Raw genomic sequence first — 57,671 nt, 5'->3', positions numbered from 1 at the left:
AAATAAGAGGGCTGGGACCCGCCCCTCCTCACTTGCAAACATCTTATTTCAGTAGAACTTGGCAGCTTCCCGCAAACCGCCGCCCGGTCAGCGGGAGATCCGTTTCTTGCCCGCTCCTATGGCGCGGTCAGTGGCACTTCTGCCCGGCTCTTGCCGGGCAGAGGCAGAAAAAGATCAGCCAGCTTTGCTGAGACTGCCTGCGGAGGACTTGCCGGTACGGCGGTCCTGTTCGACCTCGTAGTTGATCTTCTGGCCCTCATTAAGGGTCGAAAGGCCCGCTCGTTCGACAGCGGAAATGTGAACGAAAACGTCCTGACCTCCGTTGTCAGGCTGGATAAAACCGAATCCCTTGGTGCTGTTGAACCACTTCACCGTTCCAGTCGCCATAGTCGTATTCCTTTGTAACCATTCAATGTAGGCAGGCCATAGGCCAGGTCCGCTTCATATCTGAGATTTTAGGGGCAGCAAAAGCGAAAATAGCAAAAGCCCCGGTCAAATCGCAAATCGGCTCGCAAGCTCCATCATGACCGCCTCTCGCGGAAGCGTCTCCCCGCGCTGGCGTTCCGAATGGCAAAACAAGTCCTGCAACGCTCCGGTAAATTCCAGACCGCGTCTATCGCTGTTTGGAGTCGTGTTAGGGGACCAGCGATCGGCCGATGTGGGCAGGAGTACGCGGACGACCAGCAACTACAGGCGCGCGCTAACGCCACGATATTGGACATCTCCGAAGGGTAGCTCACCTAGCCACCTTTTTAAGCGGCGAGGGCTTCCCATTTCGGGCGGTGTAAGATGTCCGACAATGTCGGATACGTCACATAGCTGAGTCCGACAATCACATCGCCGAAACGGGGTTTTCTCATTTGGCACGGTTCGTGCGCAGTCATCGCAAACACGTCACGAGCCGAGGAGAGTCATCCAATGATCCCCAAAAAAATACCGTCTCACGTTTCCCAGATTAGCTCAAAGATGACGCTCGTGTCAGGCCTCGAAACATGTTGATGCCTCATCTGGCTCGGGGCTACCCACCGCTCCACTATCTCCCACTAAAGGGACGAGCACGCAGCACCCTCAACATAAGGGACAACTCACTTTGCCTCAAAACTTGCCCATCGGCCGGTCACCAAGAGACGCCGTCAGCAAACCTTCAGTCTGGCTCTTTTTGCGACCGCGCTGGCCTTCGTGAGCACCGCTCCGGTTCTGGCGGCTACCGATGACATCAAGGCGACGGCCAATCACGTCGCCGGCGAGTTTGACCGCGCGGTGGCCGAGATCGGTGGCTCGCACGACGCCTTCACCTCCTATGACTATACTGCCTACCACCCTGGCGCGCGCCGGTCAGATCAGCCAGCCAAGAGGTAACTAAGATGGACGTGCAAGAAACCAAGACAGCATGCCGGGACGCCTTCGCCGAACTGGCGTCGCCAGCGTGCATCCACGACCCGTATCCGTTTATGCGGTGGTAGCGCGAGCACGATCCGGTGCATCGCGCGGCCTCGGGCCTCTTTCTGTTGAGCCGCCACGCCGACATTTACTGGGCGCTCACGGCCACGGGCGATGCATTTCGGGGACCGGCGCCTGGCGAACTGGCGCGCTATTTCCCGCGTGCGGCGACCAGCCTGTCCCTCAATCTAATGGCGTCCACGATAGCGATGAAGGACCCACCGACGCATACGCGTCTGCGCCGGCTGATCTCTCGCGATTTCACCATGCGCCAGATCGACAACCTGCGGCCGAGCATCGCGCGCATCGTCGCAGCGCGCCTGGACGGCATGGCGCCCGCGCTGGAGCGCGGGGAGGCGGTGGATCTGCATCGGGAATTCGCGCTGGCCTTGCCCATGCTGGTCTTCGCCGAACTGTTCGGCCTGCCCCAGGACGACATGTTCGGGCTCGCCGCCGGCATCGGCGCCATTGTGGAAGGCCTGAGCCCGCACGCCAGCGATCCCCAGCTCGCCGCGGCGGACGCAGGCAGCGCCAGGGTGCAGGCCTACTTCGGCGACCTCATACAGCGCAAGCGCACCGATCCCCGCCATGACATCGTGTCGATGCTGGTCGGCGCACACGACGACGATGCCGACACGCTATCGGATGCAGAGTTGATCAGCATGCTGTGGGGCATGCTGCTGGGCGGCTTCACCACCACTGCTGCGGCCATCGACCACGCGGTCCTGGCGATGCTGGCTTATCCCGAACAGCGGCATTGGCTGCAGGGAGACGCCGTGGAGGTGAAGGCATTCGTCGAAGAAGTCCTGCGCCGCGACGCGCCCGTCCTGTTCAGCGCCACTCCGCGTATCGCCCAGCGCGACATCGAACTGGGCGGCGTGGTGATCCCGAAGAACGCGGACGTTCGCGTGCTGATCGCGGCCGGCAATCGCGACCCGGACGCCTTCGCCGATCCCGACCGCTTCGATGCCGTGCGGTTCTACGGCACCAATCCGGGCATGTCGACCGACGGGAAGATCATGCTCAGCTTCGGCCACGGCATCCACTTCTGCCCCGGTGCGCAACTGGCCCGGATGCAGTTGGCCGAGAGCCTGCCGCGGATCCAGGCGCGCTTCCCCACGCTGGCATTGGCCGAGCAGCCGACCCGGGAGCCCTCCGCGTTCCTTAGGACGTTCCTCGCGCTGCCGGTGCGGCTGAATGCGCAGGCAGGGGGCTGAGATGCGCGTCGTGGTCGACCAGGATCTGTGCGGAACCACCGGGCAGTGCGTGCTTACGCTGCCGGGCACCTTTCGCCAGCGCGAACCGGACGGCGTGGCTGAAGTGTGCGTGGCGACGGTCCCGCAGGCGTTGCACGTCGCCGTGCGGCTCGCGGCCAGCCAGTGCCCGGTCGCCGCCATTCGGGTCATCGAAAGCGACGCTGGCGATGACGAGCGCGCCAGCGCCGACGCTGCGCCTTCTCGGCGGAACCCGAGCGGCATGCCGCGAAAGACCAACAATCCAGAAGGACACGATGGGACGGTTTGAAGGCAAGGTGGCCGTGGTGACCGGCGCCAGCGCCGGCATCGGCAAGGCATGCGCCCTCGCCATCGCGCCGAGGGCGGCAGAGTGGTGGTGGCCGACATTGATGGCTCGGCGACCATCGCCTGCACCGCGCAGATCACGGCCGAAGCGGGCCACGCGCTGGCCCTGGCCATGGACATCGCCGATGCGCAGGCGGTGGCAGCGCTGTTCCAGACGGCGGAGCGGCATTTCGGTGAGGTCGGCTGCGTGAACAACGCGAGCTATGCATCTGACCCCGCGCGAGCGCGCGATGCTCGACCTGGATCTGGCGGTCTGGATCAGACCATGGCGACCAATCTGCGCGGCACGCTGCTCTGCTGCCGGCAGGCCATCCGACGGCTGATCGCCCGCGGCGGTGGCGCGATCGTCAACATGTCGTCGTGCCAGGGCTCAGCGGTGACACCGCCCAGACGTCCTACCCCGCGTCGAAGGCGGCGATGAACATGCTGTCGGCCTCGCACGCCATGCTGGCGCATGTGCGGACGTACGCCGACGGTGGCAACAGCCGCGCCGCGCGGCCTGCCGGCGACACCGTCGAAGCGGCCGCGGCGCCGCGCTGCTGATGGAGCTGATGAACATGCTGCTCAACCCGCTGAACCGTCGCCACCGGCTGCGGCACGACATCCCGGTCGTGCCCGGCGCTTTCCCCCTGGTCGGGCATCTTCCCGCCATCATCTGCGACCTGCCGCGCCTGCTGCGGCGCGCGGAACGGACGCTGGGCAGCTACTTCTGGCTGGATTTCGGCCCTGCCGGACACCTGATGACCTGCATGGATCCGGACGCGTTCGCACTGCTTCGGCACAAGGACGTGTCCTCGGCGCTGATCGAAGGGATCGCGCCCGAATTGCTTGGTGGAACGATGGTCGCCCAGGACGGCGGCGCGCACCGGCAGGCGCGCGATGCGATCAAGCCGGCGTTCCTGCCCAAGGGGCTGACCCAGGCCGGCATCGGCGACCTGTTCGAGCCCGTCATCCGGGCGCGTGTGCAGGCGTGGCGCGACCGCGGCGACGTAGCCATCCTGCGTGAAACCGGCGACCTGATGCTAAAGCTCATCTTCCGCCTCATGGGAGTCCCCGCGCAGGACCTGCCGGGATGGCATCGCAAGTACCGGCACCTGGTGCAGTTGATCGTCGCGCCCCCGATCGACCTGCCCGGACTGCCCTTGCGGCGCGGCCGCGCCGCCCGCGACTGGATCGACGCGCAGTTGCGCCAGTTCATCCGCGACGCGCGCGCGCATGCCGCGCGCACCGGGTTGATCAAGGACATGGTGAGCGCCTTCGATCGCAGCGACGATGCGCTCTCCGATGACGTCCTGGTCGCCAATATCCGCTTGCTGCTGCTTGGCGGTCACGAGACCACCGCCTCGACGATGGCCTGGATGGTGATCGAGCTGGCGCGGCAGCCTGTGCTGTGGGACGCCCTGGTCGAAGAGGCGCAACGCGTGGGCGCGGTGCCGACCCGGCACGCGGACCTAGCGCAGTGTCCGGTCGCCGAGGCGCTGTTCCGCGAGACGCTGCGCCTGCATCCGGCGGTCACGCTCCTGCCGCGTCAAGCGCTGCAGGAATTGCAACTCGGCCAATGGCGCATTCCCGCGGGTACCCATCTGTGCATCCCGCTGCTGCATTTCTCGACCTCGGCGCTGCTGCACGAGGCGCCTGATCAGTTCCGCCTGGCGCGATGGCTGCAACGCACGGACCCGATCCGGCCGGTGGACATGCTGCAGTTCGGTACCGGCCCACACGTCTGCATCGGCTACCACCTGGTATGGCTGGAACTAGTGCAGTTCTGCATCGCCTTGGCCCTGACCATGCACAAGGCCGGGGTGCGGCCGCGGTTGCTGAGCGACGTCGAAAAAGGCCGGCGCTATTACCCGACCGCAAATCCGTCCATGAAAATCCGCATCGGATTCTCATGAGCTGGCATCGCATGCCCCGTGTGGCGAGGCAGCGGCGAGCGACGCGCAGCATTGCTGCACTCGGCGCGCGCGCTCGGTGCGACGCCGGCAACAGCGCGGCGGTCGCCGCTCTCCGAGGCCGTCTCCTGTCAGGCACAAGGACATGAACAACATGCAAGCCGGTTCCAAGCCACATGACGACCGAACTGGCGTTTCCGCGATCGGGGGATTGGGCGCGCAGGCGCGCGGCGCATCCGGCAGGCTGCTGCCGGAGATCTGGATGCAGGACGGCGCAAAGGGGGTCGAACAGGCGCTGGCGCGTCTTCTGTGCGCCGAAGACGATGGCGAGACCGAGCTGATGGCGGCGATGCGCTACGCCACCTTGCATGGCGGGAAGCGCACGCGCGCCTTGCTCTGTCTGGCTGCCGGCGCACTGGCCGATACGCCGGCGCACGTGCTCGAGGACGTCGGCGCCGCCATCGAGATGATCCACGCCTGTACCCTGGTCCACGACGACCTGCCCGCGATGGACAACGACGTGCTTCGCCGCGGCCTTCCGACTGTGCACGTCAAGTTCGGCGAAGCCACTGCGATCCTGGTCGGCGATGCGCTGCAGGCGCACGCCTTCCTCACCCTGGCGAGCCTGGATGCGCCGGGCGACAACCGTATCGCGCTCGTGCACGAACTGGCACAGGCGGTGTCCGCCGAGGGTGCCGCAGGCGGGCAGGCCAAGGATCTGTCGCTGGTCGGAAAGCATGTCGAGCTGGACAGGATCGTGGCGATGCACCGGATGAAGAGCGGAGCGCTGGTGCGCGCGTCCGTTCGCATGGGCGCGCTATGCGCCATCACGGAGGATGCCGCGCACGCCGCGCTGTACAGTGCGCTCGATCGCTACAGCGCCTGTTTCGGCCTGGCGCTGCAGGTGGTTGACGACATTCTCGACGCGACAGCGGATGCCGCGACGCTGGGCAAGACACCCGGCAAGGACGCTGCGGCGCAGAAGCCGACCTGCGCGTCGATCATGGGGCTGCAAGCAGCGCGCCAGTTTGCGCTGGATCTGTTGCGCGACGCCGGGGAGGCCATCGCCCCGCTGGGGCCGCGTGCGGAACCGTTGGCGCAGATGCTGCAGCGGGCCACCGCGTATCTGTTAAAGCACGCGCCATGCGCATGAGGCGCCCCGTCCGCATGGAGTCGCCCCTGTGCCGCGCGATCGGCCGGCGACAGCGGTGGATGCTGCACTCTGTCCGAGTCCGCGGCGCCGATCGCAGCGGTTGCCCAGCACGGCCGTGTCACGCGGCGCGCGGCGCTAGCCTATTGGGCGAACCGACGCCAGCCGCGCGTCGCCGCGCCGGAGCAGGGCGGCCGTCCGGCGCTGCCCACGCGCCTGGCCGCGACGGGCCTGCGGCGACGTGCGCGGCGTCTGCCCGATCTTGGTTCTCGTCAACCTTCTGCAGAAGGAACATCCCGCGTGAACGCGCTGTCCGAACAGATCCTTTCCGAATTGCGCCACTTGCTGAGCGAGATGAGCGACGGCGGCAGCGTCGGTCCGTCCGTCTACGACACGGCGCGAGCGCTGCAGTTCCACGGCAACGTCACCGGTCGGCAGGACGCATACGCCTGGCTGATCGCGCAGCAACAGGCCGATGGCGGATGGGGAAGCGCGGACTTCCCGCTGTTTCGCCATGCGCCCACGTGGGCGGCGTTGCTGGCATTGCAGCGCGCTGACCCTCTTCCCGGCGCTGCCGACGCAGTCCAGGCTGCAACCCGGTTCCTCGAACGCCAACCCGATCCCTACGCGCATGCGGTGCCGGAAGACGCGCCGATCGGCGCGGAGCTGATCCTGCCGCAGTTGTGCGGCGAGGCCGCATCCTTGCTGGGCAGCATGGCGTTTCCGCGCCACCCGGCGCTGTTGCCGTTGCGGCAAGCCTGCCTGGTCAAGCTGGGGGCGGTGGCGACGTTGCCGAGCGGCCATCCATTGCTGCACTCCTGGGAAGCCTGGGGGACGTCGCCGACCACCGCATGCCCGGATGAAGACGGCAGCATCGGCATCAGTCCGGCGGCCACCGCCGCGTGGCGTGCGCACGCCGTGACACAAGGGAGCAGGCCGCAGGTCGGGTGCGCCGACGCGTATCTGCAGGCGGCATCGCGGGCGACGCGCAGCTGCATCGAAGGTGTCGTTCCCAGCGTCTGGCCGATCAATGTGTTTGAGCCATGCTGGTCGCTGTACACCCTGCATCTGGCCGGGCTGTTCGCGCATCCCGCGCTCGCCGAGGCGATGCGCGTGATCGTCGCGCAGCTCGACGCCCGCCTGGGCGTGCGCGGTCTGGGCCCGGCCTTGCACTTCGCGGCCGATGCGGACGACACCGCCGTTGCGTTGTGCGTCCTGCGCCTTGCAGGCCGCGACCCGGCGGTCGATGCGTTGCGCCATTTCGAAATCGGCGAGCTGTTCGTCACCTTTCCCGGCGAGCGCAATGCCTCAGTGTCGACCAACATACATGCCCTGCATGCATTGCGACTATTGGGAAAGCCCGACGCCGGCACCGGCGCCTACGTCGAGGCCAATCGCAACCCACACGGTCTATGGGACAACGAAAAATGGCACGTTTCGTGGCTGTATCCCACCGCGCATGCGGTCGCTGCGCTGGCGCAAGGCAAGCCCCAGTGGCGCGACGAGCGCGCGCTAGCGGCGCTGCTGCAGGCGCAGCGTGACGACGGCGGCTGGGGCGCCGGTCGCGCGTCCACATTCGAGGAAACCGCCTATGCGCTGTTCGCGTTGCACGTGATGGACGGGAGCGAAGAGCCGACAGAGCGCCGGCGCATCGCGCAGGCGGTGGGGCGTGCGCTGGAGTGGATGCTCGCCCGCCATGCGGCGCATGCCTTACCGCAGACGCCGCTGTGGATCGGCAAGGAACTGTATTGCCCCATCCGGGTCGTGCGCGTGGCCGAACTCGCCGGGTTGTGGCTGGCGCTTCATTGGGGGCGGCGCGTCCTGGCCGGGGGAGCAGGAGCGTCGCCATGATCCAGACCGAACGGGCGTTGCAGCAGGTGCTGGAGTGGGGGCGTTCCCTGACCGGGTTCGCCGACGAGCATGCGATGGAAGCGGTCAGGGGCGGCCAGTACATCCTGCAGCGCATCCACCCGAGCCTGCGTGAGACCAGCGCCCGCACCGGCCGCGATCCGCAGGACGAAATGCTGATCGTGACGTTCTATCGCGAACTGGCGCTGCGCTGGAGGCCGATGGACTCATCGTCCATCTCAATCCGCTGCAGGAAGCGGTACAGCCGGAGGGCGACAGCGACTGGCGCGGCGTCCTGGCGCAGATCGCTCGCGCCGCGCGTTGCGTGGGCGTGCCGATCGTGGCCAAGGAAGTGGGGTCGGGCCTGTCCGCCTCGGTGGCCTGTGTGCTCGTCGAGGCGGGCGTGGCGGTGATCGATGTCGCCGGCGCCGGCGGCACCTGTTGGGCCGCGGTGGAGGGCGAGCGCGCCCGCGATGCCGCCGACCGTGCAGTGGCGCTGGCCTTCGCCGATTGGGGGATTCCGACCCCGGCCAGCGTGCAGGCGGTACGTCGGGCGCTGCCGGCGGTGAAGCTGATCGCGTCGGGCGGAATCCGCGACGGCGTCGACGTGGCCAAGGCCATTCGCCTGGGCGCGGACATCGCTGGGCAGGCGGCCGGCGTGCTGCGCGCGGCGACGGTGTCCACCGAGGCGGTTGTCGCGCATTTCGAGATCGTCATCCGCCAGTTGGCCGTCGCCTGTTTCTGCACCGGCTCGGCCGATCTGGCGGCATTACGTCAGGCGCGCTTGTTGCCCTCGGCGCATCTGCCCGCCGGTTGATGCGGGCGTCGTCCGCACGTGGCGGCGGGGCACCTAGAAGGCCGCTGAAATACCTACGCCAGCCCGATCCGGCTTATGGTCAATGAAGCGCGAATACGTGCACATCCAACTTAAGAGACGGCAGGAAGCCGCCGCGTCGCAGGAAGGAGCCGGGTAATCTTCGCCGCCCTGCCCTGTCGGTTCATTCAGCGGTGGCGGCGCACACTGCCACCTGCCCGAACGGAGATTGGCTCCGGCAAGAGCTTTTTCCGCTGCGAAGTGGCGAGCGACGCGGAAGCATGATTGGGAACGCGAACACTCGGCGACGAAAATCCTGAAGCAGCGGGCGAGCATTCATTGTCCCTTTCCTAGGCAGTTAGCAGCAGCAGCAGTCCTAGGGCCAACGCGATGGGACCCAAGAGAAGGCAGGCCGGAACAACGCTCCTTCCAATGCAATTGCGAATTTTGGACGTTTGCTTTGGCCGCATTCTGACGACGGTTTCCTGTCAAGCGACGCACGCGTGGGCGGCGCATTCAGACATTGAATGGTGATGGCTCGAACGAAGTTCTCGTTGTACTGACCCTTCCGAGCCCGCCGCCGATAAAAAAGCGCGATCTGAGCCGACGGATTTGCAAGCAGACACGGGCCCCCTCGCCCCCTTCGGATGCTGCCAGCCGGTGATGGCCACGAGTGCTGTCTAGGTTAGCAAGATCCTCTTCCATGCTCCCGACGGATTGTGGCCAGGTAGCGCGATTTACGCTTGGTCATGCACTCAGGACTTGAAGATCCTGCACTCAGGATATGACAGTGCATCCTTGGCATCGCGGGCGCATGAATAAGGCGGGATTTCGATGATGAGGGCCGCAGCGGGCATTGGCAGTTCGCTCGTGCTGATCATATTTCATCCACGAAGAATAACACCACTAGGCCAATCTCGAGGCTACAGTGGAACAATCCTAAGACAGGGCTTCCAGACATTGTAGGTGACGCATCGCTTTATCCTTAGCCCCCTGCGCCGGCACCACCCACACGCGCGAAGCTACGCGGTCGAAGTGCGTTTCGACGGTTGCCCATCGACTCGACGCCATCTGACCCGCCGTCTTCCCTCTAATCAAACGGAGGTGCCTTTGCTCCGCTTCAGGCTTGGTCAGTACGGCTTGGCGCGGTTGCCATTCGGCGATCCCAACCTCTAAGTTCCCGGCGGCCGGTGCAGCACCGACGATGGTCGCATAAAGAGAAAGTGCCGTGATCAAGATGACGTTCATAACTTGCCTCTAATCGGTTGTTATAATCACCGCCCTTCTGGCACGCGCACCTGACGGCAGCCTGAAAGCCGCCGGAACATTTGCGCTACGGCGTTCAGCCTATTGTCAGGTTCCGTCAATAGGGCACGAACCCTGCCCAATTATTGGAGCTCGGCATGCGAATTTTGCTCATTGAAGACAGCGAGGACTTTGGCAGCGCTGTACGAGAACATATGATAGCTGATGGCCACGCGGTTGAATGGGCCAAGGACCTGTCCGAAGCGCGGTATCACGCAAGTGGGATTCCCTACGGGCTTGTTCTGCTCGATATTAACCTGCCAGACGGTAACGGCCTGGACTACTTGCGGGAGATGAGGAAGGGGCGTGATTCGACACCCGTCATCATCGTGACAGCTCGCCATACGGTCGAGGACCGCATCGAGGGGCTCAATGCTGGTGCCGCCGACTACTTGGTCAAGCCGTTCGATCCCCGCGAACTTTCCGCGCGCATTCATGCCGTGGCGCGTAGTCACGGGAACTTCCCGAAGCCATATTCTGTCGGGGCGCTGTCCATAAACGCGGCTGAGCGGCGCGTCGCCCTCGACGGGCAGCCGGTCAACCTGACTGCACGCGAATGGGCGATTCTCGACTGCGTTCTATCCCGACCCGGAGCGGTAGTTTTGAAGAGGAAGATCGAGGAAGAACTCCTTTCCTTAGGTTCGGAAAGTGAGAGCAATACCGTGGAGGTTTATGTTAGCCGGCTCCGCAAGAAGATCGGCAGGGACCGAATAGCGACACTGCGTGGCTTGGGGTACAGTTTCGTGGAAGAATCACGGAACGGCCTCGGAGACCCTGTCGATCTTGTCCAAAAGGTTCGGTCAGTCGTTGATGACTTCTTGAAAAAGCCGTGGTTTGCCGGACGGCTAATCCTTGACGTCGACGGCTGCCCCGCCTGGGAGTGCAAAGCAGACCACGCCGTTAGAATTCCCGTCGTGCTTCGATGCCTCATCGACAACGCACTCACACATGGACTGCCCGATATCCCGACGACAGTTTCCGTCAGAGCTGATGGAACCATCGCCATTGTAAACGCAGGACCGGTGGTGCCCCTCCCAGACCTTGACGAGATAACAGAGCGTTTTGTGCGTCTGGCGACTCGGGCAACTGTCCCAGGCCAGGGTCTACCCGTCGCTAATTATGTTATCAAGAAGGTCGGTGGCAGCCTTGAACTTGCCTCGCCTGCCACGGGTCGCGGGGATGGTTTTGAGGCGATTATTCGAATCCCTCGATGACCCTGGTTTGCTGCAGCGACCAGGTTGGGCGTAGGAAGCATTGTACGCTGCTGGGCAACGGGAATGTCAAACAGGGGCGGTAACCAAACCCGCGGTGGGCCGGCTCGCCAGAGGAAGGCAGCTTTGGCGGGGCACACCACATCCCAATCCACTGGCGTGAGACAAGCATGCCACGGCCCCGCCCCAAGCCAACCCGTTCGGCAGAGCTCGGCGCTTCCTTGAGCTAATCATAGTCTTCCATATGGCTGTTGCCGGAGAACCGAAGACGGCTTGCTGAAATGATCCAGTTGTTCCAGACCTCGGCCTTTAGCCCTAGTCAGCACCGGCGCGCCGGTTTCCCAGATCAATTTGCTGACACGATTGCCCCCTTCGTCATAGACAAACTCGTTGCCCTTCGGCCAGGTGTAGCCAACGCCACCAAGAAACACGACGCTCCTGTCGGGCACTGAATAGATGGTCGAATGCGCCGCCATTTGTGCAGAACGTGCCGAAAGCAAGAATAGCAAATGATGATGTGCAGCGATTCATGGGGCCGCCTCCTCAGGATAGCCGTTGGTGATCTCTCGTTGAACGACGGCGGCTCTCAGCGACCGTTCGCAGACGTTGTTTGTCGCGGCGACCATTCCTGGGCATTGGTGCAAAGACGTTGAACTCCGATGCGATGTTCAGGACGGCTTAGTCATTGCCCTTTGCCCGGTGCGTTGCATAGCACCGCGCGGGCCGCCCACTACCGCGTTGCCGGGCCATATTGAGATTTGGCCCGGCACGAGAGGCGGCACTCGTGGCCAGAGAGGTTGCACCGGCGGCCAGCCCTGTCAAAATGCCGAAGTTGGTGATCCGGCAGGACGCCTATGCTTTTCCCGCTCGTTGGCGAGGTAGCGGTCCAAATAGTGCATGTTAGCCGCACCTGAAACCACTCGTTTGCCGACAACGACCGCCGGCCCGCCGTGGATGGACAGCTTCTTGGCGAGCGCGGAATTGTGCTTGACGGTGTTTACGATTCCGGGGTCCTTGATGTCCCGCTTGAGTCGCTCAACGTCGAGGCCCTCGTCTCGTGCGATATCCAAAATGTCGGATCCGCTGAGCCGGAGGCTAGTAGCCATTAGGCGGTGATGGAACGCCTCAAATTTTCCCTGTTTGCTGGCGGCGAGCACCGCCCGTGCAGCAAATTTGGAACCCGGTCTCGTGCTCGAATAAGGTATGTAGTAAACCTTCAGCTCGGGATCATGCTTGAGGGCTTGCTGGATCGTACGGTCTACCGCGCGGCGCTGCGGGTCGTTGGAGTCCAAAAATACGGCGATATGGTGGTCGCCATTTGGGTTGCCAGCAGTTGGCGCAGCTGGGTCGTTGAAGAGTGCGTCGTGCCGGTCTGAAATGACCTTCTCCCTATCCTTGCGGAGCTGGCTATTGTATTCGTGCTGGAGCACTAAGTGTGTGACAGTTGGACCATATTTCGCCAGCAGGGAAACCAGCAGCAGTAGGGCTGAAAGGGCGATCCGGCCGGCTTTTAGATTAATCATGGGGAGTTCCAATTAACGGTGAATGGCAGGGCAGTAACAGCCGGCTTGTGACACCCGGACCTGACAGCAGCCTGACAACCTCAGGACATTTGCGTCACGCGGCGTTGAGCGTAGAGTCACGTTCAGAAAGACTCCGCCCTCGAACTGTCGCCCGGCCCCCCTGATGCCACTACGCTCGTCGAAGACGGCAAGGATCTTGGCCGCGGCTGTACGCGAACTTACGATGGTGGCCACGCGGTCGATTGGGCCAAGGTCCTGTCCAAAGCGCGGTTTCGCGGGCCCAGCGCTAGCCACGCGGTCGGCGATCCTTCTGTCGTGAATTTTACTCATGCTGCCGGCGAGCGCCGCCATGCCCCGGTGACGCCGACGATATCACCTTAAGCGGCAAGCGCTTCCCGTAAACTGGCGTTCGATGTCGGACAATGTCGGATCGGCAACATAGCAGAATCCGATTACTCACGTTGCCGAGACGAGTTTCTTGTTTGGCACGGCATGTGCGCGATCCCGCAAACGCCTCACAGACTAAAGAGAAGTCATCCGATGATCACCCACCAAAGAATGCCCTCACATTGATTCACTCAAGATGACGCTCGCGTCTGGCCTCGCAAAATACTGATGGCTCAGTTGGCCCTGCGCTGCCCACCGATCCAGTTTGTCCCGCAAGGGCGTCGAGGACGCAGCATCGGCAAAATGAGGGGCAACTCCTTTGCCTCGAACTTTGCGCATCGCCCGGCAACTACAAGCTAGGCGGTCGATGAACCTTCGGTCTGGCGCTTCGGTTATGGCGGCCAGCGATGACATCAAGGCGACGAATTTTCTGCTCGACAAAGGCATGGAAGTGGTCCTAGTCCCCGATCACCGCGCGCCAACTATCACCCATATGGTGCGGTACAAGATCGGCAGCGCCGACGAGCCCGCCCGGGAAATTCGGCGAACGGGCATTTCCTCGAGCATCTGATTGGCGGCGGCGATCAATCATGCCGCCGGCGAGTTGGACCGCCCGGCGGTCGATATCGGCGGATCGCTGCATGCTTCCAGCTCTCACGCCTGTACCGCCGCGCGGTGTTGCAGCTCGGCGCGCCACATGGCGATGGCGACGGGCCGTGCGCAATGTAATGACATTCGACCGGTTCTGACCCGCTCGGGAAAGGATGGCATTCGAGATGAACTCGCTGGCATTGTCGCTGGCGAGGAGCCGGCCCAATTCCCGGGCAGTCAACTGCCCTCGACCGTGCCGATTAGCGCGCCTTTGCCATGCCGGCGGATTAGCGTGGCCGACCTTACTTCGGCGTGACGCAAGCAATTTCTGCACCAGACGCGCAAGGTATGCCACTCCCTCAAACCGCTCAGCGGCACCTCTAGTCTATGCCGGCATGTAGGCTGCTCCCATCGCGACGGCGTGCGGCAACTCTTCTGGGTCTTGACCCTGTCGGCGATATTATCCGACCGAGGCCAAAAACCTCGCGGCTGTACGCGAACTTACGATGGTGGCGACGCGGTCGATTGGCCAAGGTCCTGTCCGAAGCGCGGTGTTGCGGGCCCAGCGCTAGCCACGCGGTCGGCGATCCTTCTGTCGTGAATTTTACTCATGCTGCCGGCGAGCGCCGCTATGCCCCGGTACGACGATATCACCTTAAGCGGCAAGCGCTTCCCTTAAACTGGCGTTCGATGTCGGACAATGTTGGATCGGCAACATAGCAGAGTCCGATTACTCACGTTGCCGAGACGAGTTTCCTGTTTGGCACGGCATGTGCGATCCCGCAAACGCCTCACAGACTAAAGAGAAGTCATCCGATGATCACCCACCAAAGAATGCGCTCACATTGATTCACTCAAGATGACGCTCGCGTCAGGTCTCGCAAAATACTGATGGCTCAGCTGGCCCTGCGCTGCCCACGCATCCATTTTGTCCCGCAAGTGCGTCGAGGACGCAGCATCGGCGAAATGAGGGGCAACTCACACTTCGCCTCGAACTTTGCCCATCGCCGGTAACGTGGAACTTCGGTCTGGCTGGGTGCACAAGGCCACATTTTGCGACGGCGCTGACCTTCGCGACCACCGCTTCGGTTCTGGCGGTCACCAATGACAGAGCCGGTCGATCGCAGCCCGGGCCAGCTTCTCTCCGGAATGAGCGTCAACGAGCGCGACTCTGCGGCAGGCAAAATGTCAGGTTCACTACAACCTATATCTGAGCACCGTCGAGGTTTTCAAAGCAAACGGCGCTTATTGGGCGCTGAGGTGTTGGCACGGCCTTTGCAAATTGGAGGTGGCAACATCGAGCGAGGTGTTTCGCCTTGTTGCCGGACAGCGAAGTCAAAGCTTCGGAAGGTTTCAGCGGGAAGGAACTCAAAGGATAATTGCGTTCTCTCTGCCGGCAAGGATGAAGAGAACGAGCACGGTAGCATACGCGGTTGATTACGTTGGCGTAATTTACTGCACAATTTTTCTTGTCTTTTGGTTACCCATCTCTCGATGAGAGCATAAACAGAAGAGAAAACAATGAGTGCTGAAGGTAAAAAGAGACGCGGTGTATCTGGCCTCTCAAATGCGCGGAATATTGCATTCCGCTATGGTGGTAGGCCTTCAAACTACAGTTTGGCGATAGGGCACACGACTCATCCGCGTCTGGGCGGTTCGCTGTTCCTCAACGCTATGATCCTGGGGCAAATGCTGCCAGGATTTAACCCAAGTGAACGTATGTTGAAGGCTGCGGACGCTTGTATTGAGGTATGCCCCGCTCTTGGTGCGCCTTTCCACTGAAAGAAGCCGAGAAACCGCAAATGACTTGGCAGATGGTATGAACCCAATTGTAGGCGGGCTGTGCCGCCCTTCGTCTTTGGCATCGTCCGTCTTGTACTCCCAGAAATGGAACAGTGATTGGCTTCCATAACAACAACATCGGACCGTCCGGCGTCGAGATAGCCTGCCTGGCGCCTCGCAATCGCCGTATCGACGTCGGCGGTGAAATAGCTCTCCTCGCCAAAGAGATCGAGGAGGATCTGGCGGGGATAGATCGCAAACAGCGCGAACTTCGGTGGCATCAACTGTCCCGTGCAGCCATGCCTCCATTCGGCCCGCGGCGCGGCGCGTAGGTTGTTGAACAGCGACAGCCATTCCTTCTACCCGTTCCTTGGTCGCTAGCGTCAACTATGCGCTCTCTCGGCCTCGAGCTCGCGGCGGCAGGTATTGCCGATTGCGCCACGGCGCCGCCTGCCTTGGGCAACTGGGCGAACCCGTTGCGCGACTTCACCCGATGTTCTCGATTAGCGAGGGTGAGAGAGCGGCCACATCGTCGCCGGTTCATGATGGCGCGCAGGTCTTCCCGGCTTGCGCTCATCGGCGATTTGTCTTTGCGGCGTGGTGACGCCGCCGTCCGGCGACGATGTCGAAAGTGTCTGGACTGCCGTTTTTGGGACCAACAGCGACTGGAGGATGCTGCGCCGGCGGATGGACGGCACGACATCGGATATGTCCGGCGCCCGCTTGCCGTCTCGCACGTCGAAAGGTGACAAGGTGAGCTCGCCAACGCCAATATAAGCGAGTTGCATGTGATGGACTCCGCCTCCGTCCGAACCTCTGCCAGACCGCCGAGGGAGCCGGTTGCGCCAAGTAGCGCAGGTTATCCGTCAGGCCACTGAGGGATGCCGAGACTGCTGATGGCTTCGGCATCCAAGATGTGACCTTCACTGTGGGCCCCTGCGGCGTAGACGCAGAGCGGAAGAGCGCCACGTAATACCTGCGCTTGGGCAAGCCCATATCCACTGTTCGGTTTGTCTCCTAATGAGACCACCAACCAGACTAAAGCCTTGAGCAATTCGACCTTTCAAATTCGGGGATGGTCTACTAGCTGTCTGGCGGAGGCCCTATAAGGAACCCGCAGGTGCGGAATAGACCGACACCCGCCCGACAACTCATCCGCCGCGTTTAAGAGGAACCCGGTATGCCCCTATGCCTACCGATGATCCGCCACCTGAAATCCCCGGACCTGTTTGGCGCCATCGATCGCTTGCCGGCGCTTGGCGCGCCGGCTAGCGAGCGCACATTCGAAGTCATCAATCCATCGAGCGGCGAAGTGCTGGCGGTGCTTCCCGACATGGGTGTGGAAGAAACGCGCGCTGCGATCGAGAAGGCTTACCTGGCGCAGCCAGGATGGGCGGGGCTGGCCGCCCGAGAACGCAGTGACGCTTTGTGGCGTTGGCATCAGCTGATCATTGACCACACCGACGATCTTGCCGCGATACTCACTGCAGAGATGGGCAAGCCCGTTGCCGAAGCCAAGTCGGAGGTTTCGCACGCGGCCGCGTATCTGCAATGGTACGCCGAAGAGGCCAATCGCATCTATGGCGAGACGATCCCCGCGCCGTCGACAGACCGTCGCATGCTGGTGATCAAGCAGCCGATCGGTGTGGTCGGCACGATTACGCCTTGGAATTTCCCGGCGTCGATGGTGGCGCGCAAGATCTCGCCAGCCCTGGCGGCGGGCTGCGCGATCGTGCTTAAGCCTGCTGAACAGACGCCGCTTGTGGCAGGTGCAATGTTCGCCCTCGCGCACCAGGCCGGCTTTCCCGAAGGCGTCGTCAACCTAGTTTATGCATCTGAAGGTGATGACGTCGGACGCGAACTTTGCTCTAATCCCAAGGTTCGAAAGATCAGCTTCACAGGCTCGACCGAGGTTGGCCGGCTGCTCATGCGCCAGTGCTCGGACCAGATCAAGAAGGTCAGTCTCGAGCTCGGCGGCAATGCCCCTTTCATCGTCTTCGACGACGCCGACATCGACGCTGCGGTTGACGGCGCGATCCAGGCGAAGTTCCGCAACGCCGGCCAGACTTGCGTTTCAGCGAACCGGCTTTACGTCCAATCGAGCGTTCACGATGAATTCGTCGAAAAGTTCGTGGAGAAAGCCCGGTCCTTGTCGGTCGGCGACGGCTTCGCTCCGGCAGTGGACGTCGGACCGCTCATCGACTTGCATGCTTTGGCCAAGATCGAGTCCCACATCGCAGATGCCGTTGCCAAGGGTGGGACAATTCGATGCGGGGGCGAACGTATTGGCAAGGATGGGACCTTCTTCAAACCGACAGTCCTCACTGAAATTTCCAGCAGCATGGCGGTTGCGCAAGAGGAGACTTTCGGGCCACTGGCTCCGATCATTCAATTCACCGATGCGGATCAGGTAGTGCGTGAGGCCAACGACACGATCTACGGCCTCGCCGCCTATTTCTATGCCTCCAATCTGAAGCGTGTCTGGCGCGTTGCCGAGGCGTTGGAATACGGCATGGTTGGCATCAACACGGGGCGTATGTCTTCGGAAGCGGCGCCCTTTGGTGGCATCAAGCAGTCCGGCATTGGGCGAGAGGGTTCCCGCCACGGGCTCGAAGACTACCTCGAAATGAAATACCTCTGCATGGGCGGCATCTGATCTCTATGGGATGGGCCGCCTCAGGCGCAGAATGAACCAAAGGGATGATCGAACGCTTTGGCGAACCTTCTTCCGGCTGGTTTCGGGTCGTTCACCGCGCCCCTGGCCTGCGCGCCTTAAGTGAGATCTAGACGCCGTGCTACGTGAACCGCCTCTACAGCGACGAGGCAAGGTGCCACAAGCGGACGGCAGGTTGCGCATCCTGATCCAAGCGCGGCACGTCTCGCCAGGCTTGTGGTTCGCTGGGAACTAGAGACGCATTGTCCATCAGCTGCGTTGACGCAGCGAAGTCGGCAGCCGACGGCGCAGGGCGTCGGCACGGCGAGCGGTGCGCCCGACACGTTTACGCCGCAACCTCCTTATTGCCGCACGGCCAACTGGGCGCCCTTCGCGCATCGCTCTCAATCGGTACAGTCGCCGGCATTCTCGCCTGGAGAAGATCAGTGACACAAGCCGTGCTCAGGCCGTGCATGCACGAAAGACATCGAGGGTTGATATCCAATGATCACAGCGCATCTGCTCGACATGGACGGAGTCCTGGTCCGCGGCGGCCAACCGATTGCTGGCTCGGTCGGCTATGTGGCCGGGCTAATCGCCACGGGTGAGCCGTTTCAGATCTTCACCAACAACTCGCGCTTCACACCCGAAGATCATGCCGAGCGTCTAAGAGCGGTTGGCTTCGCCGTGCAGCCAGAGCACATCTACACATCGGCGCTCGCCACTGCGCGGTTCATGGAACTGCAAAAGCCCGGATCATCTGCCTATGTCATCGGCGACCACGGTCTGGTTGAGGCTCTGCGGCAGGCAGGCTGCCGGATAACGGAGTTTTCGCCCGAGTTCGTGGTCCTCGGGGATACAATTTCGTACCACTATGAGCAGATCGCAACTGGCGCCGAGCTTGTGGCGAAGGGAGCGCGTTTTCTCGCCACCAATCCAGATGCGACTGGCCCGACCGAACGAGGCTCCCATCCGGCGTGCGGGGCAGTCGCAGCACTAATAGAGAAGGCCACCGGCCGTCAGCCCTATTTCGTCGGGAAGCCGAACCCGTTCATGATGCGCAATGCGCTCGACCGGCTGGGAGTGCGAGCTGTCGATACCATCATGGTCGGGGACCGCATGGATACCGACGTGCTCGCAGGGCTGGAATCGGGCCTGAAAACAGCCCTTGTGCTTACTGGAGTGACCAAACTGGCTGACATAGAGCGGTTTCCATTCAGACCGGATTACGTGGTCGATTGCCTTGCGGATCTGGGCCAGATCATCTGAACCAACAAGCCGAAGGCACCCCGACACCAAGCCTGAACGTGCTCCCTCTACGTTCCGGGCCGTCAACCCAGCGCAATCTGGTGGAAAGCTGGCCGCAAAAGAAGTGATAAGCATGACAAGTTAGTCGAACTACACCCACGTAGCCATGCCGGCGGTCTGCCGTTGCTGGGAAGAACTGGCTCGGCCGCTGCGTATAGCGTATACCCGACGCGGCAGCTTTTTTCTCCGTTGCGTACTCGACATTGTCACCTGTGGAACATTCGAACGTGCCTCTCGGCATCGACTGACGGGTTGAACCAGAGCGCACCTGTAAGGTCTTTCCCCGCCAAGTGGGACCGGGCGAACTGACGTTCTGGATCCGAACTGTTCGCCGGCTGATGTACGGGGCGGACCGTCACTTTTCAAAAAAGGAAATCCCTGTACCCTCCATGCATGAGGGCGCGGCCACGAGAGACAGCGCGGCGAATGCGGTCGCGCAGATGATCGCGAGGATCCCTCCAGTCGGCATGGACGCGCTGTTGACCAATCAGCGCTTCGGCGAGCTCGCGATGTGACGCCCCAGCAAGTGAGCCGTCGAGCGCACGAAGAACGAAGGTCAAACGAGGACCCCGCTTTTCTGGCGGGAATAAGCGGGCAGGAAGCTGTTGACCCACATTTAGACGATTGAGGGACTCGATCGCCCTAAGACGGTGCTTCGAAAGGGTCTCGGGCCAGATGGCCTCGGTACGGAGGCAAACGGGGTGCAAGATATCCGCGCCAGAGACGGCGAGTTGGAGCGTGTGCTTGGTATCCCGAAGAAGAACATGCTGGCCCTTGTCGGGGGCTAGCAGAACCGTCGAACGGCACGGCAATGCCGAGAGCTCGAACGGCGCTGTGCCCGACCACGCGGACAGCTGTTCTGCAATGACCGGCAGCACATGAGCGCACCATAGCGGAGACCAGAATACGACCGAATTGCGCCCATGAGACTCGGCGAAACAGAACACCCCAGCGTGACAGTTCGCAGGCCACGGTGACCACATTGAGAAAAGGTCGGTACGACAAAGTATTGGCCTGCCGGCTTGCTGTGGTCACATCAGGCTGGAATGCTGGATTCCGGCGTAAGAACTCCCAGGCCCATTCGCGCGGCGTCAGAGCTGAGGTGTAATCGTATGATCTTTCATCGCGCCAATCAGCCCCATCGGCGCCATTCACGAGAACTGCAGGCATCATTTTGCTCCCCTGCCAGCCCCCAGGCAGGTCGAAACATCATGCCGGTTGGCAAAGCACCGGCGCAGGGGCCACCAGACCTCGACGAATGCGTTTCGTCGAAGCTGTTGCGGTCGGCACCGTTCAGGGCCGAACACGCCGGCAAATAGCGGCGACATGACCGAACCAGCGCAGCCAGCACGGCCCGAGCTGGCCAAGTGAGTTGGCTCGCCGCCAGTGGCCGGTTCCTGCGCCGCATTCCTGACGTTCCTTGAAGACCGCGTGCCGCAGCGGTGGGTTTCTAGTTGATTGTGCGCAGGTCGTCGTAGCGCCAGCGATATAAGCTTGGCCATGGAGGTCTCCTGGGGGAAGTTCCCCGCCATTGGAGACCAAGATTCACGCTAGGGCATCCTGTATAGTTGTACAGGTGAAGGCGACTGCTCAGAGGACCGAAAAACAGACCGGCGAGGCCCGCAATCGCTTCTTGGGTGGTGCTCACGCCGGGGTTTTCAGAGCGCTGTGGAATGCAGCGGCTGAGCTTCGCTTGCCCCTGGATGCCGCTGATTTCCGAGGCAGACTTGTCCCCACTGCCCTTGGTCCGGGTGTACTGTCAAGCGAAGTAAGGATTCGGCTCCTTGGGCGAAACGAAGACTGATCTCATCTGCTTGCGGTTTCGTGGTCTCGAGGCCGTCGCAAGGCCGGAGTGACGCTTTTCGCGACGTCGGGAGCTGTGACCGCGGATGGTGATCACCGAAGCGGGCGAGCAAGGCGTTTGCTGTCACGCAATCGCGAAACACAGCTGCGCGCCCACCGAGCGGTCGGAGGTGGGCCTATGCCAAGGGCGTCGTTCTCCATTTCTGCGCAAGTACGCAACCTCATTGTGTGACTTAAGATAAATCTTCGTGAAAATGGATGCGCCTCTCGGCGGGTTTTATCAGCCTTCTGCATTTCTGAAACAATATTTTTGCAGAGATTTACCAGAATTTTATCCAAGTAATGAGTATTCTTGGAATCAAGCTGCACGTTCCATCTAGGAACCATACTGCACCTTCTTTAGGTGCCCCTAACTTTAAGTTTTTAGAAACAAGGCATCTGCTTATGCACATCTTAGAAACGCCACACCTATTCCTGAGGCCGCCGTCGCATAGCGACGAGCTTCTTTTGCATGGCCTTCGTAGCGATCCGTTCGTGGTTAACGCCAGGGGTGGACTCGCTCCGACGATTGAGCAGTCGAAAGCTGCACTATTTGAGTTCATTAATCATTGGCAGAACAATCGTTTCGGCTTATGGATGCTGTTCGTCAAAGATCCAGACCAAGGCAACAAATTCGCTGGCTACTGTGGGTTGGCTCGCAGCGGCCTGTACCTTCCAGAAGATCCGAATAATGTTGAAATAGTAACTTGTCTCAACCTTGCGGCTTCGGGAAAGGGGATAGCAGTCGAGGCCGGCAGGGCGGTTGTCCAATTTGCTTTTGAATATTTAAAACTGGAGAAAGTGACTTCATTCGTTCGACCAACGAACATACGTTCGCTTCGTAAGAACATTAAGATAGGATTTTTCTATGTTCGCGACCGTATACATGACAACAATACAATGAGATATTTAGAGGTTTACCCAGAAACAGCCGTAAAAGCTGATCAATTACTTTTTTTCGATGACGCAAAATAGACTTTATGCCGAACAGTAGCGCTGCGACCGAGTCGGCATTTCGGTGTTCGCTTAACCTCGAAGGACTTGGGAACGTGCTTCATACCGACGTGTCCGCGGGCAAGCCGTTGCGAAGAACGGGTTGAATGGGATTGAGTGCTCCCGTGCAGCCTGGGCCGGCCTCTGGACCTTTTCAGCCAATGCCGGCGCTGAGCGCACCAGACCTCGATAGAGGCATTTCGTCGAACCGTGTGCCATCGGCACTGTCGAGAGTAGAAGGCGCGCGCACCACGCATCCAGGCCGTCGCATCCGCATAGCGGCAGCCACCCCGGCCTGTGCAGGCCAACGCAATTGATTTCAAGTCCGTGATCGGCTCGTGAGACCCGTGCCAGATTTTCCTTGAGGGGCAGTGGGCGCCGCGGTGGATTGCACGCTGGTTATGGGCAAGTTGTCATAGCGCTAGCGCTATAAGGTCAGTGATCGGGAGGTCTCCTGGGGGAATTTTCTCTCATGGACTCTACCGCCCCTCCTGAACCCGCGTATCGCATATCGGACGGCGGCCCGACATCACCCCAACCTGCCTTGGCGACCAGTCCACTGCATTCGCCCGAACAGCTTGCTGGCTTGATCGACAGACTTCAAGAATCCAATCAAGGGGACGGTGCAGGCCGAGATTGCGGTAGAGCTTGGGCAACCCTCAGATCGCCCAAGCGGCGTCCAATTCCTTGCCTGGCTCCGGTTTTTGCCGCCGGCGGGGTCTAAACCCACAGGTGGCAGCCGGTCTTCGTCGCTCACTCGTCCATCGCATCATGGTGGCCGCCATTGACTCGCATACGCGAAGCCTTCCGGAGCGAAGATGTCGGCGGCCAACCAAATTCCTTGTGAGCTGCACGGTGTCAGCTATCGGGCCTGAGTTGATCCGGTGATTACGCGGTGCACTCGTTGTCGCATTCGCGACGATGTCTGACATCTGACACGGCGCTGTCAGAGCGATCGCATTGTTCCGTAAGGGCTTCCGAGTTGGCACGAGAGCTGCGGTCCTATGTGCAGGAGCACTGCGACGCCACCGGTTGGGAAGAACTCATCCATGATCACGCTTTTCGAACATGCGGACACCGCCGCAAACATTGGGCCGTCTCGAGCGGACGAGAGCCCTTCCGCTTTCATTTCTCAGGTCTTTCGGTCATGAGCGAATTCGATTTTCGCCCAACGCTGAATGCGCCCGACGATGACCCCCATCTTTGGCTCGAAGATGTAGAAGGCGAACGGGCACTTGCGTGGACCGCCAGCCAGTCGGCAAAGACCCTGAAGCACTTCGCGGGAACGCAGTTCGAGCGCGACCGGGCGGCGCTTAGAGTGATGTTCGACCGTTTCGACAGGATTCCGCTCGTCACGCGCCGCGGTCAGTACCTCTATAATTTCTGGCAAGATGCCGGAAACCCGCGCGGGTTGTGGCGCCGGACCACCCTTGCCGCTTACATGAATGCGGATCCCCAGTGGGAGCTACTGGTCGATCTGGACGCCCTGGCCGCTAGCGACGGAGAAGACTGGGTCTGGGGCGGCGCGTCGATCGAGCCTGAGACGCGCGAAAGAGCCGTCTTGCGCCTGTCGCGCGGGGGCAGCGACGCGGTCGTGCATCGCGAATTCGACCTTAGCTCTTTGAGCATTGTCGCCGACGGGTTCAATCTCCCAGAGGCCAAGGGCGGGATAAATTGGCTCGACCCTGACACGCTTCTGCTTTTCAGTGCGCTTGGTCATGACATGGCCACCCGTTCCGGCTTCGCGCGGGCCGTGCGGTTGTGGAAGCGTGGCGCCGATCCCCTCACCGCGCCGGTAATCTTCAAGACGGGTTCCGAATCCCTAAGCGTGTCTGGTCATCTGGACCGCACGGTCGAGAACGAGCGCCTTTGGTTCATCGAGAATACTGGCTTCTTCAAGCAGATAGTCCAAATCGGCGACAGGAGCGGGCCGAAGCTTGAGATCAACCTTCCTCGGGATGCCTGGTGGGCCAGCTTCGGTGATTGGCTGGCGGTAAAGCCGCGCAAGCCCTGGACAGTGAGAGGGACCACCCATCCCGCGGACGCGCTGATCGGCATCTCGCTTTCTTCTTTCATCGGTGGCGAACGCCGTTTCAGCACCCTGTTTGAACCGGGCGAGAGGCGCTGTCTGCAGTCATTCTTCTGGAATGACGGGAAGCTCATTGTCGCCTACCTCGAGAACCTCGCTCCGCGTTTCGAGGTGTTCACCCCGGGTCGCCAGGAATGGACGCGCCGAGCCCTGGACACGGTGCCCGCGCAAGGGACCGTCCACCTCTGGTCCCTCGATGCGGCAGATCACGAGACCAATGGAGAGGTCCTCGTTTCGGCTCAGGACCCGATCACACCGTCGCAACTGCTCCTACTCGATCTCAATGATGCGCCGCCTCTTGGCGCTCCAGTGGTCCTGAAGCGCAGCCCGGAGAATTTCGACGCATCCGGACTGGTGGTCACGCGCCACGAGGCAGTCTCGATCGATGATGAATTGATTCCCTATATGCAGGTCGGTCCGGCGAACGGGAACGGAGATGCCCCGGTTCACCTTTCCGCGTATGGCGGGTTCGGCATATCGCTCCTGCCCCACTACAACTCCTCGCTCGGCAAGCTGTGGCTCGAACGCGGCGGCACGTGTGTGGTGGCAAATATCCGCGGGGGCGGCGAGTTCGGCACCCGCTGGCACGATGCCGGACGGAGGGAGGGCAAGCGTCTCGCCCATGACGATTTCGCTGCCGTAGCAGCCGACCTCGTACGAAGGGGCATCACACTACCGAGGCGGATTGCCGCTGAGGGCGGCTCGAATGGCGGCCTGCTGATCGCCAACATGCTTACTCGCTATCCCGAGCATTTCGGCGCGCTGTTCTGCACGGTTCCGCTTATCGACATGCGCCGCTACACCAAGCTCCTGGCCGGCGCGAGCTGGATCGACGAATATGGCGATCCGGACAAGGCTGAGGATTGGGCTTTCCTGAAGGAAATCTCCGCCTATCACGCCGCCACGCCGGGACAGCCCTATCCGCCGATCCTGCTCGCCACCACGAAGCGTGACGACCGCGTTCACCCGGGCCACGCGCGCAAGATGGCCGCAAAGCTGCAGGCCCTCGGCTATCCGGCTTATTTCTACGAGCCCGTCGCAGGCGGGCACGGGCACGGTAAAGACAATCGGGAGCGCGCTGGATTCATTAGTCTTGGCATCAATTTCCTTCGCAGCGCGATCGGCTGGCACGCCGATAGCTTTCACAAAGGATCGGGAGCTCGGGGAGAGCGAACTTCGGATGACTGAGTACAGGTCGAGGGGTGCGGCAAAGGTGCAAAATAATGCGAGCACGGTTTGCGCAAATGCGCCCCCGTACGCTGTCGACCTCAATCAATACTGCAGGACTATCGCAGTCTACCATTTTCTGAAGAGCAAGGAGCAATATCATGGGATCAAATAAATGAAACTGGCGCAGGGAGTAGTAACGGCCGTTGTCCTGATGCTGCTGGCACAGCAGGTTGTCGCGACGAGTCATCCACAAGTACCTGCGCCTCCCCGCCTCCCCCGTCCCGTTGCGCTTACCCGTGCCCGTCTACGACACCAATCTAGGAGTCAAGCTCTTGGCATATCCGCCTGCGCTCCTCGGGGGACCACATTCGGCTAGGTTAATACGGTGCCTATCCGGTTGCTTCTGCGGGACCAGCCCGGGCGGGCACAGCTACGGCAGGAATCCGACCCGGGCGCGTTCATTGGCTTAGGCGACATTTTGCTTGGCGGCGCGATCGGCTGGCACGCCGGTAACGTGTATGGACGACCGGGAGCACGACGAAAGCAAGCACGAACGAAGGAGCACAGGTCGAGGACTGCGACAAAAGCAATAACGCGATCACAGTTGGTCAGAATGCGCGCACAGCTCCATCTATCTTAATCAAATAGACTAGTTGCATGATAATTCGTTAGTTCTGAAGAGCAAGAGATATCAGTCAACAAAGCGAATGAACCTGCGCGGGCAGCAACAGCGGCTGTCGTCCTGATGCTGATCGGACAGCAGGCGGTCGCGTCAGACCTTCCAGAACCGTGCGGCCCCGACGAGGGTCCTTCGGTCGCGGAATGGCCAAGCCCTGGCAGATCCGCCTGCGCGCTTTGGGGGTCATCACTGGGGATTCGGGCTACGTCAATGGGGTGTCTGGCTCCGGTCTTTCCTATTCGAACACGGTGACGCCTGAACTCGATATTCTCGGACAACGTCGCCGCCGAACCCATACTCGGCGCCACCTTTGCCAACATCAATGGCCAAGGCTCGATGGGGCTAGGCAAGGTTGGTAAGGTTTGGCTGCTGCCGCCCACGCTCACATTCCAGTATCATTTTACCGATTTCGGCGCCTTCAAGCCCTATGTCGGCGCCGGCGTGAACTATACGATCCTTTATCAAGGCCGGCAGCGCCGATGATCTCAAGGTCAAGAACACCTTCGGCACCGCGCTGCAGGTCGGGTTCGACTACAAGCTCGACCAGCACTGGGGCGTCAACTTCGACGTGAAGAAGCTTTTCCTGAAGCCGGACTTCGAAGTCACCGTGGCCGGTAACAGCCAGACGGGCAAGGCGGAGCTCGATCCCTGGCTGATCGGCGCAGGTGTCACGTACCGATGATACCGCGGCCTCGTGAGCGCTTTGAGCCAACGGGCCCCCTCAGGCGCCCGTTAGCGTTCCCCCTTCCTCGGGTTAGTTTCAGTTTCCCGTGACGACTTCTGCAGAACGCCCAGCACAAGGACGCCTGTCGAGGTACGCGATCAGCATGCGTCGCGCCCACCTTTGATCAGAACGTCGTAACCTCGACTGTAACGTCGTAGCGCTGGTTCTCTCAGTCACCTTGCCCGCGAGCCCCGCCGAACACTCATCGGCAAAGGGCTGGCGGCGATAGCTGGTCGCCCCGGGGGAGATCGGACCTCCAGTGAGAGCCAGTGAGCGCCGTCAGGCGCTGGCTCCTAGTAATTACATGAACCGCCACTTCAGGCCTGTTTGTCGGGCCGTACCAGATCCATGTGGCTGACGCCGAGCGCCAACGCCAGTTCATAGATCGTGATGATCGTCGGATTTCTTCGGCCCTTCTCCAAACCGCTGATGTACTGCTGGCTGAAGCCGGAAATGTCGGCAAGCTGCTCCTGGGTCAGACGCTTCCTTTGCCTGATCCGCTGCACATTCCGTCCGATCAACTTGCGCATATCCATGCACGCAAGCCACCGGATCAGGCGACTTGAGTTTATCAACTATAATATGTAATTCACATTTTGCCGGGAGAGAAGTCGCCGAGGCGATCATCTGGAGCTAGGATCAGCAATGTTACAGCCTAAATCGGACATGGCGATTACCGACGAAGTGCCCTGGTCAGACGGCATCACAGCCTACGACAAGGAGCACTTTACAACCTACATGAGGCTCCTCGATGCATCCGGCGACGATGCTAGCGAAGAGGAAATGGCACATCTGATCCTCGGCATTGATCCGAGACGAGAACCGGAGCGTGCGAGGAAGGCTGTTCGCAGTCATCTCGACCGTGCAAACTGGGTGATGACAAGCGGGTACAAGGAATTGTTCGACAGCTGAGAAATTGCGCAGTGCTCGCCCAGTGGCCGCCACTGCTTCGGCTACAGCCCCCTCCTCGGCGCCTGATGAGGCATCCAGGAACGGCCAACGGCAGCCTCAATTCGGTTCATGGGCATCGGTTTTGGCCGGTTGGGGGTCTGATGCGACAAAAGGAATCGCGTTCCGTTTGGATGGGCAGTAGCCACAGCAGCACGTCATCGAGTGCCGCTCCTCCCACGAGTAACAACTGTGTAGGTTTTCGGCGAAGCTGGATGTTCAAATACCGGGCGCCCGCCACGGTTGACGCTTGACGTCAGCAGTATGGGGCGAGCTATTCTCATAGCCATGCAACGCGGACTAGCGTCGGAACGAGACGCCGACTGAGCCCTTTGAGTGCAAAGTGTGACGGGAATATACGACTGCATCGCGCCTGACTGCGCCGGGCGGCAAAGGGACTCAGCATCCCTTCGCCGCTGTTAAAATGCTGCGACCGATGACCCGAGCACAGCGGACCAAAGAGCTACTCAGAGGATCGAGCTCCCTTGGGACCCCAAAAGGGCTATGGCTTGATTTTGCGTGCGCACGCCCAGCTTCTTCTTGGCATTCTCCAAATGGAATGCGATGGTGCGCGGCTTAATGCCCAAGATGCGGCCGGTTACCCAGGCCGAATTGCCGCGCGCTGCCGACCGCAGGCACATATATTCGCGCGATGTCAGCAAGATCCCATCCACGGTTCGATCGCCCGGCAGTTTGCGGCGAACGCAGCGATGAAAGCAGGTGGCCATCAGCTGAAGAGCTTGTTCGTACCGCTCGATGACCCGAAGAAATACTGGACGAGGCTCATCGGCGGCGAACGTAACCGCGGCAGTGCGGCCTCGTAGATCGACGATTGGGATCGTCAATCCGCAGCGGATGCTGAATCGGGCCGCCTCATCAAATAGCTGCTGTTGAGCCGGCGACATCTTACCGCCCCACAAATCCGATCCCCATTGAAACGGGCGGCCGCCATTTCGAGCACGCAAGATGACAGGATCGAGCTTCTCATACTGATTTTCCAGATACTGCATGGCCCAGCGAGGTGGGTAATTCGAAATTAGCCTTGGCTTGCCGGAAGGCAGTGATGGCAAAGACAGGTACGCAAAAGAGAGTAGGTCAAATCTTGCCGCCGCCTCAGCCAAGGCTTCCCGGAAATCTGCTTCATCGACACTCTGTGACAGTCTTTCAAGGAATGTCTCGAAAACAAGTGGCATGTCCCTCGTCATAGTCGCGCTCGCTTCTTCCTCTTTCTGCACGCCTCCCGGCCGCCGCGTGCATGGCCGGACAACTGTCATTGACTTCGCAGGCGTCTCGGAGCTGATCAGCAGATATGGCCACACTGGGTTTGAGGTGTGAGAATTCACCGCCGCGATTGTTCTGCTGCAATCGATGATTGAGGACGATATCTTCGGCGTGGCCGCTCCGTTGAATGGTGGGGATGGCGCGCTGCAATGGTGTAAAGTCGCGTCTAAGTTTCGATCTGCATCCTAATACGCAAATCATCTTTGAACGCCTGATTTCCGGCCGCCCTTAATGATGGTGATGGGGTGAATCAAAAAGGGCGCCCTGCCGGCGGGGAGGTACACCGGCAGGGCGCGCCGCACAAAGGCCCTGGTTGTTGGGGGACAGGACAGTGGCGGCAGAACTGGTCGGTTACAACTTGCGAGTAAAGTGGTCCGGAGCATGCTCAGGATCAGATGTCTTGAATTCAACTATTTGGTTTGCTCGGCGCAACAGAATGCAGTCAAGCCAGCATCACCCAAGGACGGCCCCTGACGCAGCCGGATCTTTACGACTGGTCCGTGCAGAGTTTTCATGGGATGATATGACAGCATTCTGGCACATGGTCACGCCAGTGCTCAATCCCGTCGCCTTTGGAAGATCATACGGCACCCTCAGCCTTCAGCGCGCGATATGTGGCATCGACTGATTTCGCGGTCGCACCGACGATGATGTCGATCTCTTTTCGGGTAATGATCAGAGGTGGCGCATAGCCGAGGATGTCGCCATGCGGCATGGCCCGTCCGATCACACCATTTTCAAACAGAGCAGCTGCAGTGCGCACCCCGACCTGAAGGTCAGGATCGAATGGTATCCTTTGTTTCGGGTCCCGCATCATCTCTACCGCGGATAGGATACCCACTCCGCGAACTTCGCCGACGATGGGATGTCCCGCCAGTTCGGCTTTCATGCGGGCCTGCCAGTACGGTCCGACATCCTTCACATGTTCCAGGATGTTTCTTTCTTTTAGCAGTCGAATATTGGCAAGCGCGGCCGCAGCACAAAGCGTGTGACCGGAATATGTCCATCCATGGCCAAGTGCGCCGTGCTTCTCAGTTCCTTGTTCCAAAACCGACCAGACTCGGTCGCCAATGATCGACCCGGAGATGGGGAGGTAGGCGGAACTCAGCCCCTTGGCGATGGTCACGAAATCCGGACGCATGTTATACAGGTGAGAACCGAACTTCTCGCCGGTCCGCCCGAAGCCGCAGACCACTTCATCAGCGATCAGAAGGATATCGTACTTATCGAGCACCGCTTGAATGGCCGTCCAGTACCCTGTGGGGGGCGGCACAATACCTCCTGTCCCAAGTACCGGCTCTCCGATAAAGGCTGCAACCGTTTCTGGTCCTTCAGCCAGGATCAAGGCTTCAAGCTCATCGGCACAGCGCCGGGAGAAAGCTTCCTCGCTCTCCTCGATGCGCGCCTGGCGGTAGTAGTGTGGCGTGGTGGTATGGCGCACCAAATCCAGAGGCAGGTCGAAGAAATTGTGAAAAAACGGAAGGCCGGTCAGGCTACCGGTGACCAGCCCAGATCCGTGATAGCCGCGATTTCGCGAGATGATCTTTTTCTTTTCGGGCCGGGCGAGGATATTATTATAGTACCAGACCAGCTTGATGTTGGTTTCGTTAGCGTCGGAACCAGAGAGGCCAAAATAGACCCTTCGCATGTTCTGACCGAAATACTCGACCACGGCCTCTGCCAAAAGGGCGACCGGCTCCGTACCTTGGCTGGCATAGACGTGTGCGAACGGCAATTCGTGCGCTTGCCTGGCAATAGCCTCGGCGATCTCCGTGCATCCATAACCCATATTCACGCAGTAGAGGCCTCCGAAACCGTCGAGGCTCCTTCGGCCTTCGGTGTCCCAGATATAAACGCCTTCCGCACCGGCCATGATCCTATTTGGCGTTTCGCCTCGGCTGTGCTTGGCCAGATGCGTAGAAGGATGAAAGACGAAGCTTCTATCCTTCTCCCGGAGTTGCTCGGTTCCCAGATTGCTCAAGCGCATGTCCCTCTCCTCGCGATACAATGGCGGGGGCATTTGGCCGGCCAGCTCATTGGCAAGCAGTATACCGGAAACACCGCTGGAATTTCGCGGGAATGGATGTTTTTTGCAGACGAATTCGCGGAATCGGGATCAGATGCCGTGGAAATCAACTGAGCTGGTGTACCTTTGCCTGGACTGGGCCCGTTTGGACCGGACAGTCGGCTAATGTGGGAGGCTTAGATATACTCAAGCACAGGCGGCTGACGAATATCGACGGATTGAATTGCAGCGGCTGCGGTGGGATCTGACGAATCTTTGGAGTTCAGAAGTGCGGGGCTTGAAGAGCACGTTCGCGACCTCGAGCGGCTTCCCGGCCGCAAGACCATGCAAGTGGAGATCCTCAAGGACGCGCTGGCCGGGTCGGACTCAAAATAAACCGACTTGCGGCGCTTGTTGCAGCCGAGGGACAGTTCCCGATGAAGGCCGTTGCCGAGACCCGCGGTGGCGCGGCCCATCTCCATGACAAGGGTGCGTCGCCCGGTGAAGCCGCGCGGGCCTTACCGCAAACGCGTCCGCGGCTCCAGGACCCACTCTAGAGATTTCTTGCGTATATGTCTGGTCGGGCTCGCCAAGGCTCGACACCGGTGTCTTCACACCAATAGACTTTCCCGTCGCTGAGCCAGAAATGGCTTAGGCATCCTTTGGTTCTCCAAACGGAGGGATGCAACGTTGGCCGGCCCTCCACGCTCACCTCAATGCGCCACCTGGGGTTATGTGGCGCGTGGGTTGGCAATGAAACCACATCGCCACACCCACAGGGACACCTAAAGAGTGCCCAGTATGGTCGGCCTTTATGCACGACGCTTATGAACTGTCCCGGCCGAACCGCGTCATTCGGCGGCGTTTTTTCAACCACATCATTGCGAGCGAAAGATACGTCCGCGAGCGATGCCTCAGAAGGAACTCGGTCCGCCGGTGTTTTTGGACCACGTGGACCGAGAATGATTTCCTCTGCCCACCGTAGGAAACTTAACAACCAAGACCACATGCGAATCAACACAGCTTGCCGAGTGACGGCATACCGAGCCGGTAGCCATTCTCGCGTGCGAGCAATAAACCGTCTGGACCGCAGCAAAAACAACCAGCGTTGTCTTTTGGCATATTGCTGTAAATTACCATGTGCACGAAATCGTACCATATATTGTCGCGGCGAATGTCGCTCGCAAGCCGCCGATAGGGGCGCACCAGATCAAACAAGGTCGCTACGGCCATGTCGGCGGTCGCACTGGTGAAGGGACCTACTCCGGGCGCCCGCTCCCCGCCCCCGATCAGATAATACTCTTCCCGGAGCGTCTCTGGATCCAGCTCCGCCAGCTCCGGACGCGCCTTCAGTGCACTCTCGTAATCGAGCTTTTCCTCGGTGACGACGCCTTGGCATCTTAAGCACCCACCAGATTCGGGAAGAACTGTGCTAACCCGCCCTCTATGATCACGTAGGTACGGCTGACGGTCCTGGTCAAGACCAATATTGCCTGTGAGCCCGCAGTCGATGAGTCCTTGGCAGTAATAGTAAACCGCCTGATTGAGAATTTCTCTCCCAGCGACATCATCAGTACAACCGAACACCAAGTCGGCGCTGGAAATGGCATCGACCGCTTCTGGAGACTCGTTCACATACCCCTCAATGGCAACGACAGTCACTCTCAGGCCCAGATCCCGAACATATCGGGCTAACGTAGCAGCTTTGCTCTCGCCTACATCGCAGCGGCGATATCCGCGAACGCGGTTGAGATTGCTAGCTTCGAGCAAATCGCCGTCTACAATGATGAGTTCGCCTACACCCGCGCGAGCGATAAGTGTGGCGACTGAAGACCCTGTTCCCCCTCCTCCGACGATTGCTACGCGCAACGATCTGAGCTTCTCGTTGAATGGTTCGCCAAATGCAGCTTCTTGTCGCTTTAGCACTTCCGATGGTGCAGCATCGACCTTCTTGCCGATGTGAACTGACAGCTGCGTCCCGAGCACACACACATGCCGGACGTCAGCCACTCCGTGAGGGGCCGCACCCGTCCGAACTCTGGCACGCCAATGTCCGTCGGCCAAAATCATCGCGACAAGTGATACCTCAGGGCCATTGCAGCCAGCGTATCCCCTCAGAATGCTTTGTTCGTTCTGATCATCCTTCGTCGAGAAATCCAGAGCGCCCCTTGGGTGACTGTGGACAAACCCCAGCTCAAGCCGCTCCTGCTCGCAGCGAAAGTAGATATCTTGGAACTTGCGGAGATTGATGCGCAAGTGCACCGGGGAGCTGTCCAGCACCCAGTCGCCATCCATCTCAATCGCGTCAACGGCCACAAAACGCGTTGACGGCGGCAGACCCAGTACGGTTCTCTCAATTTTGCGGAAGAGGACGAGCGCGCCCCGCTCGTCACGGTCGGGGTGCCCGGTCAACCAGCTCTTGAGCCTATCGTCGAGGGAACCGATAATCGAAATCCGATATCCGTTCATGAACGCCTCGCGTCCGGGTACTTAAACGCCCATGAGATCCGGTCCATAATTGTCTGGACGTCGTCGACCTTTGGCTTCCAGGCATTTTTATGCCAGTGTCTGGACCACCGGCAAAACACTGTCGCCTTGTGCGTACGCGAATCCTCATTGGAACCAGGTCCGCCAGTATTTGGTATTGGCTTGCCGTCAGCCCGGTGAAGTCGTGGGTGAACCCAGAACATGTCCCCACCCGAGCTATTGTAATTCTGCGGAATCTCATACAACACATCGACAGCGTTTGCAGATTTTGCATCTGCCAGGTAAACCCCTTTCGGCAGCGGAAATCTTTTGAATATTAGGAAACGGGCGCCCTCCTCTTCTTCAAAATTGACGCCGGCTTTGTGGAGTGTCTCGTAATCAGAATCGAACAACAGGGGCATTATTCAATTCCGGCTTCGGAACTTGCATCCTGCGCGTAGAACTTTTCGATCCCCGGTGGCAGCAAGTCGATCGGGTCCTCGTGCCCAACTAACTGGCCAGGCTGGCCTGGCCTTTTCACATAAAGGTCCATGCTATCCGGTATGCCAGGGCCTACGCCTCGCACCTCGGCGCCGGTTATGAACCGGTTGTCCCAATCGTAATTTTCGTTTTCGATTTTGAACTTGAACTTCTCTTTGGCAGCCATGGATCCGTCTCTCGCAGTTGCTTGGTTTCAAGATATCTCAGGCGCGCACATCCCTCTTCTCCCGTTGATTACGGGCAGGCTCGACCAGTTGCCTCTTATACGGGAAGCGCTCCTTCGGGTTTCACGGGAATGCGCGTGTTTCGCCACGGAATTCGCGGAATGGAGGTCCAAACCCGCGGAATCAGGCCTGGGCGTCTACCGCTGTCTTAGTGAGGACAAGGGGATCGGTGCATTCGATTTCACAGGTTTGGTCACCACAAGGCTGTAATATTGATCAATCCCCAGCCCTGCCTGCAGCAGCCCCTCCATAAAATCTTGATAGGTAGCCATGGAAAGTGTTGCGACGCGCATCAGATAATCGATCCTTCCCCCAATTGCCCAGCAATCCAAGATTTCGGGAAAATCTTGGATCGCGACCTCGAAGTGTCTTTGGTCCTCAAGGCGATGACGGTCCAGCACGACCTCCACCATTACAAAGACCATGCCGCCAATGAGGGCTGGACTGAGCCGTGCGTAGAATCCCTCAATAATTCCTTCGGCCTCGAGTGCACGGAGACGTTCCGAGCAAGCCGACGCCGAAAGATGGACGCGCTTCGCAAGCTCGCTTTTTGAAATCCTACCGTCTGACTGAATCGCTGAAAGAATGCGGATATCCCAGGCGTCCAGGCGCAGAGGATTGGGTTTTGCCTTCATGACTTCAGCTCTTATGCCGTTGCCGACACTGGAATTGGGTTGGAACGACCGGCTCTTGGTCACGAAGGGTTCAAACGCCGATGTTGCGTGCGATGCTGTCCGCAGCCATGCGCTTTCGCCACTCAAGAGGTCCGGAATCATGAATGGAGTTTCCCTCGACATCGACAGCTGCGATGACAGGCATGTCCTTCACCTCGAATTCATAGACAGCTTCCATGCCAAGGTCTTCGAAGGCCACAAGCCGCGCTGACTTAATTGATTTTGAGATCAGGTAGGCAGCCCCTCCCACCGCGATGAGATACGGCGTTTTGTATCTTGCAATCGACTGTATTGCCGCCCGCCCTCTCTCCGCTTTGCCCACCATCGCGAAAAGCCCGGTTTCGGCTAGTACCTTTTCCGTAAAATCGTCCATTCGGCTGGAGGTCGTTGGCCCAGCCGGTCCGACGACTTCATCTCCCACCGCGCGGACGGGTCCAACGTAGTAGATAACGCGTCCCTGCAGATCGAACGGAAGCGGCTTGCCGGCGTCGATCAACTCGACGATCCGCTTGTGGGCTGCGTCACGGCCCGTCAGCATCGTTCCGGATAAAAGGAGGGTTTCCCCGCAGCGCCACGATGCTGTCTCTTCCTTCGCCAGCGTATCAAGATTGATCCTGCGTACGCCGGCTGGCCTCAATTCGTCCGTTCCAATTTCGGGCCATTCGCTCAGATCGGGCGGCTGGAGTCGGATGGGTCCATAGCCGTCCAAAGTAAACTTCAGGTGCCGGTTGGCGGCACATTGCGGGATGAGGGCAACGGGCTTGGACGCCGCATGAGTAGGATAGGTCGCAACCTTGACGTCAACGACTGTCGTCAGACCACCAAGGCCTTGGGCCCCAATACCAAGCGCGTTGATCCGCTCATAAAGCTCAATCCGCAGCCCCTCCTCTGGGCTGGACGCTCCCCTGGCAATCAGTTCCACCATATCGATGGGCTCGTTCATGGCCTCTTTGGCCAGCAGCATCGCCTTTTCAGCGCTACCACCGACGCCAACAGAGATCAGGCCGGGGGGGCACCATCCGCTGCCGAGGGTCGCCACCGTGTCGACCACCCAATCGGCAACGGATGCGCTTGGGTTCAGAGTGGTGAAACGGGCCTTGTTCTCCGAACCGCCGCCTTTTGCCGCAATGGTGATCTCAATCTTGTTACCTTGCACAAGGTCAACGTGGACGACTGCCGGCGTGTTGTCACGGGTGTTCATCCGTCGGGCAAGCGGATCGGCAACAATTGATGCCCGAAGCGGATTGTCCGGGTCGAGATATGCCTGACGGACACCGTCATTCACGAGGTCTGCGAAACTGGCTGCTGAGTTGATGCGGACGTCCATACCGACCTTGGCGAAGCACACCACAAGACCGGTGTCCTGGCACATCGGCCGCCGTCCGAAGGCCGCCATGCGGGAATTAGCCAGGATCTGTCCGATGGCATTCTTCGCCGCTCGACTCTGTTCACTCACGTAGGCCTGCGAAAGAGACCGGATGTAATCTGGAGGATGGTAATACGAGATGTACTGAAGGGCGTCGGCAACGCTCCTTGTGATATCCTTGCCGGCGATGGTCCGTGTTCTACTTCCCACCGATTTCATCCAAATGAGCTGAGACCGTTGACCATTTTGAGGATTTGGAAGCTTCGCACCCCCTGTTCGCCGCCTTCATATCCGTAGCCACTCTGCTTGACTCCCCCATAGGGCGCGTCTGCCGAGACCCCTTTCAGGTAATTCACACTGACAGCGCCTGCCGAAAGGCCATTAATCAGCTTTCGCTGCGTATTGGCAGCGTCCGTGAAGAAATAAGCGGCCAAGCCATAATCGGTGGCGTTGGCCTCCTCAATCGCCTCCTCGAGCGCATCGAACGGCGCCACAGTGAGGATCGGTCCGAACGGCTCTTCATGAAGCACTCTCGCTTCCTTCGGTACGGCCGTCAGGATGGTTGGCGGCCAGTAAAAGCCCGGTCGGTCAAGGCGGGCGCCACCGGTTTGGATGCGGGCGCCTCGTTCGACCGCATCCTTGGTCAGGCGCTGCATTGCTTCTATTCGCCGGGCGTTCGCCATCGGACCCATGTCCGTTGCAGCGTCGTCTGGTAGGCCGATCCTGATCTTGCGGACCGCCTCCGTCATCCGGGACAGAAATTCCTCATAGAGGGACCGCGCGACAAGAATCCTGCTGGGCGCATTGCAGCTCTGGCCCGCGCACTCGAACTTGTATTCCGAAATAGCCGGTACGGCCTTTGCCAGGTCGGCATCCTCGCACACAATAACCGGGGAGTGCCCACCGAGTTCGAGGATGCAGCGCTGCAAATTATTCGCCGCGAGCATGGCCAGCTGTTTTCCAACAGCGGTTGAACCGGTGAAAGTTAAAACCTTCACGATTGGCGAACTGAGCAAATGCCGCGATATATGCACCGGCACACCGAAGACCAGATTGACCACGCCGTCCGGAACGCCTGCTTGGCGCAACGATTCAACAATATGGACTGCCACGCTCGGTGTCTCTTCAGCCCCTTTGAGGATCACCGGGCAGCCTGCCGCAAGCGCAGGGGCGAGCTTGCGGGCGATGAGAACGGCCGGATAGTTCCAAGGGGTAAAGGCAGCAACGACGCCAAGGGGCTCCGGGACGACCATCCGGTTCGGACCCATCGGAATCGGGGTCGACAGCTCCTCGGCATGTCTGCCGTTCCATTCCAGCGTTTCGACAGCGCGCACATACTCACCTGTCGCTTCGGCAATCGTCTTTCCCTGTTCGGCCGACAGGTCCCTGGCCGCGGCTCCAGCCCTCTCTGCTAGAATCCTGGCGGCTGCTACGAGGATCTCGCCACGATGTTTGGCTGGCCGCGAGGACCACGCCTTGCGGCTCCGTTCTGTCGAAGCGAGAGCCTCATCCAAATCCGACACGGTCGCCGAGGCCACCGAAGCAAATACCTTCTCCGTCGCCGGATTAACCACCGGCAATGTGGCTCTGCTACCGCCGGCTCGCCATTTGCCGTTGATAAAGAGGTGGTGGCTCCTAGCGTCGGACATCGCGCGCTCCACTTAGTGAAATATTCATGCCATACAAGCGCCGTTCGATGTCAAAAACACTGAACTCGCTTGAGCCAGTTTCATCGCGATGGTCGCGGAGGGTCAAATATCGATTAGTGCCGAAATCCATCTGGAATCCAGATCGATCTGATGTTGATGGCGGGAAGCGGTCATGTCCCAGCTTCGTAGTTGAACGGTTATCAGGTCGGCTCAGCAGCCACTGCAGCCCAGCCGCGGCTCTCAATCAGTTCTCTGGCCACATTGGTGATGAGCTTACGTACCGCGCAAACGGATGCAGAACGCTCATCTTTCGGATTCACAGCAAGCACGACGGATCGGGTAATCGCCGGATCAACGATCTTGACGGTCCGGACCAGCCCTTGAGAGGCTTCTTTCTGAACCGCGGACGGAGCGAGAATAGAATAAGCCTTTCCGTCTATAACCATGTTGATGATCGTTGAGAGCGAGTCCACTTCAAACTTGACGTCCAGCGCGCAACCGTGTTGTGCGACGACGTCAGCGACTGAACGTCTGACGTTATTGCTGCGCATGGGGACCGCGAGCGGGAATGCATGCAGGTCAGCAAGAGATATAGCATCTTCGAAGGGTGGCTCACCGGACGGAACCACCAGACAAAGGTTTTCGCGCGCTAGCACCGTCATCCGCCCTACACTGTCCGCGGTGCGGTAGAGAACCGCCAGATTGAAGCGTCCAGCAGCCATCCACTCCTCTAGCGGTCCAGTCATACCCTCCACCATTTTGAGGGACACCTTGGGCAATTCGTTCCTCACTGCCTCAAGCAGCGGCCCGCTCAGAACGCGAGCCGCTCCAGATGGAATGCCCATAGTTACCTCCCCGGCAGGGGAAGAAGCTGTGTTGGTCAATTCCACCTCAGTAAGTCGAATTTCTTTGAGGATCGCCCGTGCCCGCTCGAGCAATTTGGCTCCTGACGCTGTGACGCTCACGCCAGTCCTGTCACGTATCAGCAGCTGAGTCCCGAAGCCTTCCTCCAGTTGACGCACATGCAGGCTTAGCGCGCTTTGGGCGACATTAAGGAAGCCCGCGGCTTTCGTGAAACTGCCTGCTTCGACCACGCCGACGAAGTATCTTAATTGTCTGATTTCCACGGGTACTCTTCCGAGGGCGAACTCCAATTTCGGCAATCTATCTCGAAATGCGATGGCGCGACAGCAATAATTGTGCCACGGCGCACCCAGTCGGCTCTAAATCAGCCGCACAAGACTCAAACGTCCAAGTCGGTGTCCGGACCCGCGGCGGCAATTTCTTGGGCCCTTCGAATCACCGGCGGATCGACCATCTTTCCCTCGAAGGCGAAAGCGCCTCGACCCTGCCCTGCCGCATCTTTTTGCGCCGCGAGAACACGACGGGCCCACTCGAGCTCCTGTGCGCTCGGCGAAAAGGCCTCATTGAAAATGGCCACTTGTGCCGGATGGATCGCCAAAGCTCCGGCAAAGCCAAGCCGCCGCGCATGCGCCGCGGCTTCACGAAGTTTATAGGTGTCCGAGAACTCGCCCATGCTTCCAATAAAGCCCAAAGGGAGCAATCCGGCCGCACGGGCAGCGAACAGCACGGCAAGGCTCGGGGCCAGGAGCAGATCAAATCCCGGGACGCCGCCAACAGCGGCACTGAAGTCTTCAGGACCAAGCGCCATTGCGACCATCCTTGGATGCGCCGACGCAATGGTCGCGAGCTTTCGCAAAGCGCCAGGCGTCTCGATCTGGGCGAGGAAACGTATGCGTCCCACGGGAAGATTTCTTTCCCGTTCAAGTTCCGAAACCGCATTGGCGATCTCTAAAACCCACTCTGCCGAATCCGTCTTGGGGAGAACCAATGCATCGACACCGGCCACCACAGCTGCATCGAGATCGGCCGCCAAGACGCGCAAACCTCGGTTCACGCGGACCAAAACCGATGCGCCCTTACTGCCCACCTTTGCCACAGATTCAGGAAGCTGCCGCCGTGCCTCGCCTTTTTGCTCCTGCGGAACGGAATCCTCGAGATCGAGAATGAGGCCATCAGCACCCCGCTGATGGGCCGTTGCCACAAAACGCGCAACGTGAGCGGGAACAAAGAGTAGGGATCTCCAGCGCGGTACGGGAAGCGAGCTTTCGGCGGCTGGACGGTTGTCCTTGATCATGGACTCGCCTCGCGGATATTAGCGAGAGCGATGCCAGTGAGGTTGCCGGCCGGCTGCCGGTGCTTTGCCCGGAGCAAGCACGGACTCCCGAGTGCGTCGCTCCCGACAAGCGGCGCGGTCATGCTGACACAGCTCTTTCGTGCAAACGCGCTGAAACCTCCTTGCGGACGCTCTCCGTGTGGGCGCCAAGAGCTGGAACTGGACGCAGCGACGGGTGCTCAGAGTTGAAGATTGCGGCCGGCGCTATCGTCTCCACAGTTCCTTCAGGTGTGCCAATTCCAACCCTGCGAACATGGGGATGTTTTGAAATATCCGCGACTTCATTCAGTCGCCCATATGCCAAACCGGCCGCTTCAAGCTCCTGCATCGCTTCGTGGCAGGACAATTCGGAAAACCGCCTTTCAATAATCTCGTCAAGTTGGGCACGGTGTCCGAGCCGCTCCATATTGTCTGCAAAAGTAGGTGCGCGTGTAAGCGACGGCTGCTTCAGGAATTTCTCGCAGAAATTCACCCACTCGCGGTCGTTCTGAACCGAAAAAATGACTTCCTTGTCATCGGCACAACGATAGGCGCCATACGGAGCCAGCGACGGGTGTTTCACGCCGGCGCGTACTGTGTGATAGCCGCTGTAGTCGTTCTGCAGAACCGGCACGTTCATCCAATCGGCGACGGAATCGAACAGTGACACCTGAATGCTTGTCCCTTCGCCAGTGACCTCACGGTGATACAGCGCCTGAAGAATGGCGCTATGCGCGGTCATGCCCGCCGAGATGTCGCAAACAGAGACCCCTACACGCGCTGGTCCTTGCTGGTTGCCCGTGATCGCGCATAGACCTGTTTCAGCCTGGACGATGAGATCATATGCCTTCAAATGGGAATATGGCCCTGTGTCCCCGAAACCAGAGATATCGCAGGTGATCAGCCGCGGAAAACGTCGGCGGAGATCGGCAGATCCAAAACCGAGTTTTTCGGTACTGCCCGGTTTCAGATTCTGAATAAAGACGTCCGAACCGGTAATAAGCGCGTCCAGGACTGCGCGGTCCGCTTCCAACTTCAGGTCCAGACAGACCGACTCCTTGCCCCGATTGAGCCAGACGAAGTAAGCACTCTGTCCCTGGACCAACTTGTCGTAGTTTCGGGCAAAATCACCTTCGGGCCTCTCGATCTTGATGACCCGGGCGCCCGCGTCTGCAAGGCGTGACGATGCGTAGGGTGCGGCCACGGCCTGCTCGACCGCTACGACGGTGATCCCCTCAAGAGAGTTCTGCATGCGACACCGTGCTTTTCATCCAACGTTTTCGTTTTGATTCCGACGCCTCAGGACCGCCAGCAACCGGTTCTGTTCATTCCCGACAATTGAGAATGCCTCGTCGACACCCATTCCCGGCTTTGCAAGCATCATGTCGGCCTGGGTTGCCACCGATACGTGGACCGAACCCTGGGCGGAGAGATCTGTCTCGGTACAGCTCCCGCCGACATACGCTCCGACCCCATTTTCCTTGCAAAGGAGAACGGCCCGAGCCGTGTCGGCCATGGAGCCGACATCGGGCGTCTTTATCTGAACAAGGTGCGCGGCCTTCGCTTCAGCAAAGAGCAGAATATCCTCAAGCGTATTGCATCTCTCATCGACGACAACGCGGGCGCCCGATCCCCGGTCATCCAGGATCGATACGATCCGGGCATATTTCTCAATTTGAGCTTGCGTGGAACCATAATCCGCCGGCGACTCGATATTGAGCGTGAAATCCGGAACGGTTTCTGCAACCTTGCAGATAAAGTCGGCAACGCGTCGCGGCTCCAGGCCGATTTCCTGGCCGATCCAGCCATACACATCGAAATGCAAGACCGGATGATAACCTGCGTGGCCGATTTCACCTGTCCGAGTTGCAACCCATTTGACGAATTCCATGAAGGTCTGACCGTCGACGCCGAATTTCTGGCGCGAGTTGATCAATCCGTGCGGAAGAACATCCACGCCCTTCAAAATCATCTTGTCAACATTGATTTCGCGAGCATCTCCGCTCTGGCAGTAAATCGGAACCCTACGTGTCGGTAGAGGCAGATCAAATTCATTGCATATGATCTCCGCCATCGTCGTATGATGAAGATGGGCGGCCGCGCGAAGGAGAGCTTGGCTGACGCCATACTGAATCGCGAGTGGCAACGGCTTATGTTCGTAGGGTTCGAAAACCTTCGCACAGGCATCCAGATAAAGAGATGCATCGACATCGAGAAGCCGCGGGACCACGACCCGCCACGACAAATCGGAGATTTGATTCGGATCGAAGAGCGGATCGCGTCCGCCGGCACCAGAGTACTGGACGTTCATCATGTCGCCCCAAACGACGGTGTCGTCGGCAAGGACAAGCCCGACGCTGAGCGATGATGCTGGAATGCGAATCGACTTGAACCCAGGCGTTGTCGGTACGCCGACATAGATGAAACCATCCTGGACGGCGCCGGACCTGATGGCAGCTTGATCATCATAGAAGAATGCACCGTTGCCAGGCGCAAGGACCACGTCTTTGATCTGCAATTCAGTCACCCGATTCATTCTGAGGGGATAAAATTCGTTACGCTGCTGGCCGGCGGGGCGCTGGCCGGTCGGCATTTGATCTTAGATCTTCTGCGGTCGCGCGACGATTGCTACCTCTTCGTTGACGTGCACATGCCTGCCCGATCGGATGGCTAAGACGATGGATGTTCCAGGCGCGCGGATACCAATGGGCTTAGCGGACAGCGAATCCATCGGATGCAGGATTCCTATGAGAGCTCCCTGCTTCACTTCGTCCAACACCGAGCAGCGAGGTTCGAAGATACCGGTTGCAGGCGATTTCAACTCGTCGGACGGACGAGTTTCAAGTATTTGACCGGATTTCTTTTCAAGGAATGTTGGATATTCGGCTTTGCCCTCGACCAACCCGAGCGCGATGAGCGCGTTACGCACTCCAGCCTCGAAGATCGCGAGATTATCCGCACCTACCGTGCCGCCACCAAATTCAGTGCAAACAAATACCTTGCCCTGGTTTTGGGCCAGGATATCGAACATTCCAACCGTGTCGTTATATTCCCAGACCAAAGTCACGGGCAATTTGAACGCTTCCGCCATTCTCACCGTCCTGGCCATGAGATCGCGATCGGCAATCGGATGCGTCGTGGCGGCCGGTGGAAAATCCCACGCTGGTCCGAAGCTGTGCAGATCAAATATCGTGTCGGCCATTGGCAACAATACGCGGGACACCGCATCAGCGATTCGTTCGGTCACTGACCCGTCGCCGCGGCCCGGAAACACGCGATTGAGATTCAACCCGTCGAGCGGAGTATTGCGGCTCCATGCCTGCACGGCCAATGGATTGAGCACCGGTAGGACGATAACCCTTCCACAGGTTTGCGCTTCTGGCAGCCACTCAATAAGCCGTCGCGCGACAAGTGGCCCCTCCAGTTCATTGCCATGGTTTCCGCCGGTGACAAGGAGGCGCGGTCCCTCACCTTTATTGAGACTGAAGATCGGAAGCGAAAGCTCTCCGGAGTCGGCGCCTCCCGGGACAACAAGATGCCCCCTGCTCACGCCGGGCGTCTCGAGATCAAACGTAAGATGTGGTGCTTCGCTCATTGTTCAACCTATTGCGAGTATTCAGGCGATCTGGCAGCCGGGTTCGGTTGCCGTTATGCATTTGCATTTTCCCGCGCTCGAAGTATGCGCCACACGATCGTCAATTCGCCAATATAATGTCCGGCACGGTGCCATCGCGCTTTTAGATGGAGGCCGCTTAGCTGGGACCACGGCTAGTCGATGTCCAAAAAAGAGAAAACGGGAGCGGTGAACCGTTGATACCTGTGCCTACAAAGGACTGCCATCGTGTCTGGCCACGAGGCGGGTTCTTGTAGGGCTTCTGCAGATTCTAAAGCACCACCGAGCCTGCCACGTCCTCTATTTCAGCAGATGTAAATGCCCAATCAGATGCGGCAACTTGGTCGAGCCCTCAGCGCGCCGGGGTCAATCTGATCACTCCAACATCGTTTTCGATGTTGATCTCGGTCCCGAACGGCTCGGATAAAATCCGTAGGCGCTCTAGGATGGCCTTGGCTTGAGGTGCCGAGGCGAACTGAGGGATTCCCCGGTCGGCAAACCGTTTGGAGTGGCCGAGTTCGATGGGATATAGCCGCAATTCGGCAAGTTGGTTCCGCTCGAAACGGCTTACCGTGACAATGCTTTCATAGAAGATCGGGTCTGTGAACCCTTTTGCCATCTCGGCGACCTTCACCTCCGCATCAGTATGGACGCGCGGGTCCTTAGCATATTCGTCAAACATGTCGGCGCCGGTCGGGGTCCCAAGGTCGTCCTCGAAGAAATTACCCAGGCTATAGAAAATCGGCCGGCCCCGATAGATTTCGATGCCTCGCAGCAGATGGGGCCCGTGTCCAACGTACGCGTCCGCTCCGGCGTCGATCATTTTGCGCGCAAAGGATTGCTCGTAATCTGGCGGTTCTTGGCTCAAATTACCAGGCTCGTGGCAGTGGTTGGTGACAATGCAGAAGTCAGAGAACTGCTTGCCGCGGCGAACGTTCCGCAGGATGTCGGCGACATCGCGCGAGTCGGGTTCATAGCTGTATCCCGCCTTGTCGCCCGCCTTGAAGGTCACTCCAGCGATCACGACGCATGTTGGCTCACATTCGGATTGGTAATAAACGGGCAATCCATCGCGCACTTGCCTTAGATTTTTCAGCATATCCGACGGGACCACGATGTTTTGCGCCAAGCGAAGCGGGTTGAGGCCGGGTCTACCAGGGGCCTCGCCAGCGGGATCGCACGCACGAAACATTGGCGCAAATGTTGTGGCCAACGACACCAACCCCACGCGACCGCGTGCCGTTTCGAAGAAACGCGCAGCACCAGCTTGTGCAAGGTTCTCGCCCGTCCCCGCATGGACAACACCGCTCTCATCGAGCACCCGGCTCGTCTCGCGCATGCCTTCAATGCCCCAGTCAAGAGTATGGTTGTTCGCGCGGCCCACGATGTCGAACCCCATCGCCTTCAAGTCGGGTCCGACCTCCGGCAAGCTGAGGTGATACGCGCCGCCGTATTCAGCCTGGGGATATCCCTTGAAAGATCTGCTGTCAAAGATGTTGACTTCCAGATTGCCAAAAGTGACATCAGCATCCTGAAGGATTTTGACGATAGCGCCGAAGCCGGGATCTTGAGATTTTGTCACCGCTCGAGACACGATTAGGTCGCCGACTGCTACCATCGTGAAGCCATCTTCAACGTTCGTTTGAATTGAACCAACCGTATCGTAGTTGCCGTCCTGCTGGACCAGATGAGAACTGCTCACGTGTGAATTTTCTTCCATAGTCCTTCTTCTCTTCTTTTCGCTACATTGGATTGGGTGGTCATGTCAGCGGCGCTCTCGAGATGTTCGAGCGGCGAAAGTTTCTGACATAACCATCGGATCGAGCGAATGATCCCCCGGCACAGGCATTAGATGGAGGATGTCTTGCAGCGGAGCGCGCACATGACAAGCCACGACCCGCCCATCTCCCATAGGCACCAAAGCCGGGACTTCGACACGGCAACGTTCGACCGCGAGCGGGCAGCGCGGATGAAACGCGCACCCGCTAGGCGGATGAATGGGACTTGGCACCTCACCCTCGACGGGCGCCTCCAGCCGAACGCGTGTCGGATCCGGGACCGGTGCTGCCGCGATCAGAGCCTCGGTGTAGGGATGGACCGGCTTGGCAAAGAGCGCCTCGCACGGCGCAAGCTCCACGAGCCGCCCGAGATACATGACCGCGACGCTGTGGCCGATATGCTCCACGACGCCAAGGTCATGTGAGATGAAGACAAAGGCGATGCCCATCTGCTGCTGGAGATCCAGGAGCAGGTTCAGGATCTGTGCCTGCACGGAGACGTCGAGGGCAGACACCGCTTCGTCGGCGATGATGAGAGAGGGGTTGAGCGACAGGGCGCGTGCAATGCCGAGCCGCTGACGCTGACCGCCCGACAATTCGGACGGAAGCCTGTGCATCATCTCGCGCGACATTCCGACTTTTCGGAGTAGATCCGCAGCGAGTGCGTTGCGCTGCCTTCGGCTGAGGCGCTCGAAATTCTCGACGGGTTCCGTGATGATCTGTCCGGCGGTAAGGCGCGGGTTCAGCGACGAGTAAGGATCCTGAAAGACCATCTGCATGCGACGGCGCCAGGCGCGCAGCGCGCCTTTTGTGAGGCCAGCAATATCGGTTCCCTCGATCAGCACGCGTCCGCCGGTCGGCTCGACGAGCCGCATCAGCAGTCGCGCGACTGTGGACTTGCCGCAGCCGGATTCGCCGACGATGCACAGCGTCTCCCCCGCCTCGACGCTGAAGGATACATCCTCCACCGCCCGGATCATCGGAATGCTTTTCTTGAATAGGCCCGAGCCAAGCGGATAATGCTTGGTCAGATTCTCGACTTTCAGCAGAGGACCGTTCATGCGCCCATTACCTCTTCGGCGCGCCAACAAGCTGCGGCCTGGCTCGACCCGACATCACGCAGGATGGGTGTCTTCTCGCGGCAAATATCGATCGCGAAGGGGCAGCGTGGTGCAAAGCTGCAGCCGACAATGGGCTCGCGCAGGTTTGGCACCACGCCGGGTATCTCCGGCAGGCGGTGCTCGCGGCCGCGCCGCCGGTCGGGCACCGATCGCATAAGCCCTTGAGTGTAAGGATGCGCCGGTCGCGCAAACAGGTCGATGACGTTGGCCTGTTCCACGATACGACCGGCATACATCACAATCACGCGCTGGCAGGTCTCGGCGACGACGCCGAGGTCATGTGTGATGAACATCACGGCCGTTCCCGTGCGCTCCTTCAGATCGACGATCAGCCGCAGGATCTGCGCCTGGATGGTGACGTCGAGCGCCGTCGTCGGCTCATCGGCGATCAACAGTTCCGGCGAGCAGGCCAGAGCCATGGCGATCATGGCGCGCTGGCGCATGCCGCCCGACATTTCATGGGGGTAGTTGTTGACGCGACGCTCAGGGTCCGCGATGCGGACGAGACGTAGCATCTCTTCGGCTTTCTTCATGGCCGCCGGGCGGGAAGCCTTGGTGTGGATCTGAACCGCTTCGGCGATCTGGTGCCCGACCGTATAGACCGGGTTTAAGCTCGTCATCGGCTCCTGGAAGATCATGGCGATCCGGTCGCCGCGGATCTTGCGCATCTCCCGATCGGACAGTCCAAGCAGGTCGCGACCCTGGAAGCGGACCTCGCCGCCAACGGTCCTGGCGCCCCGCTTTGGCAACAGGCGAAGGATCGACAGGGCCGTCACGCTCTTCCCGCATCCGGATTCGCCGACGACGCCGAGCGTCTCGCCTTTCTTGACCTGGAAACTGATGCCGCCCAGCGCACGGGTGACGCTGTCTTCGCCAAAGAAATGCGTTTCGAGGTCTCGCACCTCGAGCAGCAGGTCGTTTCCTAGCCTTTGATGCATCTGCGTGTCAGCGCCTCTGCCTGGCGCGGGGATCGAACAGGTCGCGCAGGCCGTCCCCGAGCAGGTTGACGGCAAGGACGGTGACGGCCAGGCAGATACCGGGGGCAAAGATCGTCAACGGCGCGATGGCGAGATAAAGCCGCGAGCTGGCGATCATGTTGCCCCAGCTCGGAATCTCGGGCGGAACGCCTACGCCAAGAAAGCTGAGCCCCGCCTCCGTCAGGATCGCGCTGGCGCAGACAGTAGCGCCCTGCACCATCAGCGCCGGAATAGTGCTGGGCAGGATATGACGCCACAGCACCCTTGTCAGGCGCGCCCCGCCGCACAGCGCGGCCTCAACATAGGGGCGCTCGCGAACCCCCAGCACCACCGACCGGACCAGCCGTGCGACGGCTGGGGTCTCGGGGATCGCGATCGCGACGATCAGGATGCCGAGCCCCGGACCTGTTAGAGAAATGAGCGCAATCGCCAGCAGGATCGTCGGGATCGACATCAGCCCGTCCATGATCCGCATGACGACATTGTCGAAGCTGCGGCTGTAACCAGCGATGACACCGATCAGGAGCCCGATCAGGGAAGCGCTCGCCGCCGACAGCAGCCCGACCAGGAGCGAGATGCGGGCCCCGAAGATCGTTCGCGCAAACACATCCCGCCCGAGATTGTCGCTGCCGAACCACATTTCGGCGGAAGCCGGCTGCAGCCGCTTGAACGGATCCATGTTCCCCGGATCGCCGGCGTAAACCCGCGCCGCCAGCGTCAGGATGATCAGAAGCCCCAGTAGGCCGCCGCCTGTCAGGACGAGCGGATGACGCCTTGCTAGACGCGGAAGATCAGACAGGCGCAGTCGCCTCGCCGGGACATCTTCAACTGGTGCCGACAAAATCGTCATATCAGTACCGTATACGAGGATCGATCAGGGTGTAGGCCAGATCGACCGTGAGGTTGATGAGCACGTATAGACCCGAGGTCACGATCAGCACGCTCTGGATGATCGGATAGTCGCGGTTGCTGATAGCATCGACGACCAGCCGGCCGATGCCGGGTATGTTGAACACCGTTTCGGTGAGGACCACGCCGCCGATCAGATAGGCGAAGCTGATGCCGATCACCGTCAGGATCGGGACGCCGGCATTCTTGAGGGCGTGGTGGATAAGCATGGCATAGGACGAAGCGCCCTTGGCGGCCGCCGTTCGTATGTAGTCTTCCGACAGCACCTCAAGCATGCTCGCCCGCGTCACCCGGGCGATGAACGCAATGAAGCCAAGACTTAACGCCACGGTGGGCAGCACCAGATGCACGAACCACGGCCCGAGGCCACTCTCGATCGGCAGGTAGCCCTGAACCGGCAGCCAATGTGTTCTGATGGCGAAGAAATATATCAGAAAATAGCCGATGACAAAGACCGGGACCGAATAGCCAAATGCCGAGAAGACCGCGAGCAGGCGGTCGATGAGCCCGCCGGTTCGCCACGCGGCAAGAATGCCGAATGAGACTCCGACCGTCACCGAAAGGATCATCGTCAGCATCGACAGCGAAAGGGTCGGCTCAAGCCGCTGCGACATCAGATCGAGAACGGGTCGGCCCGCAAAGATCGAGGTGCCGAAATCGCCGCCCAGCATGTCGCGCACCCAATGCATGAACTGAACCGGCATGGGATCGTTCAGGCCGAGCTTTTCGCGGATGCCGGCGATCATGTCGGCCGTCGCCGACTTGCCGGCGATGATCGCTGCCGGGTCGCCGGGCGCCATCCTGAGCAGCAGAAAGACGAAGATCCCGACCATCACCATGACAGCGATCGCCGAAACCAATCTGCGCAGGATGTAGGCCGCCATTAGGCGGAGGCTTTCCGCATGTTCCACATGGGGACTATCTGCGGCATGCCGATGAGATCTGTGAGTGACTTGCGGTGCGCGACCGGCGAGACATATGTTCCCAACCTCACGTCGCCGACAAAGTCCCACCAGATTGGTTGCATCTTGCGGGCCAGTGCCTTTCGCTCATCGAGCGTTGCGACATCTGCCCATTTGGCCCGCAGCGCCTCATACTCATCGTTCTTCGGCCAGCCGTACCAAGCGTCGTCTCCATTCGCGAGGAGAAGGGGGCTGGCGAGCGGATTACCTAGCGAATAATCGAATTCGGCCGTGATAAACATACTCCAGCCGCCGTTCTCAACGGGGTCCTTTTTCGCTCGGCGCGCGGTCAGTCCGCCCCAATCCATAGGCGCAAGCTCGGCATTGATGCCGATCTTGCGCAGTTCAGCTGCCAGAAACTGCGAGGCATTGTCGGACTCGCGCCAGTCGGTCGGATCGAGAATGACCACCTTCTCGCCGGCGTATCCAGCCTCCTTGAATAGCTGCTTGGCTTTTTCCGGGTCACCACCCTTCTTGTACCATCCCGTGTCCTCCTCGTTGGACACGAGCGTATCCTTGCCGAATATCGAAGTGACGGTGTCGACGTATTTTGGGTCTGGGTACATGATCCGCATGAACGCTTCCTGATCAATGAGGTGAAGCACCCCTTGGCGCGCCTTGATGTTATTGAACGGCGGATGCAGGAAGTTCATGCGAAGCACCACGTCCCAGCCCTGCTTGTCCAGAACCTGAAGTGCAAGATTGAGATCGCCCTCGATCACCGAGAACAGATCGGCTGGTGGCGACTCTACGTAATCGACCTCGCCTGCTTGCAAAGCCGCCATTGCCGTCTGCTGGTCAGCGATAACATCCCAGATGACGCGATCGACATTGACGACCTTCCCCCCGGCCAATCCCTCGGTCGGCTCCTTGCGTGGAACGTATTTTTCATTGCGATCATAGGTGATGCTCGCGCCTGGCTTGGCAAGAGCTTCATTGAACCTGAACGGGCCCGATCCGATATTCGTGGTCACCTGCTCCGTCGCGGGGCGATTCGCATCCTTCTCGCGCATTATGAAAAGGCATGGCGGCGTAAGGTCTGCCAGGATATCGATCAAAATCCCAAGCGATTCCTTGAGCGCGATCGTGAAGGTCTTCCCGTCCTTCGTCGAGATATCGCTGGCGCGAGCCATGATCAGCTGGCCGCCGGGATGCACCTGGCCCCAGCGACGGATCGAGGCCACACAATCCGCCGCGGTCACGGGGGTGCCGTCGTGCCAGCTGAGCCCCTCCCGCAATTCGAATGTATAAGTCTTCTTGTCGTCTGAAACGCCCCATTTCCCTACCATTTGCGGCCGCGGCATAAACTTGGAGTCGAGCGAGAACAGCGTGTCGTAAATCGCCGCCCCGTGGTCGGCGGTGATGTTCGTCGCCGTCCAGATCGGGTCAAACACACGCAGGTCGCCCTTCACCATATGCACCGTCCGCGCTGAGGCTGGCGATGTCTGCGCCCGCAGGACCGAAGGGATTGATAAAGCCGTTCCGGTGACCAAGCCCACTTTAATTAGGTCGCGTCGAGAGACTGTCATGTTCCAGTTCCCCTTAAATTAGTGGCGAGGCGGATCCGCGCCTGTGGGCAAATCTCGGAAAGTCTGACGTTCCCAATTGCAGGCTCTTATGACGACTTTCCGCCTACCAATCAGCATCACTCGCAAGCGGTCGTCAAATGCAGTTTGTATATGTCGTCATCTAAAAGCGAGATGGATAGCTGTCGAACGCAGCGCCGATCTGCGAAGCGGCACGCGGCCGGCGATACAATTCGGCCTGACCGAGAGTAAGACGCAGCGTGTTAGGTCTTCGCGCCGATTTCCGGCGGATCTTCCGATATCATGGATGAAGAACAGCGGCCTTCATCGCTTGGATGCTAACCTTGCGGAACAGGGAGTTTTCCTGGTCCGCTCCGAAAGCAGGGGCAGATCGCCTTCTGGCCACTCAGCGACGCCGAATGGATCGCGAAATTGATGATATCGGGACGGAGATCGAACGGCGACAATCTAGTCTACTAATTTGGCGTTGTCCGGGCCTCAATCACAGCGGGGAATGGCTACGACCGAGTACGAGAAGGAGGCGCCGCCACCAATCGTGCGACTGTGTTCAATGCGGGCCGGGCGTAGCGCTACGGATTTCGAGTGATTCCCGTCTCTCTGCAATCAAACACACGTAAACTGTCGGATCTTACAGCAGTTTTAGGAGAAACCTCTAGGCGCCTTCTAGTCCCTTTCTCGAACACTATGTCATCTACGTAGTGAAACCCAATCTTCAGATTTTTGATGAGCGAGCGAGTGTTACCTGGGCGAACGAACGCAGTCACTTTATTAATTTCTAAATAGTCGAAAGCAAATTGCACTACCGCTCTCCCAGCTTCGACCGCGATGCCTTTCCCGGAGGCAGCAAGGTGGAGGCGGGTTACAATTTACACGTTGCTCTCCTCTACGGAGTCTCCCCGTACAAGTCCACAGTAACCAGCGAATTTTTTGGCCTTACCCTCGTCTTTGATATCGATTATCCAATAGCCGAAACGATGATGCTGCCAATGATTGATGAACTGAAGAAGCTCAGCTTTCGTCTGCTCTATTGTCGGAGAGACTCCGTCTCTGATGGCGTTTACCACGAACGGATCGCTATGCAGTCCATGCAGAAGAATCTCGTCGCAATGCGACGGACACCTTAGGATGAGGTGGGACGTTTCGAGGGTGTACATCGGAAGATTCCTCTCTGGGCTGGCACTTTATAGTTTACGGAAGCTTAACAAAGTTTGAGCCATAACCTTTGAATGCGCGCTCCTTGGTTTAGATTTCTATGAACTCCCTTGTTTCGGGATGCTGTCGTTTTTTAAGATTCACTGATAGGCGCGGTTAATGCACGCTGGTATTGCTGAAGGCACCTAATGGTCTCCGCCTGACATAAGAGTTCTGGGGTAGAATTACCTGCTGCCTGTGCATCATGCGCGGTAGAATATCTCTAGCCGTCTCGCCTTCTGATCATCGGCGGCTGACCGCCCTGGTCATCGACCGCAACAGTCCGCAGAAGAATGTCTGGCGTGCCGAGACCGTGCTGTTGAGCGCCGATGGTGTTGGCACCGTCGAAATCATGCGGCGGACCGGCAAGTCCAAAACGTCTGGCGGTTGACAGCGAGCGCTTCGCAGAGGAAGGCTTTGAAAAACTGCTGCGCACAAGAAGCGGCCCTCGCGCACCCCCCGCTCGGCCCGGATGTCGCCGAACGCGTTGTTGCGCTCACGCTCGAAGACCCGCCCGCCGAGACGACGCGCTGGACGGCCGCCATGATGGCGAAGGTAGCCGACATCAGCGCCAGCGCCAGCCAGCGCATCGGGAAGGCGTATGGTCTTCAGCCACACCGCTCGCGGCAGTTCAAGCTCTCCAACGATCCGACATTTGTCGACAAACGGCGCGATGTCTCGGGCTTTACGTCGGTCCGCCGTCTGATGAAATTTTGCAGATCCAGGCGCCGGACCGAAGCCCCAGCCTGGCCTGTCCATGAAGCTGGGAGGCGGGGGCACCATGGCGCATGACTAGAAGTAGCACGGCACCACCGCTCTCTTTGCCGTGACCAACTTGCTCGACGGCGCGGCCGCAACATGCAGCGGCACCGCCACCAGTAGTTCATTCGCTTCCTCAATGACATCAACGCCGAAAGGCCGGCCAACAAGGCCGTCCAGTCTCGACAACTACTTGCTCACAGCTACCGAAAGTGCGCGCGTGGCGGCATCAGCGCTTCGCCTTCCGTTAATCGCAACGAATTTCCTAACCCTGGCCAAAGTGTACGGGCCGCGGCTTTGATGTACGGGCTCATATTTCAGAAGCACCGCTCATTGCAGGTCCAAATCTCACGCGAAGCTCTTCGTCGCTGCTTAGCGGCCAGACTTGTGGCGGGCACAACTAGGCGCTGAAGTCCCTTGCTGCTCTCCCCGATCCTGGATTCCGTGTCAGGACTTGGTAAAATCAGAAAATACTTCTCCCCTACTGCGATAAAGCTTTCATTATCTCCTATCTGCCGCACCTTCGCTTCCGGCCCAGAAGAACGAACTGAAGATTATTACTAGTCCCCAACTGGTGGAAACGGTGTGATCGACCAATTGATTAAATCGACAGCACGCTGAAGGGCGATCTCGGTCTCAGCAAGGCGCGGGGAAACAGCTATGACCCATCCTAGCGAGTCTCGGTAATCACCTTGCCTGACAATCGGCGTCTTGGGTTCAACATACAATTTGACCGCGGCGACACCTGGTACAGCAGCCGCCAGACTGTCGCCATCAATCCAATCGAGGATGCCATCGCGATCAGGAAGCAGGCACCGCCAGGCAGCAATGTGAGACTGCCTTCTGCGCAAATCCCATTCCTTACCAATGACAAGCTTGATGTGCTCGGCGATGAGATCGACGCCGTAGGCCAGCTGAACCGCATCAGGACCGCCACCAAGACGCGGATTGACTTCAATGACGACCGGGCCCCGCTTGGTCCACCGGAGTTCAACGCACGTTGGTCCCCAGCCAAGGTCGAGAGCTGGCAAACAACTCAGCGAAACGTTGGCGATACGCTCATGCTCCTCATCAGCAAGCGGTGCTGGAAAGATGCCTTCACGGAAGACGAAATGCGGTGGGCGGTCGAAATCAGCGGCCTCAATCCCAAACACCTCATTTCCCATTATATGAACAATATAATGGGGGCCTTGTGCGAATTCTTCGACCAGTATCCTCGACGAAGACTGCAATACGTGCTTCCCGCCCAACAGAAAGGCTGTATATTGAGCCACCTCTTCGACGGTACGGCCCAATCGGACACCGATGCTGCCGCTGCCTACCGTAGGCTTCAGAACTACCGGCAGGCCGAGCTCCGCAGCGCAGCTTTCAACCTCCGCCGCATTCGCTGCGAGGCGATATGCAGGTATCGGAACCCCAGCCTCCGCAAGGAGCTGACGTTGAGTGAATTTGTCGCAGCATCGTTCAATCGATGCGGGGTTCGGTCCTGGTAGATTGAAATGCCGGCAGAGCTTGCCAACTGTCGCATAGACCGACTCGTCGTCACCCGCAAACCCAGTAATGCCAGCAATGCCGTACGTTGCATGCAACCAGGAACATTCGCGGATCAGCGCATCGAGATCGTCTGTATTGACCCGGATTGCCTCAACGTTTTCCACCGCAAGATAGTTATACCGGTCTGGATCGGCTGAAAGGGTAACTGGATGAAGACCTAGACGCTGGGCCGCCTGGATATATAACGGACCATTGCTCCTTGAGCCTTCAATCAGGATGAGCGCTCTTCTCGCCATGGCTGTTAACTCCGATGTTGTGTGCTGTTGGGCGTCTGAGGCGTAAAAGCAACATCACAGCTTTTTGCTGTACCCCGGCTTAATCTACCACAGTCAGATACCTGCGATCGCGAAGACTTGTGAGTTTTTCATGCAAGATCTGTTACACGACGGAATTAGTCGATTCCTCGGTGGTGATGCTGCACAGCAGGGCATGGCCTAGGAGCCTGTCCGACACGCGGGCTGGGGTCGCTTGTAGCTGGCCCTCGATCCCGTCCGGCAGCTTTTGAATGAGGCTCCCAAAGGCGAAGGTCAGATTGGATGCGCCCAGCACCGCGACAAAAATCTGCGCCGGTAAATGACGCCGGTCGCCGGATCGATCACCGGGACCGTGTGCCCGGAATAGCCCGTCTGCATCACCGCGCCCGCCGCATGCCGATTGCTGAATGTCGCGCTCGTCCGGCGTTCGAAAGCGGCGAAGTGCTCGCAGAACCAGGTGTAGCCGTAGCCGTCGGGATGGACGGCGCGATACTCCTGCCACAATAGCGTCAGCGCCACTGTTTCGTCATCATTCCCGAGAATTGCAATGGAGCCGGAGCGTCAGACGAAAGCAGGGGTCCCTGCGTTCGAAGAGCGCTTGGTCAGGACAACCCAGACATGCGCCATCTTGGCGGCAAGTGCGACAACAGCTTTGTTCCGGTGCATATCGATCATCTGCAAGGCCTGGAAAAAAGAGCCCGGACGATTCACACTCCATCCGCTCCGCGCTACCTAACTGCGCTAGGAGTAAGGGGCTGCAGGCTGTTCCTGTTCATTCACACTCGGAAATGGTGTGATCGACCAGCTAACTAAGTCGACGGCACGCTGAAGTATTGCCTGGGTCTGAGCAAGGTTGGGCGAAACGGCCATGACAGATCCGAGAGAGTCTCGGTAATCACCTTTCCTGACGATCGGCTTGTTGGGTTCAACATAGAATTTGACCTCAGCGACACCTGGTACAGCAGCGGCCTGACTGCCGTTGTCGATCCAATCGAGGGTGCCATCGCGGTCGGGAAGTAGGTTCCGCCAGCCCGCAACGTTTGAGTGCGTTTTGCGCAAATTCCATTCATTGCCGATGACAAGCTTGATGTGCTCCGTAATGAGATCGACACCGTCAGCCAGCTGGATGTGTTGAGGACCGCCACCAAGGCGCGGATTGACTTCAATGACGACTGGACCAACCTTCGTCCACCGGAGTTCAACGAAGCTTGGCCCCCAGCCAAGGCCGAGAGCGCGCAAACAGCTCAGCGATACATCGGCCATGCGTTTCTGCTCGTGACCAGTAAGCGGTGCCGGATAGATGCCCTCACGAAAGACAAAATGGGGTGGACGGTCGAAGTCAGCAGCCTCAATCCCAATAACCTCATTTCCCATAATATGGGTGGCATAATAAGGTCCTTGTGCGAATTCTTCCACGAGTATTCTCGGGGAAGACCGCCATGTGTACTTACCGCCCAACAGATAGGTGGTATGTTCGGCTACTTCGTCCACATTGCGGCACAATCGGACACCGCTGCTGCCGGTGCCTACGGCCGGTTTGAGAATCACTGGGAGGCCAATTTCGGCGGCAGCGATTTCTGCATCCGCGGTGTTCATTGCCAAGCGATAAGCAGGCATTGCCACGCCAGCCTCAGCGAGGAGCTGACGTTGAAGGAATTTATCACAGCATCGTTCAACCGATTCGGGGTCCGGGCCCGGTAGGTCGAAGTGCCGGCAGAGCTTGCCAACCATCGCATAAATCTCTTCCTCGGCGCCCGTAATGCCTGCAATCTTATAGGTCGCACGCAGCCGGGAACATACGTGGATCAGCGCATCGAGATTGGCTGTATCGACAGGGATTGTATCAACGCTTTCTGCTGCAAGGTAGCCGTACGGAGCTGGATCAGCCGACAGGGTAATTGGATGAAGACCAAGACGCTGGGCCGCTTGGACGAATAGCAGACCCATACTCCTATGGCCTTCAACCATGATGAGCGCTCTTCTTGTCATTGGCCCTGACCTTTATTGCATGCTATGCGGTGGTCCGAGCGTAAAAAGCATCAGCTCCTTATCGCTCCCGGACCTCAGATTTGGCGGTGAAGTTATCACTGTCGGCGGCCTGCGGTTGCAAAGATTCGCTAAGCTTTAGTTTAAGATTCAACGATTAACGCTGCAGCCGTTGCAGCGCGGCGCGCTCTGACAAAGCTGCGTGCCGACGTTCCGGCGAAGCAGCTGTGGCGCATTTTGTCAGGCCCGGAGAGTTCTGGTGTCCGCCCGCGGTCGCGGCGTCGTTGATCCTTCTTCTCGAACGCCGAGCTCAACGCGGCGATCGCCTAACTGCTAGAGAATCTGAACAATCGGCCGATGCGCCATGTCGGCCAAAGCCGCCGCGAACTGTTCGAGGAGATCGAGCGGGCCGCCTTGAAGCCGCTGCCGGCGGCCGTTCTAATACCCGAGTGGAAGTCGGCGAAGGTCCACCTGACATCGAGTCCGACAAATGCTTCCCTATAATCTTGCTCCCCTATAATCTGCCACGGCTCGTCCTACTGTGATGAGGATCGGCTCGGCCCGCCCGAGTAACCCTCGGACGCGCAGTGTAGGGCGAGCCACCTCACCGGCAGAAGCGGACATACGGTCTTACTCTCGATCAGCATCTGCTCACGAAGGTTGCGGTCAAGTGTAAGACCGTATGTCCGCTTCTGCCGGTGAGGTGGCTCACCCTACACTGCGCGTCCGAGGGTTGCTCGGGCGGTCCG

At 59.5% G+C, this 57,671-nt stretch carries 46 protein-coding genes and 7 pseudogenes; 20 read left to right on the top strand and 33 right to left on the bottom strand.

Annotated elements, in window-relative coordinates; genetic code table 11:
* Positions 1–174: 174 nt before the first annotated feature.
* Positions 175–387: a cold-shock protein gene (locus LB568_RS21205; RefSeq protein ID WP_008874821.1), complete on the bottom strand. Its 213-nt coding sequence runs from the start codon at positions 385–387 to the stop codon at positions 175–177.
* Positions 388–1,095: 708 nt separating this feature from the next.
* A complete protein-coding gene (locus tag LB568_RS21200; protein WP_176479561.1) occupies positions 1,096–1,284 on the bottom strand; it encodes a hypothetical protein in 189 nt (62 codons plus the stop codon).
* An 80-nt stretch (positions 1,285–1,364) separates the two neighbouring features.
* On the opposite strand from LB568_RS21200, the pseudogene LB568_RS21195 reads away from it, so the two are divergent.
* The 9 genes and pseudogenes from LB568_RS21195 to LB568_RS21160 form a co-directional block, all read left to right on the top strand.
* Positions 1,365–2,657, top strand: a pseudogene (locus tag LB568_RS21195) (cytochrome P450).
* Position 2,658: 1 nt separating this feature from the next.
* Positions 2,659–2,964, top strand: a complete 306-nt coding sequence (locus LB568_RS21190) for a ferredoxin (RefSeq protein ID WP_411908925.1) — start codon at positions 2,659–2,661, stop codon at positions 2,962–2,964.
* Between the two features lie 87 nt (positions 2,965–3,051).
* Positions 3,052–3,441: an SDR family NAD(P)-dependent oxidoreductase gene (locus LB568_RS21185; RefSeq protein ID WP_176479560.1), complete on the top strand. Its 390-nt coding sequence runs from the start codon at positions 3,052–3,054 to the stop codon at positions 3,439–3,441.
* A complete protein-coding gene (locus LB568_RS33535; protein WP_263483495.1) occupies positions 3,438–3,563 on the top strand; it encodes a hypothetical protein in 126 nt (41 codons plus the stop codon). The genes LB568_RS21185 and LB568_RS33535 overlap by 4 nt, the downstream gene beginning before the upstream one ends.
* Before the next feature lie 8 nt (positions 3,564–3,571).
* Entirely contained in the window at positions 3,572–4,915 is a 1,344-nt protein-coding gene (locus LB568_RS21180; RefSeq protein ID WP_064994225.1) for a cytochrome P450, read from the top strand.
* 151 nt (positions 4,916–5,066) lie between these two features.
* Positions 5,067–6,065, top strand: a complete 999-nt coding sequence (locus LB568_RS21175) for a polyprenyl synthetase family protein (protein WP_064994191.1) — start codon at positions 5,067–5,069, stop codon at positions 6,063–6,065.
* A gap of 297 nt (positions 6,066–6,362) precedes the next feature.
* Positions 6,363–7,913: a hypothetical protein gene (locus tag LB568_RS21170; protein WP_064994192.1), complete on the top strand. Its 1,551-nt coding sequence runs from the start codon at positions 6,363–6,365 to the stop codon at positions 7,911–7,913.
* A pseudogene (locus LB568_RS21165) lies at positions 7,910–8,119 on the top strand (hypothetical protein); the annotation flags it as partial. The gene LB568_RS21170 and the pseudogene LB568_RS21165, both read left to right, overlap by 4 nt.
* Positions 8,113–8,727: pseudogene (locus LB568_RS21160) on the top strand (alpha-hydroxy-acid oxidizing protein); the annotation flags it as partial. The pseudogenes LB568_RS21165 and LB568_RS21160, both read left to right, overlap by 7 nt.
* Before the next feature lie 936 nt (positions 8,728–9,663).
* On the opposite strand, the gene LB568_RS21155 reads toward LB568_RS21160, so the two are convergent.
* The gene (locus LB568_RS21155; RefSeq protein ID WP_064994193.1) at positions 9,664–9,972 is read right to left on the bottom strand and encodes a hypothetical protein; all 309 of its coding nucleotides are present in this window, start codon (positions 9,970–9,972) and stop codon (positions 9,664–9,666) included.
* A 155-nt stretch (positions 9,973–10,127) separates the two neighbouring features.
* Here LB568_RS21155 and LB568_RS33705 point away from each other — a divergent pair, with 155 nt between their 5' ends.
* Positions 10,128–11,243: a response regulator gene (locus tag LB568_RS33705; protein WP_064994194.1), complete on the top strand. Its 1,116-nt coding sequence runs from the start codon at positions 10,128–10,130 to the stop codon at positions 11,241–11,243.
* A gap of 227 nt (positions 11,244–11,470) precedes the next feature.
* On the opposite strand, the gene LB568_RS21145 is transcribed toward LB568_RS33705, so the two are convergent.
* Both LB568_RS21145 and LB568_RS21140 read right to left on the bottom strand, forming a co-directional pair.
* The gene (locus LB568_RS21145) at positions 11,471–11,716 is read right to left on the bottom strand and encodes a hypothetical protein (protein ID WP_064994195.1); all 246 of its coding nucleotides are present in this window, start codon (positions 11,714–11,716) and stop codon (positions 11,471–11,473) included.
* Positions 11,717–12,058: 342 nt separating this feature from the next.
* The gene (locus LB568_RS21140) at positions 12,059–12,763 is read right to left on the bottom strand and encodes a DsbA family protein (protein WP_064994196.1); all 705 of its coding nucleotides are present in this window, start codon (positions 12,761–12,763) and stop codon (positions 12,059–12,061) included.
* A 781-nt stretch (positions 12,764–13,544) separates the two neighbouring features.
* Here LB568_RS21140 and LB568_RS21135 point away from each other — a divergent pair.
* Positions 13,545–13,721, top strand: coding sequence for a hypothetical protein (locus LB568_RS21135; protein WP_224655962.1), 177 nt, complete (start codon positions 13,545–13,547; stop codon positions 13,719–13,721).
* A gap of 2,305 nt (positions 13,722–16,026) precedes the next feature.
* On the opposite strand, the gene LB568_RS21130 is transcribed toward LB568_RS21135, so the two are convergent.
* Positions 16,027–16,311 (bottom strand): hypothetical protein, encoded by a 285-nt coding sequence (locus LB568_RS21130; protein ID WP_064994200.1) that lies wholly within the window; start codon positions 16,309–16,311, stop codon positions 16,027–16,029.
* A 392-nt stretch (positions 16,312–16,703) separates the two neighbouring features.
* On the opposite strand from LB568_RS21130, the gene LB568_RS21125 reads away from it, so the two are divergent.
* Both LB568_RS21125 and LB568_RS21120 read left to right on the top strand, forming a co-directional pair.
* Positions 16,704–18,179: an NAD-dependent succinate-semialdehyde dehydrogenase gene (locus LB568_RS21125; protein ID WP_064994201.1), complete on the top strand. Its 1,476-nt coding sequence runs from the start codon at positions 16,704–16,706 to the stop codon at positions 18,177–18,179.
* 501 nt (positions 18,180–18,680) lie between these two features.
* Positions 18,681–19,445 carry an HAD-IIA family hydrolase gene (locus tag LB568_RS21120; RefSeq protein ID WP_064994202.1) on the top strand — a complete coding sequence of 255 codons (765 nt, stop codon included), beginning with the start codon at positions 18,681–18,683 and terminating at the stop codon, positions 19,443–19,445.
* Positions 19,446–19,846: 401 nt separating this feature from the next.
* Here LB568_RS21120 and LB568_RS33820 read toward each other — a convergent pair whose 3' ends face one another.
* Together LB568_RS33820 and LB568_RS33815 are read right to left on the bottom strand one after the other, a co-directional pair.
* Entirely contained in the window at positions 19,847–20,098 is a 252-nt protein-coding gene (locus LB568_RS33820) for a DUF2285 domain-containing protein (RefSeq protein WP_411908926.1), read from the bottom strand.
* A gap of 28 nt (positions 20,099–20,126) precedes the next feature.
* Positions 20,127–20,654, bottom strand: coding sequence for a transcriptional regulator domain-containing protein (locus LB568_RS33815; RefSeq protein WP_224655966.1), 528 nt, complete (start codon positions 20,652–20,654; stop codon positions 20,127–20,129).
* Positions 20,655–21,629: 975 nt separating this feature from the next.
* Here LB568_RS33815 and LB568_RS21105 point away from each other — a divergent pair.
* From LB568_RS21105 to LB568_RS21095, 3 genes and pseudogenes are all read left to right on the top strand, one after another.
* A complete protein-coding gene (locus LB568_RS21105; RefSeq protein ID WP_084015908.1) occupies positions 21,630–22,301 on the top strand; it encodes a GNAT family N-acetyltransferase in 672 nt (223 codons plus the stop codon).
* A 1,165-nt stretch (positions 22,302–23,466) separates the two neighbouring features.
* A complete protein-coding gene (locus LB568_RS21100) occupies positions 23,467–25,596 on the top strand; it encodes a prolyl oligopeptidase family serine peptidase (RefSeq protein ID WP_064994204.1) in 2,130 nt (709 codons plus the stop codon).
* Positions 25,597–26,323: 727 nt separating this feature from the next.
* Positions 26,324–26,939: pseudogene (locus LB568_RS21095) on the top strand (OmpW/AlkL family protein).
* Positions 26,940–27,298: 359 nt separating this feature from the next.
* Here LB568_RS21095 and LB568_RS21090 read toward each other — a convergent pair.
* Positions 27,299–27,517, bottom strand: coding sequence for a helix-turn-helix transcriptional regulator (locus LB568_RS21090; RefSeq protein ID WP_013533400.1), 219 nt, complete (start codon positions 27,515–27,517; stop codon positions 27,299–27,301).
* Positions 27,518–27,626: 109 nt separating this feature from the next.
* Between LB568_RS21090 and LB568_RS21085 the strand changes: the two genes are divergently transcribed.
* Complete coding sequence (locus tag LB568_RS21085; RefSeq protein WP_064994205.1) at positions 27,627–27,893, top strand: DNA -binding domain-containing protein; 267 nt, start codon at positions 27,627–27,629, stop codon at positions 27,891–27,893.
* Between the two features lie 503 nt (positions 27,894–28,396).
* Here LB568_RS21085 and LB568_RS21080 read toward each other — a convergent pair.
* From LB568_RS21080 to LB568_RS33805, 21 genes are all read right to left on the bottom strand, one after another.
* On the bottom strand, positions 28,397–29,122 hold the full coding sequence (locus LB568_RS21080) for a LuxR family transcriptional regulator (RefSeq protein ID WP_411908933.1): 726 nt from the start codon (positions 29,120–29,122) through the stop codon (positions 28,397–28,399).
* 668 nt (positions 29,123–29,790) lie between these two features.
* Entirely contained in the window at positions 29,791–31,197 is a 1,407-nt protein-coding gene (locus tag LB568_RS21075; RefSeq protein ID WP_064994227.1) for an aminotransferase, read from the bottom strand.
* A gap of 571 nt (positions 31,198–31,768) precedes the next feature.
* Positions 31,769–32,224, bottom strand: coding sequence for a DUF6527 family protein (locus tag LB568_RS33810; RefSeq protein WP_224655967.1), 456 nt, complete (start codon positions 32,222–32,224; stop codon positions 31,769–31,771).
* A 5-nt stretch (positions 32,225–32,229) separates the two neighbouring features.
* Positions 32,230–33,684: a HesA/MoeB/ThiF family protein gene (locus LB568_RS21060; RefSeq protein ID WP_064994206.1), complete on the bottom strand. Its 1,455-nt coding sequence runs from the start codon at positions 33,682–33,684 to the stop codon at positions 32,230–32,232.
* Positions 33,681–34,103: an E2/UBC family protein gene (locus tag LB568_RS21055; RefSeq protein ID WP_064994207.1), complete on the bottom strand. Its 423-nt coding sequence runs from the start codon at positions 34,101–34,103 to the stop codon at positions 33,681–33,683. The genes LB568_RS21060 and LB568_RS21055 overlap by 4 nt, the downstream gene beginning before the upstream one ends.
* Positions 34,103–34,348 carry a multiubiquitin domain-containing protein gene (locus LB568_RS21050; RefSeq protein WP_064994208.1) on the bottom strand — a complete coding sequence of 82 codons (246 nt, stop codon included), beginning with the start codon at positions 34,346–34,348 and terminating at the stop codon, positions 34,103–34,105. Before LB568_RS21050 ends, LB568_RS21055 begins: the two co-directional genes overlap by 1 nt.
* 195 nt (positions 34,349–34,543) lie before the next feature.
* A complete protein-coding gene (locus LB568_RS21045) occupies positions 34,544–35,041 on the bottom strand; it encodes an Lrp/AsnC family transcriptional regulator (protein WP_064994209.1) in 498 nt (165 codons plus the stop codon).
* Between the two features lie 70 nt (positions 35,042–35,111).
* Positions 35,112–36,665: a fumarate hydratase gene (locus tag LB568_RS21040; RefSeq protein ID WP_064994210.1), complete on the bottom strand. Its 1,554-nt coding sequence runs from the start codon at positions 36,663–36,665 to the stop codon at positions 35,112–35,114.
* Entirely contained in the window at positions 36,662–38,095 is a 1,434-nt protein-coding gene (locus tag LB568_RS21035; RefSeq protein WP_064994228.1) for an NAD-dependent succinate-semialdehyde dehydrogenase, read from the bottom strand. Before LB568_RS21035 ends, LB568_RS21040 begins: the two co-directional genes overlap by 4 nt.
* A gap of 200 nt (positions 38,096–38,295) precedes the next feature.
* On the bottom strand, positions 38,296–39,222 hold the full coding sequence (locus tag LB568_RS21030; RefSeq protein ID WP_064994229.1) for a LysR family transcriptional regulator: 927 nt from the start codon (positions 39,220–39,222) through the stop codon (positions 38,296–38,298).
* 116 nt (positions 39,223–39,338) lie between these two features.
* Positions 39,339–40,253 (bottom strand): HpcH/HpaI aldolase/citrate lyase family protein, encoded by a 915-nt coding sequence (locus tag LB568_RS21025; protein ID WP_086081362.1) that lies wholly within the window; start codon positions 40,251–40,253, stop codon positions 39,339–39,341.
* A gap of 118 nt (positions 40,254–40,371) precedes the next feature.
* Positions 40,372–41,523 carry a CaiB/BaiF CoA transferase family protein gene (locus tag LB568_RS21020; protein WP_064994211.1) on the bottom strand — a complete coding sequence of 384 codons (1,152 nt, stop codon included), beginning with the start codon at positions 41,521–41,523 and terminating at the stop codon, positions 40,372–40,374.
* Positions 41,524–41,538: 15 nt separating this feature from the next.
* Positions 41,539–42,789: a methylaspartate ammonia-lyase gene (locus tag LB568_RS21015; RefSeq protein ID WP_064994231.1), complete on the bottom strand. Its 1,251-nt coding sequence runs from the start codon at positions 42,787–42,789 to the stop codon at positions 41,539–41,541.
* 81 nt (positions 42,790–42,870) lie between these two features.
* Complete coding sequence (locus tag LB568_RS21010; protein ID WP_064994212.1) at positions 42,871–43,866, bottom strand: succinylglutamate desuccinylase/aspartoacylase family protein; 996 nt, start codon at positions 43,864–43,866, stop codon at positions 42,871–42,873.
* Positions 43,867–44,236: 370 nt separating this feature from the next.
* Entirely contained in the window at positions 44,237–45,604 is a 1,368-nt protein-coding gene (locus LB568_RS21005; RefSeq protein WP_064994213.1) for a CapA family protein, read from the bottom strand.
* A gap of 45 nt (positions 45,605–45,649) precedes the next feature.
* On the bottom strand, positions 45,650–46,723 hold the full coding sequence (locus LB568_RS21000; RefSeq protein ID WP_064994214.1) for an ABC transporter ATP-binding protein: 1,074 nt from the start codon (positions 46,721–46,723) through the stop codon (positions 45,650–45,652).
* Complete coding sequence (locus tag LB568_RS20995; protein ID WP_064994215.1) at positions 46,720–47,721, bottom strand: ABC transporter ATP-binding protein; 1,002 nt, start codon at positions 47,719–47,721, stop codon at positions 46,720–46,722. The genes LB568_RS21000 and LB568_RS20995 overlap by 4 nt, the downstream gene beginning before the upstream one ends.
* A gap of 7 nt (positions 47,722–47,728) precedes the next feature.
* A complete protein-coding gene (locus LB568_RS20990; RefSeq protein ID WP_064994216.1) occupies positions 47,729–48,610 on the bottom strand; it encodes an ABC transporter permease in 882 nt (293 codons plus the stop codon).
* Position 48,611: 1 nt separating this feature from the next.
* Complete coding sequence (locus LB568_RS20985) at positions 48,612–49,553, bottom strand: ABC transporter permease (protein WP_064994217.1); 942 nt, start codon at positions 49,551–49,553, stop codon at positions 48,612–48,614.
* Positions 49,553–51,160 carry an ABC transporter substrate-binding protein gene (locus LB568_RS20980; protein ID WP_064994218.1) on the bottom strand — a complete coding sequence of 536 codons (1,608 nt, stop codon included), beginning with the start codon at positions 51,158–51,160 and terminating at the stop codon, positions 49,553–49,555. The genes LB568_RS20985 and LB568_RS20980 overlap by 1 nt, the downstream gene beginning before the upstream one ends.
* Positions 51,161–51,747: 587 nt before the next feature.
* Positions 51,748–51,978, bottom strand: a complete 231-nt coding sequence (locus LB568_RS33805; RefSeq protein ID WP_411908928.1) for a hypothetical protein — start codon at positions 51,976–51,978, stop codon at positions 51,748–51,750.
* Between LB568_RS33805 and LB568_RS20970 the strand changes: the two genes are divergently transcribed.
* Both LB568_RS20970 and LB568_RS33800 read left to right on the top strand, forming a co-directional pair.
* Positions 51,973–52,302: a hypothetical protein gene (locus LB568_RS20970; protein WP_064994219.1), complete on the top strand. Its 330-nt coding sequence runs from the start codon at positions 51,973–51,975 to the stop codon at positions 52,300–52,302. The two genes, LB568_RS33805 and LB568_RS20970, sit on opposite strands and share 6 nt — an antisense overlap.
* Positions 52,303–52,574: 272 nt before the next feature.
* Positions 52,575–53,373: pseudogene (locus tag LB568_RS33800) on the top strand (IS630 family transposase); the annotation flags it as partial.
* Between the two features lie 315 nt (positions 53,374–53,688).
* Here LB568_RS33800 and LB568_RS20955 read toward each other — a convergent pair.
* The 3 genes and pseudogenes from LB568_RS20955 to LB568_RS20945 all read right to left on the bottom strand — a co-directional run bounded on the left by LB568_RS20955 (position 53,689) and on the right by LB568_RS20945 (position 56,925).
* On the bottom strand, positions 53,689–54,918 hold the full coding sequence (locus tag LB568_RS20955; RefSeq protein ID WP_084015912.1) for an ATP-grasp domain-containing protein: 1,230 nt from the start codon (positions 54,916–54,918) through the stop codon (positions 53,689–53,691).
* A gap of 229 nt (positions 54,919–55,147) precedes the next feature.
* A pseudogene (locus tag LB568_RS20950) lies at positions 55,148–55,455 on the bottom strand (IS21 family transposase); the annotation flags it as partial.
* Between the two features lie 222 nt (positions 55,456–55,677).
* Complete coding sequence (locus LB568_RS20945; protein WP_064994224.1) at positions 55,678–56,925, bottom strand: ATP-grasp domain-containing protein; 1,248 nt, start codon at positions 56,923–56,925, stop codon at positions 55,678–55,680.
* Positions 56,926–57,210: 285 nt separating this feature from the next.
* Here LB568_RS20945 and LB568_RS20940 point away from each other — a divergent pair.
* A pseudogene (locus LB568_RS20940) lies at positions 57,211–57,393 on the top strand (IS21 family transposase); the annotation flags it as partial.
* Between the last annotated feature and the right edge of the window lie 278 nt (positions 57,394–57,671).

The organism is Mesorhizobium sp. B263B2A (assembly GCF_020165775.1).
In the GTDB taxonomy this organism is placed as follows: domain Bacteria; phylum Pseudomonadota; class Alphaproteobacteria; order Rhizobiales; family Rhizobiaceae; genus Mesorhizobium; species Mesorhizobium opportunistum.
Note: the sequence above shows the minus strand (reverse complement) of the source record. Positions and strands in the feature narration are given on the sequence as shown.

Excerpts from the sequence above, each read along its gene's own strand:
- LB568_RS21205 (WP_008874821.1), bottom strand. The coding sequence starts at position 387 with ATGGCGACTGGAACGGTGAAGTGGTTCAACAGCACCAAGGGATTCGGT.
- LB568_RS21190 (WP_411908925.1), top strand. The coding sequence starts at position 2,659 with ATGCGCGTCGTGGTCGACCAGGATCTGTGCGGAACCACCGGGCAGTGC.
- LB568_RS33535 (WP_263483495.1), top strand. The coding sequence starts at position 3,438 with ATGAACATGCTGTCGGCCTCGCACGCCATGCTGGCGCATGTGCGGACG.
- LB568_RS21180 (WP_064994225.1), top strand. The coding sequence starts at position 3,572 with ATGAACATGCTGCTCAACCCGCTGAACCGTCGCCACCGGCTGCGGCAC.
- LB568_RS21175 (WP_064994191.1), top strand. The coding sequence starts at position 5,067 with ATGCAAGCCGGTTCCAAGCCACATGACGACCGAACTGGCGTTTCCGCG.
- LB568_RS21155 (WP_064994193.1), bottom strand. The coding sequence starts at position 9,972 with ATGAACGTCATCTTGATCACGGCACTTTCTCTTTATGCGACCATCGTC.
- LB568_RS33705 (WP_064994194.1), top strand. The coding sequence starts at position 10,128 with ATGCGAATTTTGCTCATTGAAGACAGCGAGGACTTTGGCAGCGCTGTA.
- LB568_RS21145 (WP_064994195.1), bottom strand. The coding sequence starts at position 11,716 with ATGGCGGCGCATTCGACCATCTATTCAGTGCCCGACAGGAGCGTCGTG.
- LB568_RS21140 (WP_064994196.1), bottom strand. The coding sequence starts at position 12,763 with ATGATTAATCTAAAAGCCGGCCGGATCGCCCTTTCAGCCCTACTGCTG.
- LB568_RS21135 (WP_224655962.1), top strand. The coding sequence starts at position 13,545 with ATGGCGGCCAGCGATGACATCAAGGCGACGAATTTTCTGCTCGACAAA.
- LB568_RS21130 (WP_064994200.1), bottom strand. The coding sequence starts at position 16,311 with ATGCAACTCGCTTATATTGGCGTTGGCGAGCTCACCTTGTCACCTTTC.
- LB568_RS21125 (WP_064994201.1), top strand. The coding sequence starts at position 16,704 with ATGCCCCTATGCCTACCGATGATCCGCCACCTGAAATCCCCGGACCTG.
- LB568_RS21120 (WP_064994202.1), top strand. The coding sequence starts at position 18,681 with ATGATCACAGCGCATCTGCTCGACATGGACGGAGTCCTGGTCCGCGGC.
- LB568_RS33815 (WP_224655966.1), bottom strand. The coding sequence starts at position 20,654 with ATGCCTGCAGTTCTCGTGAATGGCGCCGATGGGGCTGATTGGCGCGAT.
- LB568_RS21105 (WP_084015908.1), top strand. The coding sequence starts at position 21,630 with ATGAGTATTCTTGGAATCAAGCTGCACGTTCCATCTAGGAACCATACT.
- LB568_RS21100 (WP_064994204.1), top strand. The coding sequence starts at position 23,467 with ATGAGCGAATTCGATTTTCGCCCAACGCTGAATGCGCCCGACGATGAC.
- LB568_RS21090 (WP_013533400.1), bottom strand. The coding sequence starts at position 27,517 with ATGGATATGCGCAAGTTGATCGGACGGAATGTGCAGCGGATCAGGCAA.
- LB568_RS21085 (WP_064994205.1), top strand. The coding sequence starts at position 27,627 with ATGTTACAGCCTAAATCGGACATGGCGATTACCGACGAAGTGCCCTGG.
- LB568_RS21080 (WP_411908933.1), bottom strand. The coding sequence starts at position 29,122 with ATGCCACTTGTTTTCGAGACATTCCTTGAAAGACTGTCACAGAGTGTC.
- LB568_RS21075 (WP_064994227.1), bottom strand. The coding sequence starts at position 31,197 with ATGCGCTTGAGCAATCTGGGAACCGAGCAACTCCGGGAGAAGGATAGA.
- LB568_RS33810 (WP_224655967.1), bottom strand. The coding sequence starts at position 32,224 with ATGTGGTCTTGGTTGTTAAGTTTCCTACGGTGGGCAGAGGAAATCATT.
- LB568_RS21060 (WP_064994206.1), bottom strand. The coding sequence starts at position 33,684 with ATGAACGGATATCGGATTTCGATTATCGGTTCCCTCGACGATAGGCTC.
- LB568_RS21055 (WP_064994207.1), bottom strand. The coding sequence starts at position 34,103 with ATGCCCCTGTTGTTCGATTCTGATTACGAGACACTCCACAAAGCCGGC.
- LB568_RS21050 (WP_064994208.1), bottom strand. The coding sequence starts at position 34,348 with ATGGCTGCCAAAGAGAAGTTCAAGTTCAAAATCGAAAACGAAAATTAC.
- LB568_RS21045 (WP_064994209.1), bottom strand. The coding sequence starts at position 35,041 with ATGAAGGCAAAACCCAATCCTCTGCGCCTGGACGCCTGGGATATCCGC.
- LB568_RS21040 (WP_064994210.1), bottom strand. The coding sequence starts at position 36,665 with ATGAAATCGGTGGGAAGTAGAACACGGACCATCGCCGGCAAGGATATC.
- LB568_RS21035 (WP_064994228.1), bottom strand. The coding sequence starts at position 38,095 with ATGTCCGACGCTAGGAGCCACCACCTCTTTATCAACGGCAAATGGCGA.
- LB568_RS21025 (WP_086081362.1), bottom strand. The coding sequence starts at position 40,253 with ATGATCAAGGACAACCGTCCAGCCGCCGAAAGCTCGCTTCCCGTACCG.
- LB568_RS21020 (WP_064994211.1), bottom strand. The coding sequence starts at position 41,523 with ATGCAGAACTCTCTTGAGGGGATCACCGTCGTAGCGGTCGAGCAGGCC.
- LB568_RS21010 (WP_064994212.1), bottom strand. The coding sequence starts at position 43,866 with ATGAGCGAAGCACCACATCTTACGTTTGATCTCGAGACGCCCGGCGTG.
- LB568_RS21005 (WP_064994213.1), bottom strand. The coding sequence starts at position 45,604 with ATGGAAGAAAATTCACACGTGAGCAGTTCTCATCTGGTCCAGCAGGAC.
- LB568_RS21000 (WP_064994214.1), bottom strand. The coding sequence starts at position 46,723 with ATGAACGGTCCTCTGCTGAAAGTCGAGAATCTGACCAAGCATTATCCG.
- LB568_RS20995 (WP_064994215.1), bottom strand. The coding sequence starts at position 47,721 with ATGCATCAAAGGCTAGGAAACGACCTGCTGCTCGAGGTGCGAGACCTC.
- LB568_RS20990 (WP_064994216.1), bottom strand. The coding sequence starts at position 48,610 with ATGACGATTTTGTCGGCACCAGTTGAAGATGTCCCGGCGAGGCGACTG.
- LB568_RS20985 (WP_064994217.1), bottom strand. The coding sequence starts at position 49,553 with ATGGCGGCCTACATCCTGCGCAGATTGGTTTCGGCGATCGCTGTCATG.
- LB568_RS20980 (WP_064994218.1), bottom strand. The coding sequence starts at position 51,160 with ATGACAGTCTCTCGACGCGACCTAATTAAAGTGGGCTTGGTCACCGGA.
- LB568_RS20955 (WP_084015912.1), bottom strand. The coding sequence starts at position 54,918 with ATGGCGAGAAGAGCGCTCATCCTGATTGAAGGCTCAAGGAGCAATGGT.
- LB568_RS20945 (WP_064994224.1), bottom strand. The coding sequence starts at position 56,925 with ATGACAAGAAGAGCGCTCATCATGGTTGAAGGCCATAGGAGTATGGGT.